Here is a 57403-nt window from a genome sequence, read left to right on the forward strand (position 1 = left end):
CAAGATCGATCCGGCGGGCAATTTCCGAACTCAAACGGCGGTTGACGCGGATAACCGCTGCCAGCACGAGGGTCAGCAGCAGTAGCCCGGGCAGGCCATACACCAACAAGTCATTCCAGAACGTTCGATGATCGAGGACGTTGCCGACCCAATGTTCCTGAATGGCGCTGATTTCGGCGGGGCTCATGTCCGCCAGGACTTTGTCGAGAATTCCAACGAGCATTTTGTTGTTGCGAGGTACCGCCATGGCCAATTGATAGCGATAGGGGGTTTCACCGCTGACATACAACCCATCGAGCTTGAGCTGGCGCAGGGTCCAGACGCTGGAAGCCAGATCGCCCACTACTGCGTCCACTTCGTCGGTGGCCAGTGCCTGCAATGCCGAGCTGACGTTGGGCGTCGCCACCAGGTTCAGGTCGGGATGGTGGGTGCGCAGCAGTTCGTGGGGAGCGTAGTTTTCCACCACGGCGATTTTCAGGCCGTACAGGTCTTCCAGTTTGTGTGGTTGAGGCCCCCCGACGTGGGCCAGGATGACAATCGGAAAGTCCAGGTAGGGGCGGGTGAACGCCAGATAGTTCTGGCGTTCCGGGGTCGACATGATGCCAGGAAGCAGGTCGATTTTGCCCTTTTTGGCTTGATCCAGGACGACGGTCCAGCTCACCGGCTCGATGGGCGTGAGCCTGGTCGCCAGCCTTTTGCGGATAACCTCGATGTAGTCCGCGGCAAGGCCTTGGTAGCGGCCCTCATCGTCGCGAAATTCGAAAGGCGGCCACGACGCATCGACCCCCAGGCGCAAGTTGGGGTGGGCAGCCAGCCAGCTACGTTCATCGTCTGTGAGAGTCAGCGCGCCAGCCGTTGCAGTCCAGGTCATCAGCGACAGCAAAAAAAGCACGGTCGGCAGTCTGGGCATAACGGTCTCGTTATGGCTCGGGGGAATGCTTCGAGTGTAGACGGGCTACGGGGCGGAGGAGGAGTTGCAGAGCTTTTAATCTGCCATAAAACAAAACCCCCGGCCTGGGCCGGGGGTTCTGGTATCACTCGTCGAGGAAAGAGCGCAGATGCTCGCTTCTCGTCGGGTGGCGCAGCTTGCGCAGCGCCTTGGCTTCGATCTGACGAATCCGCTCACGGGTCACGTCGAACTGCTTGCCAACCTCCTCGAGGGTGTGGTCGGTATTCATGTCGATACCGAAGCGCATGCGCAGTACCTTGGCTTCACGTGCCGTGAGACCGGACAGCACTTCGCGAGTCGCTTCTTTCAGGCTCTCGACGGTTGCAACATCGATTGGCGACTGCATGGTCGAGTCTTCGATGAAGTCACCCAGATGAGAGTCTTCGTCATCACCGATCGGGGTTTCCATGGAGATCGGCTCTTTCGCGATCTTCAATACCTTGCGGATCTTGTCCTCAGGCATTTCCATGCGTTCGCCCAGCTCTTCCGGGGTCGGTTCGCGACCCATTTCCTGCAGCATCTGCCGGGAAATGCGGTTGAGCTTGTTGATCGTCTCGATCATGTGCACCGGAATACGAATGGTGCGAGCCTGGTCGGCGATCGAGCGAGTGATCGCCTGACGGATCCACCAGGTGGCATAAGTCGAGAATTTGTAGCCGCGACGGTATTCGAACTTGTCTACCGCTTTCATCAGGCCAATGTTGCCTTCCTGGATCAGATCGAGGAATTGCAGGCCACGGTTGGTGTACTTCTTGGCGATCGAGATCACCAGACGCAAGTTGGCTTCAACCATCTCTTTCTTCGCGCGGCGGGCCTTGGCCTCACCGATCGACATGCGACGGTTGATTTCCTTGATCTCGACGATGGTCAAACCGGTTTCGGTTTCCAGCGCGGTCAGCTTCTGCTGGCAACGGATGATGTCCGGCTGCAGGCGACCAATGGCTTCAGCATACTTGCCTTTGCCTTTGGCCAGCGTATCGCTCCAGCTCTCGTCGACTTCGTTGCCCGGGAACTGGCGCAGGAAGTCTGCACGCGGCATGCGCGCATCACGTACGCAGAGCTGCATGATTGCGCGCTCTTGCTGACGCAGGCGATCCAGGGCGCTGCGCACACGCTCGACCAAGGCTTCGAATTGCTTCGGTACCAGTTTGATCGGCATGAACAGGTCAGCCAGGGCCAGCAATTCGGCAATCGCTGCCTTATTGTGACGACCGTGCTTTTTCAGGGCCTTGTGGGTGATTTCCATCTGATCGGCCACAGCGCCGAAACGCTGCGCGGCGATGATCGGATCCGGACCGCTTTCGGCTTCTTCCTCGTCATCCGAGGCTTCGCCGTCTTCGTCGTCGGAATCGTCATCCGCCTTGACCGCTTTCTCGTCGATCGGCGGCGGCACTTCTGCCGCAGGCGGCGCGATGCCGTCGTCCGGGTCGATATAACCGCTCAGGACGTCGGACAGGCGGCCACCTTCGGTGGTGACGCGGGTGTACTCGGAGAGAATATGATCAACCGTGCCAGGGAAGTGCGCGATTGCGCTCATCACTTCACGGATGCCCTCTTCAATACGCTTGGCGATTTCAATTTCGCCTTCACGAGTGAGGAGCTCGACCGTACCCATTTCGCGCATGTACATGCGCACCGGGTCGGTAGTGCGACCAATGTCGGTCTCGACCGCAGCCAACGCTGCAGCGGCCTCTTCGGCTGCGGCTTCGTCGGTATCGGCGTCGGCCAGCATAAGGGAATCCTTATCTGGCGCAACCTCGAATACGTTGATCCCCATGTCATTGATCATGCGGATGATGTCTTCCACCTGTTCCGGATCTGAAATATCCTCAGGCAGGTGGTCGTTGACCTCCGCGTAAGTCAGGTAGCCCTGCTCACGACCAAGTGTGATCAACTCTTTGATACGAGACTGCTGTTGCGCTTTTCCGGACATAACACCCTATCCACTGAAGGTCTTGGCGGGCAAAAAACAAGCCGAGGATTATACCTGAGCTATGACCTCACGCGCCAGTTGAGGTCGGGTTTGATGCGGAAACATTGCGACTCAAGAGGTCGCGCAGTTGATTTTTCTCTTCGCTGGTCAATTCGCTTTGACGCGCTTTTCTAAGAAGTTGTTCCAGGTTTCGCTCGCGTTGGCGGGCTGACAAGCTAGTAATGGTGTCGAAAAACTGTTGTTCAAGGTTATCTCCATCAATCAGCCATTCCTTTTCCGCCAGGGCCTTGAGCAGGCGACCTTGCTCCGTGCCATGCCAGCGGGCAATCAGCTGAATTGAGTTTAGCTTGGGATTCTTCTGCACGGCTTCGAGCAGCGCCACCAGCAATTGTGTGTTGGTGTGATCCTCGGCGGCGAAGTGCCCGGCATCCTCGACTTTTTCGGCCAGTTGCGGGTGGTGCAGCAGTGTGCGCAAGGCGGCAAGGGTTGGCGGTTCTACGGCGGCGGGCACCCGTGGCGCGCGGGGTTGATCACGATCGCCGCCCCGTTTGCCGTTTTTGTCCCAGGGTTTCTTGTCCCATTTCCTGCCTCCTGCACCGGGTTTCTTCGGCGTCCATTCCTGCTGCGGCACATACATTTCCTGTGCCTGCGGCTGATGATAGTCGCTGTAATCGGGCATTGCGTCGTAATCGATGCCCGGGTCGTAGGCCGGCGGAGCTTCCTGCGGGGCGCTTTGGGCCAGCTGGCTCACCGCTTCGCCGCTCAGGCCGGTGATTTCGCTCAGGCGCTGACGCATCAAGGTGCGCAGGTTGGCGCCCGGGACTTTGTCGATCAGTGGCGCGGCGAGGGTGGCCATGTGGGCCTTGCCCTCGAGCGAGCGCGGATCGGCCTCTTCCGTCAATTGCTGGAAGAAGTAATCGGCCAGTGGCTGCGCATGCTGGTTGATCCGGGCGCGGAAGGCGTCGGTGCCTTCGGAGCGGACCAGGGTGTCCGGGTCTTCGCCCTCGGGCAGGAACAGAAAGCGTGCGCGACGACCGTCCTGCAAGCTTGAAAGTGTCGCCTCCAGTGCCCGCCATGCAGCGTTGCGACCGGCCTGATCGCCGTCGAAGCAGAACAGCACGCTCGGTACGACGCGAAACAGTCGCTTGAGGTGTTCCTCGCTGGTGGCGGTGCCCAGGGTCGCGACAGCATTGCGCAGGCCTTGCTGGGCCAGGGCGATGACGTCCATGTAGCCTTCGACGACGATGATTTCGTCGAGGTTGCGGTTGGTCTTGCGTGCTTCGTACAGGCCGTAGAGTTCCTGGCCTTTATGGAAAACCGGAGTTTCCGGGGAGTTCAGGTACTTGGGTTTGTCGTCGCCCAATACCCGGCCGCCGAATGCGATGACGCGCCCGCGACTGTCGCGGATAGGGAACATCACGCGGTCGCGGAAGCGGTCGTAACGTTTGCCGCTTTCGGCGTTTTCGATCAGTAGGCCGGCATCGATCATGGCCTTTTGTTGCAGGGTATCGCTGCTCAAGTGCTTGAACAGGTTGTCCCAGCCGGGTGGAGCAAAGCCGAGGCCGAAATCCCGGGCGATTTCACCGGTCAACCCGCGACCTTTCAGGTAATCCACGGCGGCCTTGCGTGATGGATGGCTTTTCAGGGCCTGACGATAAAAGTCGGCAGCGGCGCTGAGTAGCGGGTACAGCGGCGAATCGGTCGGTTGTCGCGGTTTGTGCGACCGGCCGCTTTCCTCGCGGGGGACTTCCATGCCGGCGGCTTTGGCCAGTTCTTCGACAGCCTGGACGAAATCCAGGTTGTCGTGGTCCATGATGAAGCCGAGGGCGTTGCCGCCAGCGCCGCAGCCGAAGCAGTAGTAAAACTGCTTGTCGGGGCTGACGCTGAACGACGGAGTCTTTTCTTTATGGAACGGGCAGCAGGCAGTGTGGTTCTTGCCGGCTTTTTTCAGTTGCAGGCGCGAGCTGACCACGTCGACGATGTCGGTGCGGTTCAGAAGGTCGTCAATGAAGCTCTGGGGAATTAGCCCGGCCATGGCGTTCTCGTCATCTGCGCTGAAAGGAGCCCGAAACGTACGGCGACCGAACGCTGTCATTGTTTGAGGCGCGCAAGGTGTGCGGCTCGACCAGTGTCGTCTGCGTAATCGCTGTCGGGAAGTGTATCTGCCGAAAATCCACTGACGTTAATGCCAATCAGTATTCGACTGTTTTGAATGTGTTGCGCTGAATCCGCTGCGGCCAATCATAGGCTTCGGATAGCTCATCATTTGGCGCGCAAGCAGGCGCCTTGGGCTGATCGTCGTGAGAGGAATCAGTGGGTGTGCTCGTCAGTAGCCTTGAAAGGCTCGTCAGAAAAGACGTGCACCGCTGGCAAAGAGCCAGGTCTGACGCGGTAAAGCAGATTTGTCGCGGTCGCGTCTGCGGCGTTGACGGTGAAGCATCAAGCGTTTTACGCAAATGCCATAAGCCCGGCTGAGGGCCGGGCTTGGCAGAAGCTTGCTACGATCGTCTGTGTATTAGTACAGACGAACGGCGCGGCGCTGTTCGCGCTGAACTTTCTTGGCGTGACGCTTAACAGCAGCAGCTGCTTTGCGCTTACGCTCAGAAGTTGGCTTCTCGTAAAATTCGCGGCTACGAACTTCAGCCAGTACACCGGCTTTTTCGCAGGAGCGCTTGAAACGACGCAGAGCTACGTCGAAGGGTTCGTTCTCTTTTACTTTGACGGCTGGCATCCAGAGCTACCTTCATTCATTACCGGGGTCAACATCCTCGCGGCAAAAGAGCACTTGAAGACGTCGGTTTTTAAGGGTTGCGGATGTTAACCCCTCAACGCTCGGAATGCAAAGCCTCTGATCGAAAACCGCTGGTCGGGGCATCACGCGACGACTATTATGCGCGCCTTCGAATTCAGCCTAAACAAGGCGCAAACCCATGCTAGTACTGGGATTAGAAACTTCCTGCGACGAAACCGGCGTCGCATTGTATGACAGTGAGCGCGGTCTGCTGGCCGACGCGCTGTTCAGTCAGATCGACCTGCATCGTGCCTATGGTGGCGTAGTGCCGGAGCTGGCTTCGCGCGATCATGTCAAACGCATGCTGCCCTTGATTCGTCAGGTGTTGGCCGAGGCCGACTGCGTACCGACCGAGATTGATGCAATTGCCTACACCGCGGGTCCTGGCCTGGTCGGTGCCTTGCTGGTGGGGGCTTCCTGTGCGCAGGCGCTGGCCTTTGCCTGGGGTATTCCGGCTCTCGGCGTGCACCACATGGAAGGCCACTTGCTGGCGCCCATGCTGGAGTCGCAACCACCGGAATTCCCGTTCGTCGCTTTGTTGGTGTCCGGCGGCCATACGCAACTGGTTCAGGTCGACGGAATTGGTCAGTACGCGCTCTTGGGCGAGACTCTTGATGACGCCGCCGGCGAAGCTTTCGACAAGACGGCGAAGATGATGGGCCTCAATTATCCGGGCGGACCGGAGATCGCTCGCCTTGCAGAGCGGGGCGTTGCAGGACGTTTCGTCTTCCCGCGTCCGATGTGCGACCGTCCGGGCCTGGATTTCAGCTTCAGCGGCCTGAAGACCTTTGCGTTGAACACCTGGCAACAGTGCGTCAGCGCTGGAGACGACGGCGAGCAAGCCCAATGCGACATCGCGCTGGCGTTCCAGCAGGCCGTGGTGGAGACTTTGACCATCAAGTGCAAGCGTGCCCTGAAGGCCGCCGGCATGAAGCGCCTGGTGATCGCCGGGGGGGTCAGTGCCAACAAGGCGTTGCGCGCTTCCCTGGAAAAAATGCTCGGCGATATGAAGGGCGATGTGTTTTATGCCCGTCCGCAGTTCTGCACCGATAACGGCGCAATGATCGCCTTTGCCGGCTGCCAGCGCCTGCAAGCCGGCCAGCAGGAAAGTCTGGCAATCAGTGTGCAGGCGCGCTGGCCGATGGAGCAGTTGTCGGCGTTGTGATGGGCGGCGCTCATGTCCGGTCGCTAGAAATGCCGTTCGCGCCCGGCGAACAGGTCGCGTAGATTGCCGCGATGACGCCAGACGATCAGCCCGGTGAGCGTGCTCATGGGCAGCAGGGCGGCCGGCTCTTGCCAGGCCAGCAACGGCAGGGTCAGCGGTGTGGCGATGAGAGCGGCCAGGGAGCTGGTACGGGTCAGGTAGAACGTCAGCAGCCAGGCGCAGACTGCCAACAGCGCTGCAGGCGGATACAGGCCCAGCAACATGCCGGCAGCGGTGGCGACACCCTTGCCGCCGCGAAAACGGAAGTACAACGGAAACAGATGGCCGATAACGGCATAGACGCCGATCCAGGCCTGCTCCTGCTGGGAAAGACCCGCAAGACGCGCGATCAGTACCGGCAGCAGGCCTTTGCAAAGGTCGCCGAGCAGGGTCAGGATGGCGAGTTTCTTGCCGGCCAGTCGCAGCATGTTGGTGGCGCCGGCATTGCCAGAGCCACTCATTCGCGGGTCGGGGTTGCCGGTCAGGCGGCTGAGCAAAATGGCAAAGGACAGAGAGCCGAGCAGGTAGGCGAGGATCGCCAGTAACCAAAACATGCTAACTATTCCGGGCGGGGAAGCCCTGATTCTAACGGCGCATTGCGCCCTTGTCGTGTAGCGGAGAGAAGTGCTTGGACAGAGTGTTTATCGAGGGCCTGGAAGTCGACACGGTGATTGGTGCCTACGACTGGGAGCGAGGCATCCGACAGTGCTTGCGTCTTGACCTGAGCTTCGCCTGGGATAATCGCCCGGCCGCAGCCGGTGATGACCTGACCCTGGCGCTCGACTACGCCAGTGTTTCTTCGCGCATCCAGGCATTTGCCGAGCAGGCGCAGTTCCAGTTGGTCGAAACCTTCGCCGAGCGCCTGGTCGAGGTATTGATGAGCGAATTCAAGATCACCTGGATGCGCCTGAAGCTGACCAAGCCTGGCGCTGTCCCGGCTGCCACCGGCGGTGTAGGCGTGGAGATCGAGCGCGGATGTCGCTGACTCAGGTTTATCTCGGGCTCGGTAGCAATATCGAGCGTGAAACCCATTTGCAGGCGGGGCTCGATGCATTGGCGGCGTTTCTTGTCGATATCCGCTGTTCGGCGGTGTTCGAAAGCCAGCCGGTGGGCATCAAGAGCGGGCCGTTCTTCAATTTCGTGGTGTCGGCCTATACGGATCTACCGCTGATCGAGCTTGATCGTCGATTGAAGTTCATCGAGGCGGATAACGGCCGATATGCGCCGGATCGCCGAGGTTTGCCGCTGGACATCGACGTGTTGTTGTTCGGTGATCTGGTGGGCAACTTCGATGGCCTGGTCTTGCCGCGGGCAGAAATCCTGAAAAACGCGTTCGTTCTGTGGCCACTGTCGTTGATAGCGCCTGATCGAGTACACCCGGGCGTAGGCAAGAGTTTTGCGACCTTGTGGGCCGAATCCCGGATTGATCAGGTGTTGGCGCCGGTGAAGTTTGAGTGGCGTGGCGAGCAGCTGACACCTTCAGATTTGTTGTGACCTTACTGGCGTCTTCGCGAGCAGGCTCGCTCCTACAGGGTTAGCGTAAGTCTGTGGGAGCGAGCCTGCTCGCGAAGCTTTTCAGATCGACGCGGTCTCTTTGTAGGCTTTCAAGGTCTTTAGCCGTTCACGCTTGATCGCTTCCCCCAGCTCCGGCCCCTTGAATCCTTTCTCCAGCAATGGCTGAACCGCCACGCTGCGAGCTGCAGTTGCCGCGCCGCGCAAATAATCCGCCTGTGGATAACTTCTTTCCTCAAGCCCTTTGCGCCCCCGCGCATCCATCTCGCATGCTGCGATGAATTCCTCGAACCGCTGTGGTCGGCGGTAAACATCGAAGCTCTGCAGCAACTCCAGCAGCGTCGATGGCTTGAGTTCCAGGGCGCGATGGCCATGGGTGTGATATTCGCCCACCAGCAGCGCCAGTTCCTGGCAGTCCCTCGGCACCTTGAAACGTTCATTGACTGCTTTGATCAGCTTCAGGCCTTTGAACTCGTGGGCAATGTGTCTTGGCCATTCTTCCTCTGGCGTCAGTCCTTTGCCCAGGTCGTGGAGCAGGCAGGCCCAGCGCACTGTCAGTGGCTGGTTGTGTATGGCGGCTTGCTGCAAAACGCTCAAGGTGTGTGCACCCGTGTCGATTTCCGGGTGGTGGGTCGGGGGTTGTGGTATGCCAAACAGTGCATCTACCTCTGGCATCAGCGCCTTGAGGGCGTCGCAGGCGCGCAAAACCTCAATGAATACCTGTGGCTGATCTTCCATGAGGGCCCGGGAAATTTCCTTCCAGCTGCGCTCCGGGGTCAGCGCTTCAAGCTCGCCTGACTCGCTGAGTTGGCGCATCAGTTCCAGGGTTTCCGGGGCGACGGTAAAGCCCAGCGACGCATAACGCGCCGCAAAGCGGGCAACACGCAGGACTCGGAGAGGATCTTCGGCAAATGCCGGGGAAACATGGCGAAGCAGACGCGCTTCGAGATCGCGCTGGCCGTGGTACGGGTCGGTCAGGTTCTGCTGATCGTCTTCGGCCATGGCATTGATGGTCAGGTCGCGACGAATCAAGTCTTCTTCGAGGGTGACCTCAGGGCTGGCGTGAAAAGTGAAGCCGCCGTACCCACGTCCGCTTTTGCGTTCGGTGCGGGCAAGGGCGTATTCCTCGCCGCTCTTCGGATGAAGGAATACCGGGAAATCCGCACCCACCGGGCGGAAGCCCCTGGCGAGCATTTCTTCGGTGGTGGCGCCGACCACGACCCAGTCGATATCGGTAACCGGTTTACCCAGCAGGCGATCGCGAACCGCACCGCCGACTTTATAAATACGCATAAAAAACCTCCGTTAGCTCGACAGGATAACCGTTGCATCGAGCTTTCGGAGGTACAAGCCGGATCAAAGATGGATGACAGCCAGGTCCAGGCGCCCGTATTCACCTTCGCCGTGTTCGCTTCTGGGTGGCACATGGTGGGTTTTCATCACGGTTTCCCCTTGCAGGGTTTCCAGGTGAATGTCGAAACCCCAGAGGCGGTGCAGGTGTTTGAGTACTTCTTCGGTCGAGTCCCCCAGCGGTTTGCGGTCGTGTTGCTGATGGCGCAGGGTCAGGGAGCGGTCACCGCGCCGGTCGATGCTGTAGATCTGCACGTTGGGCTCGCGATTGCCCAGGTTGTACTGCGCCGCGAGGGTTTCACGGATTGTGCGGTAGCCACTTTCGTCATGAATGGCGGGTACCAGCAGGTCGTCCTTCTGGTCGTCATCGAGAATGCTGAACAGCTTCAGGTCACGGATCACCTTGGGCGACAGGTACTGCAGGATGAAGCTCTCATCCTTGAAGCTGCTCATGGCGAACTTGACGGCTGCCAGCCAGTCGGTACCGGCAATGTCAGGGAACCAGCGGCGATCTTCTTCCGTTGGCTCTTCGCACATGCGCCGGATGTCGCGGTACATGGCAAAACCCAGGGCATAGGGGTTGATGCCACTGTAGTAAGGGCTATCGAAACCCGGTTGGAACACCACGCTGGTGTGGGAAGTCAGGAACTCCATCATGAAGCCGTCGGTGACCAGGCCCTCGTCGTACAGGTCGTTCATCAGGGTGTAATGCCAGAACGTGGCCCAGCCCTCGTTCATCACCTGGGTCTGACGTTGTGGATAAAAATACTGGGCGATCTTGCGCACGATGCGCACGATTTCCCGCTGCCATGGCTCCAGCAGCGGCGCATGTTTTTCGATGAAATACAGGATGTTTTCCTGGGGTTCGGCGGGGAAGCGTGCGTTGTCCTTGTCGCTGAACTTGTCCGCGCCCTTGGGTATGGTGCGCCACAGATCGTTGATCTGTTTCTGTAAATGCTCCTCCCGATCCTTTTGCCGACGGCGTTCTTCTTCCGCGGAAATCGGATAAGGGCGTTTGTAGCGGTCGACACCATAGTTCATCAGCGCATGGCAGGAATCGAGCAGGTCCTCAACCGCGTCGATACCGTGTCGTTCTTCGCATTGCATGATGTACTGCTTGGCAAACACCAGGTAATCAATGATCGAGCTGGCGTCGGTCCAGGTGCGGAACAGGTAATTGCCTTTGAAAAAGCTGTTGTGCCCGTAGCAGGCATGGGCCACCACCAGCGCCTGCATGCAGATGGTGTTTTCTTCCATCAGGTAGGCGATGCATGGGTCGGAGTTGATCACTATCTCGTACGCCAGCCCCATCTGGCCGCGGGTGTAGGATTTTTCAGTACTGAGGAAGTGCTTGCCGTAGGACCAGTGGTGATAACCCAGGGGCATACCGACCGAGGCGTAGGCGTCCATCATCTGCTCGGCGGTGATCACTTCGATCTGGTTAGGGTACGTATCGAGGGCATAACCGGCCGCAATACGACTGATTTCGCGGTCGTATGCCTGGATCAGCTCGAACGTCCATTCGGAGCCGGTGGAAATGGGTTGGCGCTTCTGCTCTTTGGCGGTCATGTCACTAACCTGCGCTGGAAGAGTTCACGGAAGACCGGATAGATATCCCCGGCCGAGACCAGTTGTTGCTGGGCAAACGTGTCGGAAAAGGCTTCGGCGATGCGCTCGTATTCGAACCACAGGGCCTGGTGTTCGCGTGGGGTGATCTCAACGTAAGTGTAGTACTGCACGAATGGCATGATCTGGTTGATCAGGATGTCACGGCAGATCGGCGAGTCGTCGTTCCAATTGTCACCGTCGGAGGCCTGGGCGGCGTAGATGTTCCACTCATTGCTCGGATAACGTTCGGCCATGATCTCCTGCATCAGTTTCAAGGCGCTGGAAACGATGGTGCCGCCGGTCTCCCGGGAGTAGAAAAATTCCTCTTCATCCACTTCGCGGGCGCTGGTGTGATGGCGAATGAATACGACATCGATCTTGTCGTAGTTACGCTTGAGAAACAGATACAGCAGGATGAAGAAGCGTTTGGCGATGTCCTTGGTCGCCTGGGTCATCGAGCCGGACACGTCCATCAGGCAGAACATCACGGCCTTGGAGCTGGGATTGGGTTGTTTGATGAGCAGGTTGTACTTGAGGTCGAATGTGTCGAGGAACGGGATGCGATTAATGCGCGCACTGAGTTTTTCGATTTCTTCTTCGATTTTCTGAATATCGCCGAAGTTGTCCGGTTCTTCCTGCTTGAGTCGCAGAAGTTCTTCCTTGGCTTCGCGCAGTTTCGCCCGGCTGCTGCCGGACAGCGCGATGCGCCGGGCGTGGGCTGAACGCAGGGTGCGGATGATGTTGATCCGCGATGGGTTGCCCTCGCTGCTGATCCCGGCACGTACGGTCTTGAAGGTATCGGTGCCGGTCAGGTTGCGCTTGACCAGGTTTGGCAGCTCAAGATCCTCGAACATGAATTCGAGGAATTCTTCCTGGGTGATCTGGAAGACGAATTCGTCCATCCCTTCGCCGGAATTGCCGGCCTTGCCGGGGCCTCGACCGCCACCGCCTCCCGGCGGGCGGGCGATATGTTCGCCGCTGGTGAATTCCTTGTTGCCCGGGTGCACGACCGTCTGCTTGCCCCCGCGGCCATGGTGGAGCACCGGCTCGTCGATGTCGCGGCCGGGAATGCTGATTTGTTCGCCGTGTTCCATATCGGTAATGGAGCGCCGGCTGACCGCCTCTTCGACAGCCTTTTTAATGTGATCACGGTAGCGTCGCAGAAACCGCTGGCGGTTCACCGTGCTCTTGTTCTTGCCATTGAGACGTCGGTCGATCACATAGCTCATGACTGCTCCTTAGAAGCTGTCCTGAAAGGGGCGAGCGGTGATACGGCATCGAACCGAAAGCCGAGGGACATTGAACGCTCCCCCAAGCGCTTTGGATGCTGCCTGAACTCGCTACCGACTTTCGAACACCTTCCAGAGGCCTGTGTAACAGAAAAAGCGCACACAGGTCTCTGGCTGACGACAACCGGTCTGACCGGCAGCGGGTTATTGTGATTTTCTGACCCGCAGGTACCACTCGGACAGCAGTCGTACCTGTTTGTCGGTGTAACCCCGCTCGACCATCCGTGTGACGAAGTCGTTGTGTTTCTGCTGGTCCTCTTTGCTGGCCTTGGCATTGAAGCTGATGACTGGCAGCAGGTCCTCGGTGTTGGAGAACATTTTCTTCTCGATGACCACCCGCAGTTTTTCGTAGCTGAGCCAGGTCGGGTTCTTGCCGTTGTTGTTGGCCCGGGCACGCAGGACGAAGTTGACGATTTCGTTGCGGAAATCCTTCGGATTGCTGATGCCGGCCGGTTTTTCGATTTTCTCCAGTTCTTCGTTCAGGGCTACGCGGTTGAGGATTTCGCCGGTTTCCGGATCGCGGTACTCCTGGTCCTGGATCCAGAAGTCGGCGTACAGCACATAACGATCGAAGATGTTCTGGCCGTACTCGCTATAGGACTCGAGGTAGGCGGTCTGGATCTCCTTGCCGATGAATTCGATGTAGCGCGGTGCCAGGTACTCCTTGAGGTAACGCAGATAGCGTTCGCGGGTCTCGGCCTGGAACTGTTCCTGTTCGATCTGTTGTTCCAGCACGTAGAGCAGATGCACCGGGTTGGCGGCGATTTCGTGCGGGTCGAAGTTGAACACCTTCGACAGGATCTTGAACGCGAAGCGGGTGGAGAGACCGTTCATGCCTTCGTCGACACCGGCGTTGTCGCGGTATTCCTGGATCGACTTGGCTTTTGGATCGGTATCCTTGAGGTTCTCGCCGTCGTACACGCGCATCTTCGAGTAGATGTTGGAGTTTTCCGGCTCCTTGAGGCGCGAGAGCACGGTGAACTGGGCCAGCATCTTCAGGGTGTCCGGCGCGCAATGCGCCTTGGCCAGGGAGCTGTTGAACAGCAGTTTGTCGTAGATCTTGACCTCGTCACTGACCCGCAGGCAGTACGGCACTTTGACGATGTAGATCCGGTCGATGAAGGCTTCGTTGTTCTTGTTGTTGCGGAAGGTATGCCATTCCGATTCGTTTGAGTGCGCCAGCAGGATCCCGGTGAACGGAATCGCGCCCAGACCCTCGGTACTGTTGTAGTTACCTTCCTGGGTAGCGGTCAGCAGTGGGTGCAGCACCTTGATCGGTGCCTTGAACATCTCCACGAACTCCATCAGACCCTGGTTGGCCCGGCACAGGGCGCCCGAGTAGCTGTAGGCGTCGGCGTCGTTCTGCGGGAATTCCTCCAGTTTGCGGATATCGACCTTGCCCACCAGCGCCGAGATGTCCTGGTTGTTTTCGTCACCGGGTTCGGTCTTGGCCACGGCGATCTGGTTGAGGATCGACGGGTAGAGTTTCACGACGCGGAACTGGCTGATGTCGCCACCGAATTCGGCCAGGCGTTTGGTTGCCCATGGCGACATGATGGTATTGAGGTAGCGCCGTGGAATGCCAAAGTCTTCCTCGAGGATCGCTCCATCTTCAGTGGAGTTGAACAGACCCAGAGGCGACTCGAACACCGGCGAGCCCTTGATGGCATAGAAGGGCACTTTTTCCATCAGTTGTTTCAGCTTCTCGGCCAGGGACGATTTACCGCCACCGACAGGGCCGAGCAGGTAAAGAATCTGTTTCTTTTCTTCCAGGCCTTGAGCGGCGTGGCGGAAGTACGACACGATCTGGTCGATGCATTCTTCCATCCCGTGGAAGTCTTCAAAGGCCGGATAGCGGCGAATGACCTTGTTGGAGAAAATGCGCGACAGTCTCGAGTTGGTCGAGGTGTCGAGCAGTTCCGGTTCACCGATGGCCAGCAGCAGACGCTCGGCGGCGGAAACGTAGGCGCTGCGGTCCTTTTTGCACAGCTCAAGATACTCTTGCAGTGAGAGTTCTTCCTGGCGTGTGGACTCGAAGCGTTGTTGGAAGTGGCTAAAGATACTCATGACGTCACCTCGCTCGATACGTGGAGCCGACGCCGGATCACTCAGTCGATGCTGGCAGCAACCGAACAGGCGATTGCTGTTTACCCCCCAGAACTCTCCCGGAGCTGACTACTCCGAAAGCTACTCCCGATGACCCGTGCGCCGGTGTACCGGCTCTCCCCTGTTTTGGATGGCCTGGGCTTAAGGATAGTTGGGAATTCGGGAGGTAAAGGCGAGATACGTAATTAGTTGTGGCAGACCGTTCGTCTGCCACCGCGCCAGCCCGCGGGAGCCGGGGCCTGCAACGTTACAAAAAAATTATTCGGAGGTGCCTTGCGCCGTTTCTGCAGGAAAGGTCGTACGCCACAACTCGAATCCGCCATCCATGCTGTAGACGTCGGAGAAGCCCTGGCTGATCAGGTAGGCGGCTGCGCTCTGGCTGGAGTTGCCGTGGTAGCAGACCACCACGGTCGGCGCATCGAGGTCGGCGTTGCGAATGAAGTCGGAGACCGAATGGTTGTCCAGGTGTTTGGAGCCGCTGATATGCAGCGCGGCATAAGTGGCCGGATCGCGGATGTCGACCACGACTGCGCCCTGTTCGCGCAGGGCCTGGGCCTGTTCCGGGGGGATACGTTTGAATTCGCTCATGGCGGGCTCCTGTGGCTCGGCTGAATGGGCAGTCTAGCGCGGAGCGCTGGCTGGCGATGTTTGGGAAATGGATGAGGCGACTGGCGGCACGGCATGGCCGTGTTCATCGCATTTGCAGGACAGGCGCTCAAAGCTGTCGACGTTCATCAGGGTCAGGGCGCCGCCCCAGACGCAGCCGCTGTCGAGGGCCGAGATGCCCGGCTCATGGACGTTGCCTTCCAGCGCCGCCCAGTGACCGAAGATGATTTTCACATCCCTGGTCTTGCGTTCCTTGTGCTGGAACCAGGGCTTGTAGCCCGGTGGTGCGGTATCGAGGCCTTCCTTGCTCTTGAGGTCGAGTTTGCCTTCGGCGGTGCAAAAGCGCATGCGTGTGAAATAGTTGGTGATCACCCGCAGGCGCGTCACGCCTTTGAGGTCGCTGTCCCATTTCGCCGGGTCGTTGCCATACATGCCGTCGAGGTAAGGCGGCAACAGGTTGTCGTCACGCAAGGCGGTCTCGACTTCGGCGGCACATTTCAAGGCTTTGCGCAGCGACCACTGCGGCGGGATGCCGGCATGGACCAGTGCAACGTTGCGCTGTTCGTCGTAGTGCAGGAGCTTTTGCTGGCGCAGCCATTCGAGCAGTTCGGCGCTATCGGGCGCTTCAATGATCTCGCGCAGGGTGTCGGCCTTCTTCAGGCGTTCGATGTTGCGTCCGGCCGCCAGCAGGTGCAGGTCGTGGTTGCCGAGCACGCACACCAGCGATTCGCGGATGCTATAGAGGAAGCGCAGGGTTTCCAGCGACTGCGGGCCGCGGTTGACCAGGTCGCCCACCAGCCACAGGCGATCCCGTTGAGGGTCGAACGCCACTTGTTTGAGCAGGCATTGCAAGGCCTGAAGACAGCCTTGCAGGTCGCCGACAGCGTACGTTGCCATCAGTGCAGCGCTCCGGGCACCGCCAGGCGGAAGGGTGCAATGATGGCATCGAAATGTTTGCCGTCATCGGAAAGCATCTGATAAGTGCCTTGCATGGTGCCGACCTTGGTGGTCATGACCGTGCCGCTGCTGTAGGTATGGCTCTTGCCGGGGTCGATCAATGGTTGCTGGCCGACTACGCCTGCGCCGCGCACTTCTTCGACATGTCCGTCGCCATCGGTGATGATCCAGTGCCGTGAAAGCAGTTTGGCGGGCATTTCGCCATTATTTTGCACGGTGATGGTGTAGGCGAAGGCAAAGCGATCGAGTTCGGGTTGCGATTGTTCTGCCAGATAGCGGGTGACGACGCTGACGTCGACCTGATAGCGAGGATCGGACATGCAAGGGGCCTTAAAAACGAAGCGGGACGCGGGGCGTAGCTGATGGCGTTCAGTCTAGGCCAAGTATCGGGTAGTAGGCCAGAGTGGCTTCCTACCCGATAGCGCTCATCGCCTGTCAGTCTGCGGCAGGCTTTTGTGGCGCTTGTTCGCTGAGCTTGTCGGCCAGGCGCACGAAGGCGGCCAGGTCGAGTTGCTCTGGACGCAGGCCACCATCGACGCCGGCGGCTTCGATTTCGGCATTGCTCAGCAGCAGTTTGAGGGTGTTGCGCAGGGTTTTTCGGCGCTGGTTGAACGCTTCGCGCACGATCCGCTCCAGCAAGCGGTGATCCTTGGCCGGATGCGGCAGTACCGCGTGGGGCACCAGGCGCACGATGGCCGAGTCGACTTTCGGTGGCGGATTGAACGCACCCGGGCCAACGTTGAACAGGTGCTCGACCCGGCAGTGGTACTGAACCATGATCGACAGGCGGCCCCAGTCACCACCACCGGGGCCCGCAGCCAGGCGCTCGACCACTTCCTTTTGCAGCATGAAGTGCATGTCGCGAATCAGGTGCGAGTTGTGCAGGAGGTGAAAAATCAGCGGCGTGGAGATGTTGTACGGCAGGTTGCCGACCACCCGCAGGCTGCCTGGCGCGGCATTCAGGCTGTTGAAGTCGAACTTCAGTGCATCGCCCTGATGCAGGTTGAAGTTGCTCCTGCCGGCAAACTGCTGGTTGAGGATCGGGATCAGGTCCTTGTCCAGTTCCACCACGTCGAGTTGCGCGCCACTGCTGAGCAGGCCTTGGGTCAGTGCGCCCTGGCCCGGTCCGATTTCCAGCAGGCGGTCTTCTGCCTTGGCATGGATGGAACGCAGGATGCGGTCGATAACGCCGGCATCGTGCAGGAAGTTCTGGCCAAAGCGTTTGCGCGCCTTGTGTTGGTATTGCTCGGTCATAAACGGGTCTCGGCCATCTGGTAGGCGGTTTCCAGGGCGACTTGCAGGCTGCCGGTGTCGATCTTGCCGCTGCCGGCCAGGTCCAGGGCGGTGCCGTGGTCGACCGAGGTGCGGATGATGGGCAAGCCGAGGGTCACGTTGACTGCCGCGCCGAAGCCTTTGTACTTCAGCACCGGCAGGCCCTGGTCGTGGTACATCGCCAGCACTGCATCGCAGTGCTCCAGATATTTGGGGGTAAACAGAGTGTCGGCGGGCAGGGGACCACGCAGGTCCATGCCCTCGCCGCGCAAGCGCTCTAATGTGGGTTCGATGATATCGATTTCTTCATGGCCCAGGTGTCCGCCTTCACCGGCATGCGGGTTGAGTCCGCAGACCAGGATGCGTGGCTGGGCGATGCCGAATTTGTTTTGCAGGTCGGCGTGCAGGATTCGCGTGACGCGCTCCAGGCGCTCTGGCGTGATTGCATCGGCAATCTCGCGAAGGGGCAGGTGAGTGGTCACCAGGGCCACGCGCAAGCCGCGCGTGGCCAGCATCATCACCACTTGCGCGGTATGGGTCAGGTCTGCGAGGAATTCGGTGTGCCCGGAAAAGGCAATGCCCGATTCGTTGATTACGCCTTTGTGCACCGGCGCGGTGATCATGCCGGCAAAATCCCCGTTCAGGCAGCCCTGGCCGGCGCGGGTCAGGGTTTCCAGAACGAAGGCAGCGTTGGCCTTGTCCAGTTGCCCGGCAACGACCTTGGCGCTGAGCGGTGTATCCCAGACGTACAGGCTGTTGGCGGGCGCGGGTGCATCCGGCCAGTTGCCCGGCGTGACCGGCAGCAAGTCGACAGCCACGCCCAGTTGCGCGGCCCGCTCGATGAGCAGGTCGCGGCTGGTGATGGCAATCAGTGGGTGGGGCTGGGCTTGCGAGGCGAGCAGCAGGCACAGGTCGGGACCTATGCCGGCCGGTTCACCGGGTGTCAGCGCGAAACGTTGAGGCTTCACTGCGCTGCCTGGTCGGCGCCAGGGAGTTTGATTTCCACGTACGCTTCGTCACGGATCTGACGCAGCCAGGTTTGCAGCTCTTCGTCGTATTTGCGGTTACGCAAGACGGTCATTGCCTGCTGCTCGCGAGCCTGGGAGGTGCTGTCGGTGGCGCGACGGCCAAGGACTTCCAGGACGTGCCAGCCGTATTGGGTCTGGAACGGCTTGGACAGTTGACCTTGCGGGGTCTTGGCCATCACTTCGCGGAACTCGGGCACCAGCACGTTCGGGTCGATCCAGTTCAGGTCGCCGCCGTTGAGGGCGGAACCCGGGTCTTCCGAATAGCTTTTCGCCAGCTCGCCGAAGTCTTCACCGGCCTGGATACGGCTGTAGAGCGATTCGGCCAGGGCCTTGGTTTTCGCTTCGTCGCGGATCGGGCTCGGTTTGACCAGGATGTGACGCACATGCACTTCATCGCGCATCTGGGTTTCGCCGCCACGCTTGTCGAGGACCTTCAGGATGATGAAGCCGCCCGGGGTACGCATTGGCTGGGTGACATCACCCACCGGCAAGGTGCTCAGCAGGCGATCGAATGGTGGGGGCAGTTGAGCGGCTTTACGCCAGCCCATGTCGCCACCTTCCAGTGCGGTTTCGCTGGCGGACTTGGCGATCGCCAACTGACCGAAGTCAGCGCCTTGCTTGAGTTGCTGGTAAATCGCATCGGCCTGTTTGGCGGCACTCTGAATTGCGTCGGCGTTGGCGCTTTCCGGCGTAGGAATCAGGATGTTGGCCAGGTGGAACTCTTCGGACAGCTGCATTTTGCCCAGGTCCGACGCCAGGAAGTTTTTCACTTCCTGCTCGGAGACCTGAATGCGTTCGGCGACCCGGCGCTGGCGCACACGGCTGATGACCATTTCGCGGCGAATCTGCTCACGCGCGTCGTCGTAGGACAGACCGTCGCGAGTCAGGGCGGCGCGGAACTGCTCGACCGACATGTTGTTGCGCTGGGCAATGGTGCCCACGGCCTGGTTCAACTCTTCATCGGTAATGCGGATGCCGGAGCGATCGCCGATCTGCAATTGCAGGTTTTCGACGATCAGGCGTTCCAGTACCTGCTGCTCCAGCACGCTGGACGGCGGCACGGCAGAACCACGCTTGCGAATGGTTTGCTGGACTTCACGAACACGTTGGTCCAACTGGCTCTGCATGACCACGTCGTTGTCGACGATGGCCACCACTTTATCGATGGACTGTACGGCGGCACTGGCCGCCGTAGTCAGGAACAGCGCGCCCAGCATCAGCGGGCGCAGACAATCAGAAAGCTTGGTCTTCACGTTCACGATAACCTTGAATGCCTTTGTCGAGGAAGCTCTCTGCCTTGGCGCCGGTGAGGCCGCCGAGTCCCTTCAGAACAATTTGGAGGAAGACGCCATGGTCGCCTTTTTCGTTTTCCGGTGCCTGCTGGCTGAACTCGTCGTAATCAACGAAGTAGCGGTTGATCAGACGCAGTTTCCAGCAGCAGCTGTCGTACTCGAAACCACCGAAGGCTTCCAGGGTACGGTTGCGGTTGTAGTCATACTGCCAGCGGCTGATGGCGCTCCATTGCGGCACGATCGGCCAGATGACCGAGAAGTCATGCTGTTTGATCTTGTAGTAATCCTTCACGTAGCCAGGTTGGCCCGGGGTGCCGTAGTCGCCACCGCCCACACTCCATTTACCGGTGTTCTGGTCATAACGGATCTGGTCATTGCGATAGCGATAGCCGAGGTTGACCACCTTGTTCGGGTTGTCTTCAGGCTGGTAGTGGAACATCGCGCTGCCCGAGCGAGGGCTGCGGCTGTCCGGGTCCCAGTTGTAATCGGCCGTGGTACGCCAGTCGCGGTTCCAGCGATACTCGTATTCCAGGGCGTAAGGCGAAACGCTGGCTTGCGTATCCTGGCGGGTCTTTGGATCGATACCTGGCAACTGGACTTCGCGGTCCTTGAAGTACAAGGCCTGACCGACACTGATGCGTTGACGCTCGAAACCGTTGTCTTCGATCCAGCGGCTGGTTACGCCCAGGGACAGTTTGTTCTCGTCACCGACACGGTCGGAGCCGGAGAAGCGGTTGTCACGGAACAGCGATGCATAGCTGAAGGTGTACTCACTGGTGTCGAATACCGGGATGTCTTCCTGGTCGACCTCAGGCACGTACAGGTAGAACAGGCGCGGCTCGAGGGTCTGGCGGTAGTTCTTGCCGAAATACTGGGTATTGCGATCGAAGTACAGGCCGCTGTCGATACTGGCGATCGGTACGCCGCGGTTCTGGTTGCTGTCGAACTGACCATTGAAGTTTTTGGTTCCGGCTGCAGCTGCGGCTTGATTCTGAGCCGCGATCTGACTTTTGCCGAGACCGTCCAGGTCCAGTTGGTACTGGGTGTACTGGTATTTGAGCTTCGGTGTCAGGAACCCGTACGTCGTGTTCATCGGCAGGCTCATGGCTGGCGCGAGATTCAGACGGTCGCCGTTGGCGCGAGCCAGACCTTGAACGTTGTTATCGAGACGAGGACTGCCGACGCCGTCTTCGTCAAAGTATGTCCCGCTCTGCAGATCGCGATCAAACCGAACAAGTTCGGTGCTGTAGGTGAAATCCAGGCCTTCCGGATGGTAAGGCAGAATACCGTCGAGGGTGAGCTGCGGCAGGCGGTCGTACGGCGTAATGTTCGACACGCTCGCCAGTTCGTACGCCTGGGCGTTTGCACGAGCGGTATAGCCCTCGCCGCGATAGGTCACGGAACCTTGCTGGTTCACGTAGTCGTTGCTTTTCACGCCAATCTGGTCGGTCTGCAGATCCTGGAAGTAATACGGATCGCTGATCTTGGTGTAGTCCACTTGCGTAAGCACGCGTGAGTCGAGACCACCCTTGTGTTGCCAGTTGTACATGTAGCGGGTTTTTTCGGCGTCGGACTGCTTGTCGCGCTCGTCGCTTTCGTCGTTCAGGTACGCCGCACCGAACTGGCCTTCGCTGGACTTGGTCAGGTAGCGGAATTCGCCTTCCATCAGCAAGCCGTGCTTTTCCATGTAGCGCGGGTACAACGTGGCATCGTAGTTCGGCGCCAGGTTGAAGTAGTACGGGGTAACCAGCATGAAGCCGGTATCGCTGCCGGTGCCGATGGTCGGCGGCAGGAAGCCGGACTGGCGACGGTCATCGATCGGGAAATAGATGTACGGCGTGTACAGGACCGGGATGTCCTTGACCCGCAGCGTCACGTTGGTTGCCGTACCGAAACCGGTGGCCGGGTTCAGGGTGATGTTGTTGCCCTTGAGCTGCCAGGCGTTGCTGTTCGGTTCGCACGTGGTGTACGTACCATCCTTGAGGCGGATGATCGCGTTCTCGGCACGCTTGGCGTACAGCGCATTACCGCGGATGCGCGATTTGTGCATCACGTATTCGGCGTTGTCGACCTTGGCTTCACCGGTGTCGAGCTGCACGTCGGCGTGGTCGCCCACGATCAGGGCGCCGTTGTCGCGAATGCGTACGTTGCCGTTCAGGTCGCCACGGCTTTCGGCCTGGTACAGGTTGGCTTCATCGGCTTCGACCTGCATGCTGCCCTGGCGCATGACAACGTCACCGGCCAGGGTTGCGACCTGTTCATCCTGCTTATAGCGGGAGGCTTTTGCGCCGATAAAGGTAGGCGCGTCACTTTTATTCGTCTTGTCATTCATGCCAGGACGAATCGGTTCGATATAGGAACCAGAGCAATAAGGACCGGTTTCGGCCAATTGTGCGGCGGTGAGCTGTTCGCGGGGAACCCAGTCGAGGTGACTGTAGTCTTCGCTACGCGACTTCAGGCCACGGCCTTTGGATTCGGTGACCAGCACTGGCTTGGCGCCAGTGTCTTCACTGGAGCCGTTTTCGGCCGGCGCTTCGCCGGTGGCGGAAACTGCGCTGCCTTCATGGAGGGGACGCGGTGGCAATGCAGACGCCGGCGTCTTTGGCGCGCAGTCCCAGGAACCCGAAGCAGAGACTGAGCAGTCAAACTGTTCCGCGGCGACCACGTAGGAAGTGGCGAGGGGTTGCAGCGCCAGCAAACTGCCGGTAACCAACAACGGAAATTTTTTACGAAACGCGGGGGATTTCAATGCCATCTTATTAGTCCGGGCTTCCTGCGTGCCATCTGCCCGCGGTATGGGCCGCACGCCTCTCGATGGTCTGAAAAAGATGCTGGATAATAAAGCATGACCCGCTTGACGGCTAGCGCCGTCGGAGACCCTTGCAATGCCTGATCAAGATGTACGCTTGCAACACCTGAACGTTTGGCTCGATGAACAATTGGCGAACCTTTTTGCCGAGCAGGGCTGGGGCGCCGTCCCCCCGGCCACATTGACGGCGGCCAGCAGCGACGCGAGTTTTCGGCGTTATTTCCGTTGGGAAGGCGCTGGCAAAAGTTTCATCGTGATGGACGCGCCGCCGCCCCAGGAAAACTGTAAACCCTTCGTGGATATCGCTTTTTTGCTGGCGAAATCCGGAATAAATGTGCCGAAAATTTATGCCGAAGACCTGGAACGCGGTTTTCTTTTGCTCAATGACCTGGGCAACAAGACCTATCTGGACGTCATCGATAGCGAAAACGCCGACGATTTGTTCAAGGATGCCCTGCAGGCGTTGCTGGCTTTCCAGCAGTTGCCGATGGTTGCGCCGCTGCCGAGTTATGACGTGGCGTTGCTGCGTCGCGAACTGGAACTGTTCCCCGAGTGGTACGTGAAGCGCGAATTGGGCATCGAATTCGACGCGGCGCAGCAAGTGCTCTGGCAGCAAGTCAGCGATCTGTTGATCGACAGTGCCCTGGCACAGCCAAAAGTCCTGGTGCATCGCGACTACATGCCGCGCAACCTGATGCTCAGCGAGCCCAATCCCGGTGTGCTGGATTTCCAGGATGCGGTGTATGGCCCGGTGACCTACGACGTGACCTGCCTGTTCAAGGACGCCTTCCTCAGCTGGCCCGAGGAACGCGTGCACGGCTGGCTCGAAAGCTACTGGCAACAAGCGGGCGCACTCGGAATCCCGGTTCAGGCGGAGTTCGAGGAGTTCCTGCGTGCCAGCGACTTGATGGGGGTGCAACGTCACTTGAAAGTCATCGGTATTTTCGCGCGCATCTGCCATCGTGATGGCAAACCGCGTTATCTGGGCGATGTGCCGCGTTTCTTCGCTTATATAGAGGCGGTAATCGCTCGCCGCCCTGAACTGGCCGAACTGGACGTGCTGCTGGCCAGTCTGCGTGCCGGGGTGAAAGCATGAAGGCAATGATTCTGGCCGCGGGCAAAGGCGAGCGCATGCGCCCGCTGACCCTGACCACGCCAAAACCGCTGGTTCGCGCTGGCGGCGTGCCGCTGATCGAGTATCACCTGCGGGCATTGGCCGCCGCAGGATTCACCGAGATCGTGATCAATCACGCCTGGCTGGGCCAACAGATCGAAGACTATCTGGGCGATGGATCGCGCTATGGCGTGAGCATCCGGTACTCGGCGGAAGGTGAGCCCCTGGAAACCGGCGGCGGGATTTTCCGCGCGTTGCCGTTGCTGGGGGATGAAGCGTTTGTGGTGGTCAATGGCGACATCTGGACCGATTATGACTTCAGCGTGCTGCACCAGCCCATCAACGGCCTGGCGCACCTGGTGCTGGCCGGCAACCCTCCCCACCATCCGGCCGGAGATTTCTGCCTGGTCGGAAACCAGGTTCGCGACGGTCAGCCGCAGGCCCCCACTCTGACCTATAGCGGTATTGCCGTGTTGCATCCGCAGCTGTTCGACGGTTGCCGCGCGGGGGCCTTCAAGCTCGCGCCGCTGTTGCGCAAGGCCATGGCTGACGGTCAAGTGACCGGCGAGCAATTGAGGGGGCACTGGGTGGATGTCGGCACTCACGAGCGTCTGGCCGAAGTTGAAACATTGATAGAAGCGAGCCGCTGACATGCTGTGGCCAGGGACTCTGATCGGAGCCGGAGCGGGTTTTGCCATAGCCAGCATTCCGGGGGCCATACTCGGCGCGTTGTTGGGGCAGGCGCTGGACCGGCGCTTGCACCTGCAGAGCTGGGGGCATTTGCGGGAAAAGCTGGGCGGTCGCCCGGTGCTGCGTAACGATGAATTGCTGTTTGTCTTGTTGGGGCGCCTGGCCAAGTGCGACGGTCAGGTGATGGCCGGGCACATCGATCAGGCCCGGGCGGAAATGCGCGCGCTGGACATGTCCGGGCCGGCCCAGCGTCGGGCGATTGCCGCGTTCAATCGCGGCAAGTCCGGCCGCGACCGGCTACGCGGCTACCTGCGTCGCCTGAGTGCCCAGCCCCATGCGGCAGAAGGCGTGTTGCGCGCCTGCTGGCGGATGGTGTGGGCCGATGGTCGTGCCGGTAACAGCGAGCGTGAGCTGATCAGCCAATGGGGGCTGTGGCTGGGCTGGACGCCTCGTCAGGTGCAGGCACTGGCCCACGACTATGAGCCGCAGAAACGGCCGGCGGGCAACAGTGCGCCCAGTTATCAGGACGCCCTGAAGCTACTGGGGGTATCGGCCACCACTGAACCGGCGCAGATCAAGCGTGCTTACCGGCGCCTGCTCAGTCGCCATCATCCGGACAAGATTGCCGGCAGCGGGGCGACGGCTTCGCAGGTTCGTGAGGCGACAGAGCGAACGCGTGAACTGCATAGCGCCTATACGCTGATTCGGGAGCGGCGGGACTTTCGCTAGTCAGGAAGGTTTGCGTTGTTTGTGGTGGCCTCATCGCGAGCAGGCTCGCTCCCACATCAATTCTCCTGCGTTAGGAGATCCCTGTGGGAGCGAGCCTGCTCGCGAAGAGGGCGACGCGATCTGTCAGTCCACCACATTCTGCGGATTCAACCAGCCCCGCACCCGGCGGAACAGTTGCTCCTGTTCGGCCTTGGCATCCGGCAACGCCTTGAGCGCAACCTGACTGAATGCCGACGATTTCAAGCGTTTGCTGGCCTGCAGGCGTTCCAGTGCGGCGTTGCGGTCCGGCGCCTTGTCCTTGTAGAAAATATCCGCGGTCGGCAGTTTCAAGGTGGGTGTCAGCTCCGCCAGCCCGGGCTCCGCTACCACCGGTGTCCGAGCGGCGACCATCACCAGCTTTTCGACTTGCGACGGCTGTTTCTCGCTCAGGTAGCGCGCGGCCCAATACGCCCCGGTACCATGCCCCAGTACCACAATGCTGCGGGCACTTTGCTGTTCGGCGAACGCGATCGCGGTGTCGATCCGGGCAAAAATGCGCTCGGCATCTGCCTTGGACTGTTCTTCTGTGGTTTCGGCGATGACCTTGTCGCCCACATCCGCCTCGCCACCGGCCACCTGTTCGATGGGGGCAGCGGTGGTCGAGTCTTTGCTAGTCGTCTCGGGGGGCTTGGGTGGCGGCGCTGCTTCAACGATTCGTGGCGCAATGGCATCGCTTTGCAGGTCCGGCAAGGTGATACTCAGGCTGCTCCATTCGGCCTCCGGTAATTTGCGCCGCAAAGGACCGACCGCTTGCGGCCAGTCAACGGTTTCGCCAGCGCCTGGGATGATAATCACCGCGCCTTTGGGCTCGGCGGTATTGGCCGGTTTCCACAAGGCCAGAAACGTGTCGGTACCCGCTTGCAGTTGTTGCTGTTCCTGAGCCGGAATTTTTCGCTCAAGTGCAGTCGCTTCTTCCTGACTACGCTCAGGCAGCGGCTGGCGTTCGAGTGGTTTTTCTTCGGTGGTTTTTTCCGCGTCGGCAGGCGCCGGGTTGGCCGCCTCAACGGAAAAAGCGCAAGGCAGGATCAACGACAGGCACAATGCTGGCAGTGCCAGGCGATAGACAGGGAGCATCGGATATTCCAGGCCAGAAGTGGTTCCGGCAGCCTAATGGGTTGGTCAGTATTTGTCAGGGTGTGAGAGTTCAATGAAGCGTTTTCGCTGCCTGTGGGTTATCGGCTGTTTGTGGTTTCCCTTGATGGGTTGGGCGGCGGCCGTGCCCCCGGCGCACGTTGCCCAGTTGACCCCGAATCAACAGCACTGGCTGGCGCAGCAAGGCGAGTTGCGCGTCGGCCTGGTGTTGCAGGCACCGTTCGCGCAATACGATCGCCGCTTGCAGCGCCTGTCCGGAGTGAATGTCGACTTGATGAAGTGGCTGGCAAAGACCCTCAACGTCGAACTGAGCTGGCGCAACTTTCCCGACCTCGAACAATTGGAAGCCGCAGCCCGCACAGGCGAAATCGATATTGCCCCGGGGCTGACCCAAACCCCTGGCGGTTTGCGCCTCTGGCAATTTACCGACCCCTACATGCGAGTACCGCAACTGGTCGTCAGCGACCAGAAAAGTGCCGGGGCTGTCGAGCTGGAAAAGCTCGACAGCCAGACCCGCGTCGCGGTGCGCATGCCCAGTGCCATTGCCGATTACCTGCACAGCAACTATCCGCACTTGAATCTGCAAGGCGTCCCGATGGAGCGTCAGGCATTGCAATTATTGACTGGCCAGCAGGCGGCCTATGCGGTGATCGATGAGGCGCAATTGGGGCGTCTGTCCGTCGAGCCGGAGTTTGCCGAACTGGTGGTGGTGGGGGATGTCGGCTTGCCGCAGCTGTTGCGGGTGGCCACGCGACGCGACAAGCCGGAACTGGCGGGCATCGTCGAAAGTGCTTTGCGGGCGATCCCGGCCAAGGATCTGGAGCAACTGCACAATCAATGGCTGCAACCCAAATATCCGCGGCTCACCGAGTCCCCGGGATTCTGGCAAAACCTCTGTCTGTTGCTGGCCGTGCTGGCGTTGAGCTGCATGGCTATTGTGTTTTGGCAACGTCGCCAGCAGCACAGCCTGGAACATCGCTTGATGGCTGCGCAGGAAGACATTGCCTTGCGTGTTGCCAGCGAAGAGGCGCTGCGGCTCACCCAGTTTTCCATCGATCAAAGCACCGTCGGCATCCTCTGGGTCAACTGGGACAGCCACGTGCGCTATGCCAACCGTGCGGCGGAAGGCATGCTCGGTTACCCGTCCGGCGGGATCATCGACCGGCCCTTGATCGATTTCGAACCCGGTCTGCACATGGACCGCTGGCTCAATCTGTGGAAGCGCGCCCGGGCCAGCGAGGATGGCCCGCAAAGCTTCGAAACCAACTGTGTGCGTGCCGATGGCAGCATTCTGCCGGCCGATGTTTCGTTGAGTTTTCTGCGTTTTCGCGACGGCGAGTACCTGGTGGTTTATCTCAATGACGTCACCGAGCGCCGCCGTGCCCTGGCAGCCTTGCAGGAAAGCGAAGCGCGGCTGCAAGGCATCGCCGCCAACGTTCCGGGGCTGGTGTTCCGGTTGGAGCGAGCACCGGTCACCGGCCAGATCGACTTTGCCTACATCAGCGAAGGCAGCGAAAGCCTGGTGGGTTATTCGCCGGCCACGCTGGCGCATCGCGATAAAGGCCTGCGCAGCCTGGTGCATCCGGATGACAAGGCCAGCTATCACCAGACCCAGGATCATGCGCTGGACACCGACAGCGACTGGTCGTGGCAAGGGCGAATCCTCACGCGCCAGGGCGAGCAGCGCTGGGCGGAAATCAAAGCCATCACCCGTCGGCTGGAAGACGGCGCCTATGTCTGGGACGGCATCGTCTGGGACATCAGCGAGAGCAAGCGCATCGAACTTGAGCTGGCCAGCTCCCGGGAACAACTGCGTGAGTTGTCCGCGCACCTGGAAAGCGTGCGTGAAGAAGAAAAAGCGCGCATCGCACGGGAGGTTCACGATGAACTGGGCCAGATGCTGACCGTGCTCAAGCTGGAAACCTCCATGTGTGAACTGGCTTACGCACAACTTGATCCCGGTCTTGATGAGCGCCTGGGCAGCATGAAGCGCCTGATCGCTCAACTGTTCCAGTTGGTTCGCGACGTGGCGACCGCATTGCGCCCGCCGATTCTCGATGCCGGTATTGCCTCGGCCATCGAATGGCAGGCCCGACGTTTCGAGGCGCGTACGCAGATCCCGTGTCTGGTGCAGGTGCCGGACCATCTGCCGGTGCTCAGCGACGCCAAGGCCGTCGGCCTGTTCCGGATCCTTCAGGAAGCGCTGACCAATGTCATGCGCCATGCCCAGGCGCATACTGTCGAACTGACACTGGCGTTGGAAGGCGACGAGTTGTGTCTGACTGTCGCCGACGATGGCGTAGGATTTGTCGCCGCACCTGGCGGACCGACGTCCTTTGGGATTGTTGGAATGCGTGAGCGGGTGTTGATCATGGGGGGTGAGTTATCCCTTGAGAGTGAGTCGGGTGAGGGCACGACATTGAACGTGCGAGTGCCGCTGGATGTTGCCTGAAGGTTTTGTAGTGTTTTTGGCAAGTCCACAGAGAAAGTGAGCAACCTGTAGGAGCGAGCAGGCTCGCGATAGATTTTGAATCTGGAGAAGAACGTGATCCGTGTACTGGTAGCCGAAGACCACACCATCGTCCGTGAAGGCATCAAGCAACTGATTGGCCTGGCCAAGGACTTGCAGGTGGTGGGGGAGGCGAGCAATGGCGAGCAGTTGCTCGACACCTTGCGTCATGTGCCCTGCGAAGTGGTGTTGCTGGACATCTCCATGCCGGGTGTCAATGGCCTGGAAGCCATTCCGCGGATTCGCGCCCTGAACAATCCGCCGGCGATCCTGGTGTTGTCGATGCACGACGAAGCGCAGATGGCTGCCCGGGCGCTCAAGGTCGGGGCGGCAGGTTATGCGACCAAGGACAGCGACCCGGCGCTGTTGCTGACGGCCATTCGCAAAGTGGCGTCAGGCGGGCGATACATCGATCCTGAGCTGGCCGACCGCATGGTTTTCGAGGTCGGCCTGACTGACTCGCGCCCATTGCACTCGTTGCTCTCCGAGCGCGAATTTTCCGTGTTCGAACGTCTGGCCCAAGGCGCCAACGTCAACGATATCGCCCAGCAACTGGCCCTGAGCAGCAAGACCATCAGCACCCACAAAGCGCGGCTGATGCAAAAGCTCAACATCACCTCGCTGGCGGAACTGGTGAAGTACGCGATGGAACACAAGCTCCTCTAGCAACTCCTACAGTGATCTCCACCAGTCATTGAATCGTGCGCATATCCAATAACGACGTGCCTGATGAGCCACTTTTGCCTTTGCTTATGGCTTGTAGCTGGCCTCTCGCCACTGCATTTGCCAAAACGCGCCATCCTTGTAGGGCAATCCCTACCCCCAGCCTTCCATCCGGCTGAGGCGAATCTCTCTTGCGCCCCGATTTGCGCGGTCCCCAGCGTCCACTAGGCTTAATCCCACAGCAGTCATCAATAACAAAGGTGTGGGTATGAGCCAGGTCGATTCAAGCGCAGGGGCCAATGATGTTCTGGTCAGCTTTCGTGGAGTGCAGAAGAGCTACGACGGCGAGAACCTGATCGTCAAAGACCTCAACCTGGACATTCGCAAAGGCGAATTCCTCACGTTGCTCGGGCCGTCCGGCTCCGGCAAGACCACCAGCCTGATGATGCTCGCCGGCTTTGAAACGCCGACCGCGGGCGAAATCCTGTTGGCCGGGCGCGCCATCAACAACGTGCCGCCGCACAAGCGCGACATCGGCATGGTGTTCCAGAACTACGCATTGTTCCCGCACATGACGGTGTCCGAGAACCTGGCGTTCCCGCTGACCGTGCGCGGCATGAACAAGAGCGACGTCAGTGCACGGGTCAAGCGCGTGCTGAGCATGGTCCAGCTCGATACCTTCGCCCAGCGTTACCCGGCGCAGCTTTCAGGTGGTCAGCAGCAGCGTGTGGCATTGGCCCGGGCGCTGGTGTTCGAACCGCAACTGGTGCTGATGGACGAACCCCTTGGCGCACTCGACAAACAACTGCGTGAACACATGCAGATGGAGATCAAGCACCTGCACCAGCGCCTGGGCGTGACGGTGGTCTATGTGACCCACGATCAGGGCGAAGCCTTGACCATGTCCGACCGTGTGGCGGTGTTCCATCAGGGCGAAATCCAGCAGATCGCACCACCGCGCACTCTCTACGAAGAACCGAAAAACACCTTCGTCGCCAACTTCATCGGCGAGAACAACCGCCTCAACGGCCGCCTGGTCAGCCAGAGCGGCGAACGCTGCGTGGTCGAGTTGGGTCGCGGGGAAAAAGTCGAAGCGCTGGCGGTCAACATCGGCCAGGCCGGCGAGCCGGTGACCCTGTCCATTCGTCCGGAGCGAGTGAGCCTCAATGGCTCCAGCGACCAATGCGTCAACCGCTTCTCCGGGCGGGTCGAGGAATTCATCTATCTGGGCGACCACGTCCGGGTTCGCATGGAAGTCTGCGGCAAGACCGACTTCTTCGTGAAACAGCCGATTGCCGAGCTTGATCCCTCGCTCGCCGTCGGCGACGTGGTACCGCTTGGCTGGCAGGTCGAGCACGTTCGCGCTCTCGACCCGATTCTAGAGGCGAACTGATCGCCCCGGCTTCAACAACACCAACCCTGCACGTGGAGAGAATAATAAATGTTGAAATCCCTGAAATTCACCGCCCTGGCGCTGGGCATTATGGGGGCTGCGAGTGCAATGGCCGCTGGCCCGGACCTGACCGTGGTGTCCTTTGGCGGGGCGAACAAGGCGGCTCAGGTCAAAGCCTTCTACGCACCGTGGGAAGCGGCAGGCAACGGCAAGATCGTGGCTGGTGAGTACAACGGCGAAATGGCCAAGGTCAAGGCCATGGTCGATACCAAGAGCGTGTCCTGGGATCTGGTAGAGGTTGAGTCGCCAGAACTGTCCCGCGGTTGCGACGAAGACATGTTCGAGCAGTTGGACCCTGCGTTGTTCGGCAAGACCGAAGACTACGTCAAGGGCGCCATCCAGCCTTGCGGCGTGGGCTTCTTCGTGTGGTCGACCGTGCTGGCCTACAACGCCGACAAGCTGAAAACCGCACCGACCAGCTGGGCGGATTTCTGGGATACCAAGCAGTTCCCGGGCAAGCGTGGCCTGCGCAAAGGCGCCAAGTACACCCTGGAATTCGCACTGATGGCCGACGGCGTTGCGCCGAAGGACGTCTACAAAGTGCTGGCCGGCAAAGACGGTCAGGACCGCGCCTTCAAGAAGCTCGATGAGCTCAAGCCGAACATCCAGTGGTGGGAAGCTGGCGCACAACCGCCGCAATACCTCGCCTCCGGTGACGTGGTCATGAGTTCGGCCTACAACGGTCGTATCGCCGCCGTACAAAAAGAAAGCAACCTGAAAGTCGTGTGGAACGGTGGCATCTACGACTTCGACGCATGGGCCATTCCAAAAGGTCTGGATGCCAAGCGTGCTGAAGCGGCGAAGAAATTCATCGCCTACTCGGTACAGCCGCAGCAGCAGAAAACCTACTCGGAAAACATCGCCTACGGCCCGGCCAACACCCAGGCCGTACCGCTGCTGGCCAAGGATATCCTGAAGGACATGCCGACCACCCCGGAAAACATCGCCAACCAGGTGCAGATCGATGTCAGCTTCTGGGCTGACAACGGCGAGCAACTGGAGCAGCGCTTCAACGCCTGGGCTGCCAAATAAGCAAGACCCTTGTTAGGGGTTGAACACTGCAATCCCTGTAGGAGCGAGCATGCTCGCGATAGCGACCGGTCAGCCAACATTGATGTTGAGTCAAATGCCGCCATCGCGAGCAAGCTCGCTCCCACAGGTTGTGTGTACGCCTCTGTAACGATCAAAGATTTGCGGAGTACGTCATGGCTATCGCCGTTCCCCTGAACGAGGGCACCAGCCCCACCTTGAAGCAGCGGCTCAAGCACGCCGAGCGGGTCAACCGCTGGAAGGCTCAGGCGTTGATCGCGCCGCTGGTGCTGTTTCTGTTGCTGGTGTTCCTGGTGCCGATCGTGGCGCTGCTCTATAAAAGCGTTGGCAACCCGGAAGTGGTCGGCGGCATGCCGCGCACCGTGACGGCCATCGCCAGTTGGGATGGCCGCGGCCTGCCCGCTGAACCGGTTTACAAAGCGGCGGCCGAAGATCTCGCCGACGCTCGCAAGAATCAGACCCTGGGCGATTTGTCCAAACGCCTGAACATGGAACTGGCCGGCTACCGCAGCCTGCTGACCAAAACCGCCCGCGCCTTGCCGCTGGCCACCGAGCCGACCTCTTATAAAGAAGCGCTGGAAGGCCTCGATGAGCGCTGGGGCGACCCGGCCTACTGGCAAGCGGTGCGCCGCAACACCAGCAGCATCACCCCGTATTACCTGCTGGCGGCCGTCGATCACCGCATCGACGACCTCGGTGAAATCGCCCCGGCTACCCCGGACCAGGCGATCTACCTCGACATCTTCGCCCGCACCTTCTGGATGGGCCTGATCATCACCGTGATCTGCCTGGTGCTGGCGTATCCCCTGGCTTACCTGTTGGCCAACCTGCCATCGCGGCAGAGCAACCTGCTGATGATTCTGGTGTTGTTGCCGTTCTGGACCTCGATCCTGGTACGCGTCGCGGCGTGGATCGTGTTGCTGCAATCGGGTGGCCTGATCAACAGCGGCCTGATGGCCATGGGTATCATCGATAAGCCGATCGAACTGGTGTTCAACCGCATCGGTGTCTACATCTCCATGGTGCACATCCTGCTGCCGTTCATGATCCTGCCAATCTACAGCGTGATGAAAGGCATCTCGCCAACCTACATGCGCGCCGCGATTTCCCTCGGCTGCCACCCGTTCGCCAGCTTCTGGCGGGTGTACTTCCCGCAGACCTATGCCGGTGTCGGTGCCGGCTGCCTGTTGGTGTTCATCCTCGCCATCGGCTACTACATCACCCCGGCGTTGCTGGGCAGCCCGAACGATCAGATGGTCAGCTACTTCGTCGCCTTCTACACCAACACCAGCATCAACTGGGGCATGGCGACCGCACTTGGTGGACTGCTGTTGCTCGCGACGGTCGTGCTTTATCTGATTTACAGCTGGCTGGTGGGCGCGAGCCGCCTGCGCCTGAGCTAAGGGGAGAACGAAATGCTGAGTCCTTACATGTCGCCCATCGAACGGGTGTGGTTCTACAGCTTGCGGATTCTCTGCGGCTTGATTCTGTTGTTCCTGATCCTGCCGGTATTGGTGATCATCCCGCTGTCGTTCAACTCCGGCAGCTTCCTGGTGTACCCGCTGCAGGGCTTCTCGCTGCAGTGGTATCACGATTTCTTCGCTTCGGCGGAATGGATGCGTGCACTGAAGAACAGCATCATCGTCGCCCCTGCGGCCACGGTGCTGGCGATGGTCTTCGGTACGTTGGCGGCCATTGGCCTGACTCGCGGCGACTTTCCCGGCAAGTCGCTGGTGATGGCGCTGGTGATTTCGCCGATGGTAGTGCCAGTGGTGATCATCGGTGTGGCCAGTTACCTGACCTTCGCACCACTGGGGTTCGGCAACAGCTATACCTCGCTCATCGTCGTGCACGCCGTGCTGGGTGTGCCGTTCGTGATCATCACGGTGTCGGCGACCTTGCAGGGGTTCAACCACAATCTGGTGCGGGCCGCTGCGAGCCTGGGCGCTTCGCCGCTGACCACGTTCCGCCGGGTGACCTTGCCACTGATCGCCCCGGGCGTGATCTCGGGGGCATTGTTTGCCTTCGCGACCTCGTTCGATGAGGTGGTGGTGACGCTGTTCCTCGCAGGTCCCGAACAAGCAACCCTGCCACGGCAGATGTTCAGCGGCATCCGTGAAAACCTCAGCCCGACCATCGCCGCCGCCGCGACGCTGCTGATTGCCTTCTCGGTGATCCTGCTGCTGACCCTGGAATGGCTGCGTGGGCGTAGCGAGAAACTGCGTACTGCGCAGGTTTAACGGCAAACAACATTCCCTGTAGGAGCGGGTGCCCGCTTGCGGCCTGCTCGCGATGGACTTGAAAACGACGCTGGGTATCAGGCTTCCAGCGTTATCGTTAACGACCATCGCGAGCAGGCTCGCTCCTACAGGGTTTTTTGGCGTTATCGAGGTGCTCGGTCATTCATGGCCTGAATAGAAGCCAACTCGAAATCCCCAGCTACTCTTGTGCCCAGCTCCCCGAACTATAAGAGGCTGCGCACATGAGTCTTTCCTCTTTCAAAATCGCTCACAAACTGATCACCGGCGCAGGTGCCATCGAGCAACTGTCTACTGAACTGACGCGTCTGGACATCGATAACCCACTGATCGTCACCGACGCCGCCCTGGTCAGGTCCGGCACGGTAGAACTGGCACTGGCGCAGTTGGGGGATCGGACCTGGGAGGTCTTCGATCGGGTACTGCCCGATCCGGAAATTGCCATCGTCGAAGACTGCATGCGGGTCTACCGAGAGGGCGGACACGATGGCTTGATCGGTCTGGGTGGCGGCAGTGCCATCGACATCGCCAAAAGCGTGGCGGCCTACGCCGGCTACCACGGCGCGCTGGAGGATTTGTTCGGTATCGATCAGGTCCCGCGCAAAGGCCCGCCGCTGATTGCCATTCCGACCACGGCCGGCACCGGTTCGGAGGTGACCAACGTCGCCATCCTTTCCGACAAGGTCGCGCAACTGAAGAAAGGCATCGTCAGCGATTACCTGTTGCCGGACGTGGCGCTGGTCAGTCCGCAAATGACCCTGACCTGTCCGCGCAGCGTCACGGCGGCCAGCGGCATCGATGCACTGGTGCATGCCATCGAGTCCTATCTGTCGGTCAACGCTTCGCCTATTACCGATGCCCTGGCCATCGGCGCCATCAAACTGATCGCCAAGGCACTGCCCAAGGCCTACGCCAACCCGTCTAACCTGCAAGCCCGGGAAGACATGGCTACCGCCAGCCTGATGGCCGGCATGGCGTTCGGCAATGCCGGGGTCGGCGCAGTGCATGCGCTGGCGTATCCGCTGGGCGGGCGTTTCAACATTGCCCACGGTGTCGGCAATGCCCTGCTACTGCCCCATGTCATGATCTGGAACAAGATGGCCTGCATCGAGCGCATGCAGGATATTGCCGAAGCCATGGGGGTCAAGACCGCTCAGCTGAGTGCCAATGAGGCGGCCGACAAGGCGGTGCTGGCCATGACCGAGTTGTGTGCGGCCGTGGAAATCCCTCAGGGTTTGCGCAGTTTCGGGGTTCCCGAAGACGCCATCCCCACAATGGCTGTGGAAGCCGCGGGGATTGAGCGCTTGATGCGCAACAATCCACGCAAATTGAGCGCGATCGATATCGAGAAGATCTACCGCGCTGCCTACTGATCATCGCGCTCACGGTGCGCGCGTCAAAGCATGAGGTATACAATGCGCGCCATCGTGATTCCGCTCAAAAAAGGTGCGTCATGCAGCCCTTCGTAATTGCTCCGTCGATTCTTTCCGCCGACTTCGCCCGCCTGGGTGAAGAAGTGGACAACGTCCTGGCCGCCGGCGCCGACTTCGTGCACTTCGATGTCATGGACAACCATTACGTACCGAACCTGACCATCGGCCCGATGGTCTGCGCGGCACTGCGCAAGTACGGCGTGACCGCGCCGATCGACGCGCACCTGATGGTCAGCCCGGTGGACCGCATCGTCGGTGACTTCATCGAAGCCGGCGCGACCTACATCACCTTCCACCCGGAAGCTACGCAGCATATCGATCGCTCCCTGCAACTGATCCGCGAGGGCGGCTGCAAGTCGGGCCTGGTGTTCAACCCGGCGACCCCGCTGGACGTGCTCAAGTACGTGATGGACAAGGTCGACATGATCCTGTTGATGAGCGTCAACCCGGGCTTCGGCGGACAGAAGTTCATCCCCGGCACCCTCGACAAACTGCGTGAGGCGCGGGCGCTGATCGATGCTTCGGGCCGCGACATTCGTCTGGAAATCGACGGCGGCGTGAACGTGAACAACATTCGCGAAATCGCTGCGGCCGGCGCTGACACCTTCGTCGCGGGCTCGGCCATCTTCAATGCGCCGAACTATCAGGAAGTCATCGACAGGATGCGCTCCGAACTGGCGCTGGCTCGCCCATGAGTGGCTTTGAGCAGCTCTTCGCGGGGCAACTGCCGCGGCTGGTGATGTTCGATCTGGACGGCACATTGATCGATTCGGTCCCGGACCTGGCAGTGGCTGTGGACAAGATGCTGCTCAAACTCGGTCGCCAACCCGCCGGTCTGGAAGCCGTGCGCGAATGGGTCGGCAATGGCGCGCCGGTGTTGGTGCGCCGCGCTCTGGCCGGCGCTATCGATCATTCGGCGGTCGATGACGCGGAGGCCGAGCGGGCGTTGGAGTATTTCATGCAGGCTTATGGCGAAAGCCATGAGTTGACCGTGGTTTACCCCGGCGTGCGCGACACCCTCAGATGGTTGAAGAAGCAGGGCGTCGAGATGGCACTGATCACCAACAAGCCGGAGCGGTTCGTTGCACCGCTGCTGGATCAGATGAAGATCGGCCGCTATTTCCGCTGGATTATCGGCGGCGACACCCTGCCACAGAAAAAACCCGATCCGGCGGCACTGTTTTTCGTGATGAAGATGGCCAACATTCCGGCTTCGCAGTCGTTGTTCGTTGGCGATTCGCGCAGCGATGTGCTGGCGGCGAAAGCGGCGGGGGTCAAGTGCGTGGCCCTGAGCTACGGCTATAACCACGGTCGGCCGATTGCCGAGGAGACGCCGGCGCTGGTGATCGACGACTTGCGCAAACTAATTCCCGGTTGCCTGGATCCGGCCGCTGAGATAACGTTGGCCGACGCTGTCAAACCCCCTTCTGGAAACGCCATTGTGGTGGTCACTCGCAAACTCTGGATGAAAGTCATCAAGGCCCTGGCCCGCTGGCGTTGGCGCGCCTGACTTGATCCTGGCCGGTTATCCGGCGCGTTTGCATACCTGACTGTTCGACCCTCAAGCCACGAGGCACCTCATGATCCGCGAAGAATTCCTGCGTTTGGCCGCTGCCGGCTACAACCGCATTCCACTTGCCTGTGAAACCCTGGCTGACTTCGACACACCGTTGTCGATCTACCTGAAGCTGGCCGATGAGCCCAATTCCTACTTGCTGGAGTCCGTACAGGGCGGCGAGAAGTGGGGCCGTTACTCGATCATCGGCTTGCCGTGCCGTACCGTACTGCGAGTTCACGACCACCACGTCAGCGTGACCGTCGATGGTGTCGAGACCGAAAGCCACGACGTGGAAGATCCGCTGGCCTTTGTCGAAGCCTTCAAGGCTCGCTACAACGTACCGACCATTGCCGGCCTGCCGCGTTTCAACGGTGGCCTGGTGGGTTATTTCGGTTATGACTGCGTGCGTTATGTGGAAAAGCGTCTGGGCAAATGCCCGAACCCTGATCCGCTGGGCGTGCCGGACATTTTGCTGATGGTCTCCGACGCCGTCGTGGTGTTCGACAACCTTGCCGGCAAGATGCACGCCATCGTACTGGCCGACCCGGCTCAAGAAGATGCTTTCGAGCAAGGTCGTGCCCGCCTGGAGGAACTGCTGGAAAAACTGCGCCAGCCGATCACCCCGCGTCGTGGCCTGGACTTCAGCAAGCAACAAGCGGCTGACCCGGTGTTTCGCTCCAGCTTCACCCAGGACGATTACGAAAAAGCCGTCGACACCATCAAGGAATACATCCTGGCCGGTGACTGCATGCAGGTCGTGCCGTCCCAGCGCATGTCGATCGATTTCAAGGCTGCGCCAATCGATCTGTACCGGGCGCTGCGCTGTTTCAACCCGACGCCTTACATGTACTTCTTCAACTTCGGTGATTTCCATGTCGTCGGCAGCTCGCCGGAAGTGCTGGTGCGGGTCGAAGACAACCTGATCACCGTGCGCCCGATTGCGGGTACCCGTCCTCGGGGCGCAAACGAAGAGGCTGATCTGGCGCTGGAAAAGGACCTGCTGTCGGACGACAAGGAAATCGCCGAGCACTTGATGCTGATCGATCTCGGGCGCAACGACACCGGGCGGGTATCGGAAGTCGGTTCGGTGAAGCTCACCGAGAAAATGGTGATCGAGCGTTACTCCAACGTGATGCACATCGTGTCCAACGTCACCGGGCAACTGAAAGCCGGACTGACGGCAATGGATGCACTGCGAGCGATTCTGCCGGCGGGCACCTTGTCCGGCGCACCGAAGATTCGCGCGATGGAAATCATCGACGAACTGGAGCCGGTCAAGCGTGGCGTCTACGGCGGTGCGGTCGGTTACTTCGCCTGGAACGGCAACATGGACACCGCTATCGCAATCCGCACGGCGGTGATCAAGAACGGTGAGCTGCACGTGCAGGCCGGTGGCGGCATTGTCGCCGACTCGGTACCGGCACTGGAGTGGGAAGAAACCCTGAACAAGCGCCGTGCGATGTTCCGTGCCGTTGCCCTGGCCGAACAGACCCCGCAGAGCTGATTACAAATCCTGTAGGAGCGAGCAAGCTCGCGATGAGGGCTTGCTCGCTCCCACAATGACCTCTTCAGCATAAAAAACGCGGCGCCTGTGAGGGCGCCGCGTTTTTTGTTACTTGCTCATCAGAAGTCCAGCGCAACACCTACGTTGACGCCCTGCTGGGTAAAGTCGTCGTCCCTGCGGATGTTGTAGCTGGCGCGCAATGCCAGGTCGCGGGTGAGGTTGTGGCTAACGCCCAGGTTAACCCGTTGCAGGTGGCTTTGCGGGGTATAGCCTTCCAGCGTGAACTGGTTGTTCGGCAAGCTGTTGAGGTTGATGCCCACATCCTGGGTATCGTCGTTGTACTCACGCTCGATTGCCGCTTCGCCGAATACCTGGGTTTGCGGGGTGATCTGGTATTTGCCCTGCAGGCCAGCCCCCAGGCGCCGGGAAATGACCTCCTGATCGGCAAAGGTCAGCGCCGTGGAATCGTTGCCTTGCTCCGAGTAGCCATCGACTTTCGCCTTGGAGAAATCAGCGCTGATAAACGGCGACACGTGCCAGGGGCTGCTGGCTTGTTGCGCAATGTCGTAACCCAGGCGAGCGCTGAAGGCTTCGACATAGCCACTGGTATCGCCTTTTTCGCTGCGTTCGTTGGCGCCCAACTGGAACTTGCGCTTGAGGCTGTCGTAGTCCAGATGCCCCGCTGTCAAAGCCATGTCAGCCCAGACACGGTTTTGTTGGTATTGGGCGAATGCCGTGCCCAGGTAAGTGTTGAGCTTGTAGTCGGAGTCGTTGCTGCCAGCTTCGAGCTTCTGGTTATAGAAACCGGCCGCCAGGCCAACGCGCCAGGCATCATCGATACGGTAGCTGCCACCGATGTTCAGGTTGGCGCCGTTGCCGTCGGCACTGACCGCGCTGTCCTGACTGTCAAAGTCCTGATGCTGTCCGCCGCCGGAAACGATGGCTCGCCATTGACCAACGCCTTGCCAGTTTTCCCAATCGGCCAGCCACTGATTGCGCAATTCATCCTGATGCGCACGCACGGTTCCCTGGGCCATTTCCGGCAGCAAGGTAAGCTCCCACGGCGCCGCCAGCAGGGAATACGCGTAATCGGCAATCAGGCGCTGCCCTGTTTCGGTGGGGTGCACCGAGTCGTTGAAGATCAACTTGGTCGGGTCCGGCGTGGCGCTGTTGATGCCGTAGCGGGCATTCTCAGTACAACCGTTGCCGCTGAAGCAGGTAGTGATGAGGTTCTGGTCGGTGGCCAAGCCAAACTGTGCCGGGTTGGCAAACGTCTCTTTGAGCAATACCGGAATGTTGAGCGGGATGACTTCGGCATTGATGTTCTGCAATCGGCTCACCAGTTCCGTGTTGAACTGGGCGCTGAGCTGGGACGTGAACGCCTGCAGTGGGGTGCCGTTGAACGCCGGGGTAAAGCCGATATCGGGCAGCAGCCAGACCATGACGTATTTGGCGCCGGCGGTTTGCAGGGCCTGCACGCTGTCGGCCAGTCGATCGGCGGCGGCGCTGGCCTGGGGCAGGCTGGTGACGCGACCTTGCAGGAAGTCGTTACCGCCCCCCGACAGGTAATACAGAGCGTTCGGGTCGGCGCGGAAGTTATTGGACGGAAGATAGCCGGCCCGGGTGCGTTCGCCGGTGGCGGAGGTGCTGGTGATCGAATCCAGAATCTGATCGGTGCGGTAACCGCCGACGGCCCAGTTGTTGCCATCGGGCTGACCGTTGTTGGCGCGCACCGCCGAAGCGGACGACGCGGTCTGGTCCGCCGAGAACCCCAGTTTTCCACCCAGTATCTGCGTGGAGTTGAGCGATCGGACTTCGCCGCTGCCATCCAGGTATACCGGCCCCGTCCGGTTGGTAAAGCGCTGCGTCGACCCGGCAGGCCCGCCGGTGTCGGCAAAGGTCCCGGCGTCGTTGAGGCTGTCCCCGAAGACCACGAAGTTTGTATAAGGATTTGGCGCGGCGTTCGCCTGGGCGCATGCCATCGCGAGCAAGCAACCTACGAGCGGTACAAACAACGACTGTTTGATCATGAGCAAGTCCGTTTATTTATTGTTGTAGTGAACGAAACGACAGTACCAAAAACTTTCGGCCTTTTGCCATCTGTCGCGAAGCCTTCAAGAGTTTCTCGGGCTGCACCCCCGGCGATATTGCACGCTCTGCCCAGCTAAGTTACTGTGCCCGGACGTACGAACGAGACCTTCCCCGTGTTGATCATCAGTAAACTCCTGGATCAAGTCATCAAGGCACACGCCCGCTGGCGTTGGCGCGCCTGAATTCTTTTGCCGGCCTCGCCGGACCTGTACCGCTTCGCCTTCTTTACCTGTTTGAAATGCCGCTTTGCTGGCGCTGGTCCGGCACCTGACAAAGCGCAGCGCTCTGCGGGTCAATCATTCGAAGGCCATCTTTAAAGTCAGTGAATTCAAGAGGCTCCAAACGCTATGTTGCTGATGATCGATAACTACGACTCCTTTACCTACAACGTTGTGCAGTACCTGGGCGAGCTCGGCTCCGAGGTCAAAGTCGTGCGCAACGATGAATTGACCATCGCTGAAATCGAAGCCCTCAACCCTGAGCGCATCGTTGTGTCCCCCGGTCCTTGCACTCCGACCGAAGCCGGCATCTCGATCGAAGCGATCAAGCATTTCGCCGGCAAACTGCCGATTCTTGGCGTCTGCCTCGGCCACCAGTCAATCGGCCAGGCTTTTGGCGGTGATGTGGTGCGCGCCCGCCAAGTGATGCACGGTAAGACTAGCCCGGTATTTCATGAGGACAAGGGTGTCTTCGCAGGCCTGAATCGTCCGCTGACGGTGACCCGCTATCATTCATTGATCGTCAAGCGCGAAACCCTGCCCGACTGCCTGGAGCTGACGGCCTGGACCCAGCTCGAAGACGGTTCGGTCGACGAGATCATGGGCCTGCGTCACAAGACCCTTAACATCGAAGGCGTGCAGTTCCACCCTGAATCGATCCTCACCGAGCAGGGCCACGAACTGTTCGCCAACTTCCTCAAACAAACCGGCGGCACGCGCTAAGGACTAATCATGAACATCAAGACAGCCCTGAGCCGTATCGTCGATCACCTCGACCTCAGCACCGATGAAATGCGCGATGTGATGCGCGAAATCATGACCGGGCAATGCACGGATGCGCAGATTGGCGCGTTCATGATGGCCATGCGCATGAAGAGCGAAAGCATCGACGAGATCGTCGGCGCGGTGTCGGTGATGCGCGAACTGGCGGACAAGGTCGAACTCAAGACCCTCGACGGTGTGGTCGATGTGGTGGGTACCGGCGGCGACGGTGCGAATATCTTCAACGTGTCCACCGCTTCCGCTTTCGTGGTTTCGGCGGCCGGTTGTACGGTAGCCAAACATGGCAACCGTGCGGTGTCGGGCAAGAGCGGCAGCGCCGACCTGCTGGAGGCGGCCGGTATCTACCTGAACCTGACGCCGGTGCAAGTGGCGCGCTGCATTGACAACGTTGGTATTGGTTTCATGTTTGCCCAGACTCATCACTCTGCGATGAAATACGCCGCCAGCCCGCGTCGTGATCTGGGCTTGCGGACCTTGTTCAACATGCTTGGCCCGCTTACGAATCCGGCCGGTGTGAAGCATCAGGTCGTTGGCGTATTCACCCAGGCCTTGTGCCGGCCGCTGGCGGAAGTCTTGCAGCGACTGGGCAGCAAGCATGTGTTGGTGGTGCACTCGAAGGATGGCCTGGACGAATTCAGCCTGGCCGCGCCGACTTTTGTCGCTGAGCTGAAAGACGGTCAGGTCACCGAGTATTGGGTCGAGCCAGAAGACCTGGGCATGAAGAGCCAGAGCCTGCATGGCCTGGCGGTGGAAAGCCCGGCGGCGTCCCTGGAGTTGATTCGCGATGCCCTGGGCAAGCGCAAGACGGAGAACGGTCAGAAAGCGGCCGAAATGATCATGCTCAATGCCGGTGCCGCACTGTACGCCGCCGACCATGCCAGCAGTTTGAAGGAGGGCGTTGCCCTTGCGCACGATGCGCTGCACACCGGTCTCGCTCGGGAGAAGCTTGAGGAACTGGGTGCGTTTACCGCGGTATTCAAAGTGGAGAATGAGGGATGAGTGTACCGACGGTTCTGGAAAAGATTCTGGCGCGCAAAGTCGAAGAAGTGGCCGAGCGCAGTGCTCGCGTCAGCCTCGCCGAGCTGGAAAGTCTGGCCAAGGCGGCCGATGCACCCCGTGGTTTTGCCAAGGCATTGCTGGCTCAGGCCAAGCTGAAGCAGCCGGCTGTCATTGCCGAAATCAAGAAAGCCTCGCCGAGCAAGGGAGTGATCCGTGAGAACTTCGTTCCCGCCGACATCGCCAAAAGCTACGAGAAGGGCGGTGCGACCTGCCTGTCGGTGCTCACCGACATCGATTACTTCCAGGGTGCCGACGCCTACCTGCAGCAGGCCCGCGCGGCGTGCAAGCTGCCGGTGATCCGCAAGGATTTCATGATCGATCCGTACCAGATTGTCGAAGCCCGAGCCCTGGGAGCCGACTGCGTGCTGTTGATCGTTTCCGCCCTGGATGACGTGAAAATGGCTGAACTCGCAGCGGTTGCCAAAAGCGTCAACCTCGATGTGCTGGTGGAAGTCCACGACGGCGCTGAGCTGGAGCGGGCCTTGAAAACCCTCGATACCCCGCTGGTCGGCATCAACAACCGCAACCTGCACACCTTTGACGTCAGCCTCGAAACCACCCTCGACCTGTTGCCGCGTATTCCCCGCGATCGTCTGGTCATCACCGAAAGCGGCATCCTCAACCGTGCCGATGTCGAATTGATGGAAATCAGCGAAGTCTATGCATTCCTGGTCGGTGAGGCGTTCATGCGTGCCGAAAACCCGGGTACCGAGTTGCAGCGCCTGTTCTTCCCGGAGCGTGGCGTGCCGGTCAGTGGTTCAACCCTCGACTAACCCCCGCCATTGCAGGCAACCCGACTCCCTGCGGGAGCGGGCTTGCCCGCGATGAGGCCCTCCATTCCCTGAAGACCTCATGTCTGCCGGAGTCGTCCATGTCGCTGCCAATCCCCATGACCATCGAAGCTGGCCTGCAAGCCGAACAGGATTTGCTGGCGTCGGTCTGTGCTGGTAATGGGGAGTCCGGTCTGCTGTTCTGGCAACCGAGTGATCAGGCATTGGTGATGCCGCGTCGCTTGAATCGATTGCCCGGCTTCGAAGCGGCATGTGAGGTCTCGGCGGCAGCGGGCTGGCCCGTATTGTTGCGCGATACCGGCGGTGAACCGGTACCGCAATCGGCCACCACGATCAACATCGCGCTGGTTTATGCGCCGCCGCGCACCGAGGGTGATCTGAATCGCATCGAATCTGGTTACCGTCGTCTGTGCGATCCGATTTGCCAGTTGCTGGATGAGCTGGGCGGTACTTCGTCACTGGGTGAAATCGAAGGTGCTTTCTGTGACGGTCGCTTCAACGTCAATCTCGATGGACGCAAGATGGTCGGTACCGCCCAGCGCTGGCGTCAGAGTCAGGGTGGGCAGCGTCCGGTGGGGCTGGTACATGGGGCGATGCTGGTGGATAACGAGCGAGAGTCGATGGTCGCTGCGGTCAATCGTTTCAACGAGGCCTGCGGACTGGAGCAGCGGGTACGCGCCGAAAGCCACATTGCGCTGCACGAGAAGTTCGCTGCGCCCGAAGCGCTGGCGCGTCTCGACGAACTCTACCGGTTGATGCTTGCACAAATGTTCAGTGGCTAGGTTTTCGAGCTTATCGCGTACCGAAGACCACCATGGTCTTGCCTTTGACGTCCACCAGATTGCGTTCTTCCAGATCCTTGAGCACGCGACCGACCATCTCCCGGGAACAACCGACTATCCGCCCGATTTCCTGGCGGGTTACCTTGATTTGCATGCCGTCGGGGTGAGTCATGGCGTCCGGCTGTTTGCACAGCTCCAACAGGCAGCGGGCGACTCGGCCGGTCACGTCAAAGAATGCAAGGTCACCGACCTTGCGCGTGGTATTACGCAGGCGTTGTGCGATTTGTCCGCCGAGGACGTAAAGAATGTCCGGATCAAGCTGGGATAACTCGCGGAATTTTGCGTAGCTGATTTCCGCGACTTCGCACTCAACCTTGGCCCGCACCCAGGCACTTCGCTCCTGCTCCAGGCCGGCTTGTTCAAACAGGCCCAACTCACCGAAAAAGTCCCCGGCGTTCAGGTAGGAAATGATCATTTCCCGGCCATCGTCATCTTCGATCAGGATGGTGACTGAGCCTTTGATGATGAAGAACAGCGTTTCCGAGCGGTCGCCGGCACAAATGATGTTGCTCTTGGCCTGATAGCGGCGACGCTGACAATGCATCAACAGCTTGTCGAGGCTCTTGATCTTGGGGGTGGGGGCAATAGCAACCATGGTTGTATCCCGAAAAGACTGCACGGTATGTTTGGTTTTTATAAATAGCGAACGCTGGAGTGAAGCTGGCCATGCGCCATTGAATTGGCGTCAGCTTACCAGACACTTCCTGAAATATTCGAGCATTTACCTACAACGTGGTGGGATGTGTCCTAGGACACCGGGCACTGCCAATCACGGGGCCTGTGCTAAGCTGGCGACCCTTTTTTAGACAGTGGAGTCTTGGCGATGAAGGCACGCATCCAATGGGCTGGCGAAGCCATGTTCCTCGGCGAATCCGGTAGCGGTCATGTCGTGGTCATGGACGGCCCGCCCGATGCCGGTGGACGCAACCTGGGTGTCCGACCGATGGAAATGTTGCTGCTGGGTGTTGGTGGTTGCAGCAATTTCGATGTAGTCAGCATCCTCAAGAAGTCCCGCCAGGCGGTCGAGAGCTGCGAGGCTTTCCTTGAAGCCGAGCGTGCAACCGAAGATCCAAAGGTTTTCACCAGGATCCACATGCACTTCGTCGTCAAGGGGCGCGGGCTGAAAGAGGCCCAGGTCAAGCGCGCCATCGAACTGTCTGCCGAGAAATACTGCTCGGCCTCGATCATGCTCGGCGCGGCAGGCGTGGCAATTACCCACGACTACGAGATCATCGAACTCGGTTGAATCGACATTCAACTATCATAAAAGCAGTGCAGACTCTGGCGAACCCAAGCTGACGTCTGCATAATGCGCCACTTTTTTCAGGGTAGTGGCCCGTCAGCCGACAGGCCTCGCACCCGAACAGACAACCAAAATCGCCATCGCGAAGAGGTGTTAACCGTCCTACGCAGGTGCGTTGTTCGCATCTGACGGGCATGCTTGATCACGCGGCCGGGCCGCAAACACATAGAGAGTTTTCAACGGTGAAAAGCAAACTCAAGCTCCACGGGTTCAATAACCTGACAAAGACCTTGAGCTTCAACATCTATGACATCTGCTACGCGGAAACCCCGCAAGACCAGCAGGCTTACGTCGAGTACATCAATAAAGAGTACAACGCGAAGCGCCTGACGCAGATCCTCACGGAAGTTGTCGATATCATTGGTGCCAATATCCTGAACATCGCCAGTCAGGACTATGAGCCGCAGGGCGCCAGCGTCACGATCCTGATCTCGGAAGAGCCGGTCACCCCGACCGACAGTCAGATCGAAGAGTCCCCGGGACCGCTGCCCGAAATCATTCTGGCCCACCTCGACAAGAGCCACATTACGGTGCACACCTATCCGGAAATCCATCCGGTCAGCGGTATTGCAACGTTCCGTGTGGATATCGACGTGTCGACTTGTGGGGTCATTTCACCGCTTAAAGCGCTCAACTTCCTGATTCACCAGTTCGATTCGGACATCGTGACCGTGGATTACCGTGTGCGCGGCTTCACCCGTGACGTTGAAGGCAAAAAGCACTTCATCGATCACGAGATCAATTCGATCCAGAATTACCTCTCCGATGATACTTACGACGCGTACCAGATGACCGACGTGAACGTGTATCAGGAAAACCTGTTCCACACCAAAATGCTGCTGAAGAACTTCGAACTGGATAACTACCTGTTCGGCGACGCCACCAGCAACCTGTCCTCTGAGCAGCGTGCCCAGGTGACCGAGCGGGTGAAACACGAAATGCTCGAAATTTTCTACGCACGCAACATGGCGTAAGGTTTTCGAACATAAAAAAGGCGACTACCTCACGGCAGTCGCCTTTTTTGTTCTGGGGTCCGCTCCTGCAACAAGCGGAGTCAGATCCGATAAGTACTCTTGGTCATCACCTTGGCCATCAGGCTCATCCCGAACTTCACCGGTGCCGGAAAGCGGAATCCGCCAGCGTCCAGCGCACTTTCGGCATGCTGTTCTTCATCAATGCGCATCTGCTCGAGAATCGCCCGGGATTTCTCGTCCTCGGCCGGCAATTGTTCCAGGTGTTCGTTCAGGTGTTTGCACACCTGGTCTTCTGTTGCCGCAACGAATCCCAGGCTGACTTTGTCGCTGATCAGGCCGGCCACTGCGCCAATCCCGAACGACATGCCATAAAACAGTGGGTTGAGAATGCTGGTGTGGCTGCCCAACTGACGGATGCGTTGTTCGCACCAGACCAGGTGGTCGATTTCTTCTTCGGCGGCATGTTCCATCGCGGCACGTACCTGCGGCAGCTTGGCGGTCAGCGCCTGCCCCTGGTACAGCGCCTGGGCGCAGACTTCGCCGGTGTGGTTGATGCGCATCAGGCCGGCAACGTGGCGCGTGTCTTCGTCGCTCATTTTCGCATCCGGCTGCACGATGGCGGGCGAAGGACGGTACGGCTGGCCACTGAAGGGCAGCAGGGTGCGCATCGCGGCATCGGCTTGCAGCAGAAGGCGGTCAATTGGCGAGTAGTGACGTTGGGTAGTCATGCTGACCTCCGGGGAATTTCGGTGGCCAGTTTAACCCAATCGGCCAGGGAAGGTGTGCGCTGGGTCATTGTGATGCAGAGGTTGTGACAGCGTTGTGATGCCCCTGTGGGAGTGGGCAAGCCCGCTTCCACAGGGGGCGGCAGCAATCAGCCCGGCGGCCAGTGCATCTGGCGCTGACCCAGTACGTGCATATGAATGTGGTAGACGGTTTGCCCGCCTTCTTCATTGCAGTTCATGACGACACGGAAGCCTTTTTCGCAGCCCAGCTCCAGGGCCAGGCGCTGGGCGGTGAACAGTATGTGCCCGGCCAATGCCTTGTCGTCTTCGGTCAGGTCGTTCAAGGTGCGAACCGGCTTCTTCGGGATCACCAGAAAATGCACCGGTGCCTGTGGGGCAATGTCGTGGAAGGCCAGTACCTGGTCGTCCTCGTAAATGATCTTCGCCGGGATTTCCCGGTTGATGATCTTGGTGAACAGAGTATCCACAGCTTTTTTCTCCGTTGTTTGGGCAGGGCTGAGTGTACTCATGGCGTATGTCAGCGCCCAGCCTTTTACCTTGTGTTGGATCAGCGCGGGCAGTAGGCCTTGTTGATCATGCCGGCGATGGTGCGTGTCAGCCAGCGCGAGCCGAGCCTTGGCAGGAAGGCGAGCCAGCGGTTGCGCCGTCCGGGAATAATGATCGCTTTATTCTTTTCCAGTGCGCGCACGGTGTAGAGCGCCACTTCCTCGGGGCTCATCAGCAGTTTGCTGTTGGTCAGCTTTTCGCTGTTGAGTTGAGCGGTGCGGAAAAACGCCGTGCGGGTCGGCCCGGGGCAGAGCACGGAAACCTTGACCGCGCACTTCTTCAACTCGACGCGCAATCCTTCGGAAAAGTGCAGCACGTAGGCTTTGCTGGCGTAATAGGTGCTCATCCACGGGCCCGGTTGAAACGCCGCCACCGAGGCCACATTCAGAATCTGCCCGCCGCCTTGCAGGGCCATGCTGTTGCCGATGGCGTGGCACAGTCGGGTGAGGGCGAGGATGTTCACTTCGATCAGGTCTTGCTCGGTCATCCAGTCCTGGGCCAGAAACGGGCCACATGTGCCAATACCGGCGCAGTTGACCAGCAGATCGATCTGCCGGTCGCCTTCTTCCAGTTCCAGCAGGAATCCGGACAGGCGCAGCGGCTCGCCCAGGTCGCAGGCGCGGAACAACACTTCCACGCCGAACCTTTGGGTCAGTTCAATCGCAATACTTTCCAGCTGATCACGCTGTCGGGCCACCAGAATCAGGCTGCGGCCGCGCCGGGCCAGCGCTTCGGCCATTGCCAGGCCGATGCCGCTGGAGGCACCAGTGATCAGAGCGTAACGGGTCATGCAGTTCTCCATCGCAACAGCTCCGCGCCGCGACGCAGGTGTCACGGGCCGGGAGCGCTGTTCATTCTTTCGCAGAGTCTACAGGGGGCTGGGCCTCTTCGGCTGCATCGCCGGCGGAATTTGGCGTCGGCTCGACCTCGACATCGATTTCATCGGTGATGACCGAACTGCTTTCGTAGCTGCTCTGCGCGGCGCTTTCGTATTCTTGCTGTATCGCCGAGAGGCCACCGGCCAGCGCACCGACCAGGATCAGGGCGATAACGACCAGCCAGAGCGAGGACAATACTTTGACCGCGGTACTGTTCGGCGGAGGCGGCGGGCCGTAGCGATTGGCCAGTTCGTTGCCCGGCACGACCATGATCACAAACGGAAAGAAACTGCCAACAAACGGTACCAGGTTCAACAGCCACAGCCAGCCGGACCAGCCGATATCGTGCAATCGCTGAACGGTGATCTGGATGCTGACAAAGGCAAACCCGACAAACAGCGTCAATGCCAGCAAGCCACCCAATATCAGCCCGGCGGTAGAATCCGCGCCGATTAGGGCCAGGACGACCAAGGCAAACACTCCGCAAACAGCCATGAGCACAAGTGTCAGCACCAATGTCCAGGCGAGATAACGCAAGCGGCCGATACGGCCATCGAAACTGAATGGCTTGAGCGTGGCAAATTCCGCCACGGCTTCGCCGACGGGGGCACGAGGCGGGGCGTAAGGGGACTGCGGATCCCCCAGCGGCGCCTGGCCGCTGGCCGGAGTGTGGTCATGCACATCGGCGAGGTTAAGCTCGATCGGCGTTTCGGCTTCGATGCGGGCATCGATACCGGTCTTGCTCAACGCATGGAGGTAGGTCTGGGCATCGGCTTGCGACAGGTTGCGTTTGAGCGCTACCGGACGCCCGGTGAACAAGCGCTCGATGGCCGAGACATCACTTTTGAACAGCTCGGCGAGATTGAGTTTTGCCGTGGTGATGTCGACGCCTGGCAGCAAGGCGCCTTCGAATACGATCTTGAAATGATTTTCGCCCATGTGCGAAGCATCCTTGTCGCGAGAGGTTGAAAGAAGAATGTTGTGACCGGGCGAGTGTAAGGCCAGCCTGGCAAGACTGGCCAAGGTTCGCTGTCAGCGCGGCCAGCGTTTGGCCAACAGAACAGACTGTTCCAGGGCCTGGCGGTACTCAGCGTCGAGACGGGCAATCAACTGCTCGACACTCGGCAAGTCCTCGATTTCACCCACGCCCTGACCTGCAGACCAAACGGTTTTCCAGGCTTTGGCCTCATCGCTCACAGGTTTGAGCCTGGAGCCGAAGTCGATCTCGCCCTTGCCTTGCAAGGCGGCCATATCGAAACCGGCGGCCTCCAGGCTCTGGCGCATGAAGCTCGCGGGGACGCCTGACACAACTGGAGTATGGATGATGTCTGCCGCTTTGGAAGTGAGCAGCATTTCTTTATAAGCGTCGGGCGCGTGACTTTCGGTTGTACCGATAAATCGAGTGCCAAAGTAGGCCAGGTCTGCGCCGAGCAATTGAGCCGCCAGAATTTCGTGGCCATGGTTCAGGCAGCCCGCCAGCAACAAGGTCTTGTCGAAGAACTGGCGAATTTCGGCAATCAGCGAAAACGGGCTCCAGGTCCCGGCGTGTCCTCCGGCCCCGGCAGCCACGGCAATCAAACCATCGACGCCGGCTTCGGCCGCTTTCTCGGCATGACGACGAGTTGTCACATCATGGAACACCAGGCCGCCGTAGCTGTGCACTGCGTCGACCAGTTCTTTCACCGCGCCAAGGCTGGTGATCACGATCGGCACTTTGTGTTCGACGCAGATATCCAGATCCGCCTGCAACCGTGGATTGCTGTTGTGCACGATCAGATTCACGGCATGAGGCGCGGGGTTTTCCATTGTCGCCAGCCCGGCTTCGATTTCTTCCAGCCAGGCCTTGAAACCGCTACTTTCGCGCTGATTCAGTGCCGGAAAGCTGCCAACCACGCCCTGACGACAACAGGCGAGTACCAATTGCGGATTGGAAATCAGGAACATCGGTGCTGCCACTACGGGCAGACGCAAACGTTGTTCGAGCAGAGCGGGCAGCGACATTGGAAGTACCCCGGTGAGTTGTGCCTGTTGGATTCAGAACGGCCGAACGACGACCAGAATTACGATTGCCAGCAATATCAGAACCGGCACTTCATTGAACCAGCGAAAAAAGACATGGCTGCGGGTGTTTTCGCCACGGGCAAAACGTTTTACCTGTGCGCCGCACATATGGTGGTAGCCGATCAGAATCGCCACCAGTGTCAGCTTGGCGTGCATCCAGCCACCCTGAGTGAAATACGCACTCGGGTTGAGGCTGATCAACCAGCCGCCAAAGATCAGCGTGGCGATCATCGCCGGCCCCATGATGCCCCGATACAGCTTGCGCTCCATGACGCTGAAGCGTTCCTTGCTGATGGTGTCTTCACTTTGTGCGTGATAAACGAACAGTCGTGGCAGGTAGAACAGGCCGGCAAACCAGCACACGACGCTGACGATATGGAGCGCTTTGAGCCACAGATAGAGCATTTTCAGTTATTCCCCAATTCACGGTAGCCGGAATAGTAGAGGCTTGACGCTCCGCACGTCACCTTGCCGGTTGTCGCAGGGGCGCGCGGGCCCTATTATCGACGGCTTTCCAGTGGGTTCGTTGAGGGCAGGTTTATGGTCAAGGTCGGTATCGTCGGCGGCACGGGTTACACCGGTGTCGAACTGCTGCGTCTGTTGGCGCAGCATCCGCAAGCTGAAGTGGTAGTCATCACTTCCCGATCCGAGGCCGGCCTGGCCGTGGCCGACATGTATCCGAACCTGCGAGGCCATTACGACGGCCTGGCATTCAGTGTTCCGGACATCAAGACGCTGGGCGCTTGCGATGTGGTGTTCTTCGCCACGCCGCACGGCGTTGCCCATGCGTTGGCGGGCGAATTGCTGGCGGCCGGGACCAAGGTTATCGATCTGTCGGCCGATTTCCGTCTGCAAGACGCGAATGAGTGGGCCAAGTGGTACGGCCAGCCGCACGGCGCGCCGGAACTGCTGGACGAGGCGGTCTACGGCTTGCCGGAAGTCAATCGCGAGCAGATCAGGAAAGCGCGCCTGATTGCCGTGCCGGGCTGCTACCCGACTGCGACGCAATTGGGCTTCCTGCCATTGCTCGAAGCTGGCCTGGCCGATGCTGCGCATCTGATCGCTGACTGCAAATCCGGTGTCAGCGGTGCCGGTCGTGGTGCTTCCGTAGGTTCGCTGTACTCCGAGACGTCGGAAAGCATGAAGGCCTATGCGGTCAAAGGGCATCGTCATTTACCGGAAATCCGCCAGGGTCTGCGTCGTGCAGCGGGCAAGGACGTCGGCCTGACCTTCGTTCCGCACCTGACGCCGATGATTCGCGGCATTCACTCCACGCTCTACGCAACCGTCGTTGATCGCTCGGTGGATCTGCAGGCGCTGTTTGAAAAGCGTTATGCCAACGAACCGTTCGTTGACGTCATGCCAGCCGGCAGCCATCCGGAGACGCGTAGCGTACGTGGTGCCAACGTCTGCCGTATTGCCGTGCACCGTCCTCAGGATGGTGATCTGGTGGTGGTGCTGTCGGTGATCGACAACCTGGTCAAGGGGGCGTCGGGTCAGGCTGTGCAGAACATGAATATCCTGTTCGGGCTGGATGAGCGTCTGGGTCTGTCTCACGCGGGCATGTTGCCTTGAGAGCAGCTACAAGCTTCAAGTTGTAAGCGGCAAGCTTGAAGCTCACAGCTTGAAGCTCACAGCTTGAAGCTTGCCGCTGCTCCTAGAATAGTTGACCGCTTTTCTAGGAGAAGCGGATAATGCGCGTCATCACGCAATATGACGGCGTAACGCCGGGAGATAGTCAGCATGAGCGTCGAATCCTTCACCCCCACGGCTTTGCAATTCACCCACGGTGCCGCGCACAAGGTGAAGAGCCTGGTCGATGAAGAGGGGAATGATCGCTTGAAGCTGCGCGTATTCGTTACGGGCGGCGGTTGTTCAGGTTTTCAGTACGGCTTCACCTTCGATGAAGAAGTGGCCGATGATGACACCATCGTCGAACGCGAAGGTGTGAGTCTGGTGGTCGACCCGATGAGCTTCCAGTACCTGGCCGGTGCCGAGGTGGATTACCAGGAAGGTCTGGAAGGTTCGCGTTTCGTCATCAAGAACCCGAATGCGACCACCACCTGTGGTTGCGGTTCTTCGTTCTCGATCTGATCGGCGCGCCAGTTTCACAAAACGCCGCATGGCCTCAGGGTCTTGCGGCGTTTTGCTGTCTGCGGGGTTTATGCGGGGTAAATGGCGCCGAGTACGCGCAGGCCACGGGCACCGGTAACGCTGGGGCGGTTGGCTGCGATGCCTTCGAGGCAGCAATGAGCCAGCCACGCGAATGCCATGGCTTCGACCCAGTCGGGGTCTACACCGTACGTGGCGGTGCTGCTGACACTTGCGTTTGGCAACAGGCTGGCCAGGCGACTCATCAATGCGCTGTTGTGGGCGCCGCCGCCGCAGACCAGTAGTTCCTGTGTGTCTGTCTGGGCGCTTTGCAATGATTCGATGATGGTCAGCGCGGTCAGCTCAAGCAGCGTCGCCTGAACATCTTCGGCGGCGAAGGCTGGCAGATGTGCCAGGTGCTGTGTCAGCCATGGCAGGTTGAACACTTCCCGTCCGGTACTCTTCGGGCCTTTGGTTACAAAGAAAGGGTCGTTGAGCAGTTCATTCAATAGCGCCGGTTGAACCTTGCCGCTGGCAGCCCATTGGCCGTCGCGGTCATAGTTGTCGCCACGCTGCTGATGAATCCAGGCGTCGAGCAGGACATTACCGGGGCCGCTGTCAAAGCCGGCGACAGGCTTGCCGGGCTCGATCAGGCTGAGGTTGCTAAAGCCGCCAACGTTCAGCACTGCGCGATTTCCGGCCCGTTCTTCAAACAAGGCTTCGTGAAAGGCCGGAACCAGCGGTGCACCTTGTCCGCCGGCAGCCACGTCGCGGCTGCGGAAGTCGCTGACCACGGTGATGCCGGTCAGCTCTGTCAGCAAGGCCGGATTGCCGATCTGCACGGTAAAGCCGCGTGCCGGTTCGTGGCGGATGGTCTGGCCATGGCTGCCAATCGCACGAATATCGTCAGGCTTCAGTTGCTGTTGAACGAGAAGGGTGCGGATTCCTTGGGCTGCCAGTTTCACCCAGTTCTGTTGGGCGATGGCGGAGCGGGCGATCTCGTCCGGGCCGCTGGCGCACAAGCTGAGCAGCTCTGCGCGCAGGGAGTCGGGCATGGGGATGTAGTGGGAGGCGATCAGCCTGATCGCCTTGGCTTGCTCGATCAGCGCGATGTCCAGGCCATCAAGGCTGGTTCCGGACATCACACCTATATAGAGCGCCATGCTTAACGTTTGCTCGAAGCCAGCAGAGTGGCTTTTTCCTGTTCCATGCGCGCCATCAGTGGCTGGCTTTGGGCGAGGAAGCGTGCACGTTCGGACTTGGCAATCGGATCGGCCATTGGCAGTTTCTGGCCCAGTGGGTCGACGTGTACGCCATTGACCTGGAACTCATAGTGCAGGTGCGGGCCAGTGGAGAGGCCGGTGGTGCCGATGTAGCCGATAACCTGGCCCTGTTTCACCGTGCCACCAGTCTTCACGCCTTTGGCGAAGCCTTGCATGTGGCCGTAGAGCGTAGTGTAGGTATTGCCGTGCTGGAGGACCACAGTGTTGCCATAGCCGCCACGGCGGCCGGCCAGCAACACCTTGCCATCACCGGCCGCCTTGATCGGCGTACCGCGTGGCGCAGCGTAGTCGACGCCTTTGTGGGCGCGGATCTTGTTCAGGATCGGGTGTTTGCGGCCCATGGAGAATTTCGAGCTGATGCGGGCGAAGTCCACCGGTGTGCGGATGAACGCCTTGCGCATGCTGTTGCCATCAGCGGTGTAGTAGCTGCTGTTGCCTTGTTTGTTGGTGTAGCGAACGGCGGTGTAGGTCTTGCCGCGGTTGGTGAAGCGCGCCGACAGGATCGGGCCGTTGCCGACGGCCTTGCCGTTGACCACCTTTTGCTCGTAGATCACGTCGAACTCGTCACCCTGACGAATATCCTGGGCGAAGTCGACGTCGTAGCCAAACACGCTGGCCATGTCCATGGTCAGGCTGTGAGACAGGCCTGCCCGGGCCGCGGACTGCGACAGCGAGCTGTTGATCACTCCGTGAACGTAAGCGGAGCGCACGGTCGGTTTCGCAGTAATGCGATTGAATGTGTAGCCCTTGTCGTTCTTGCTCAGGCTGATGCTTTCGAGGTCATTGAGCTTGCTGTGCAAGTTGGTCAGCTGACCGTCCGGGCTCAGTTCGAATTCGAGTTTTTGCCCATGTTTGAGCTGGCTGAACTGCTTGGCCTGCTTGTCGCTGGCCAGTATTTCATGCACTGAGGTGGCAGGGAGGCCGACCTTCTCGAACAGCGTAGAGAGGGTGTCGCCTTTGCCAACGATCACTTCCCTGTGGCTTGCCGACTTCTTTTCTTCGACGACCGGCGCCGGTTCGGCTTGAACGGTTTGCTGAGTATCCTCGGCGCTGTTGTCGATCTGTGCGAAGGGAGATGTTGCGGGTTCATTTGTGGCTTGAACGACGTCAGCAGCGTCTTGATCTTGTGTCAGTTGTTCAGCAGGACTTTCCAGTTCAAGGCTAAGAGTCGTCTTTTTGGCTTCGACATCGCTGGAAGGGAATACCAGGAGCGCCAGGCTGAGTAGGGCGGCGATGCCACTTGCGGCAAGCAGGTGGGTTTTCGGGTAAAGCGGCGGCGCTTTAGACGATTCTGTGGTCATAAGTGGCTTTGACTTTGAAAATGATGAATTGGAAAAGATGAATGACATGATGAAGATGAAATAACTGTATAAAATATAACCAAATCATCTCTGAAGCAAGTCCGTAGGTGCTCTGTCTGCGGATTGGCGTCCGTGCGCCGGGCAAGCCTTGTATTTGACGTGCGATCTTGTATGGTTGGGTCCCTTTGAATCTGAGCCTTGCAGGTTGGTTATGAAGTCGGTTGAAGAGCAGCTAGCGCTGATCAAACGTGGTGCGGAAGAACTGTTGGTCGAGTCCGAGCTGATTGAAAAGCTCAAGCGTGGCCAGCCGCTACGTATTAAGGCTGGCTTCGATCCAACGGCTCCGGATCTGCACTTGGGGCATACCGTGCTTATTAATAAGCTGCGCCAGTTCCAGGAGCTGGGGCATCAGGTGATCTTCCTGATTGGTGACTTCACCGGGATGATCGGTGACCCGAGTGGCAAGAGCGCCACGCGTCCACCGCTCACTCGCGAGCAAGTTCTCGAGAACGCCGAGACCTACAAGGCTCAGGTCTTCAAGATTCTGGATCCGGCAAAGACCGAAGTGGCCTTCAACTCCACCTGGATGGATCAGATGGGGCCCGCCGACTTTATTCGCCTGACTTCGCAGTACACCGTGGCTCGCATGCTCGAGCGCGATGACTTCGACAAGCGTTACACGACCAATCAGCCAATCGCCATTCATGAGTTCCTGTATCCGCTGGTTCAGGGGTACGACTCTGTAGCCCTGCGCGCAGATGTCGAACTGGGCGGCACCGATCAGAAGTTCAACTTGTTGATGGGGCGTGAGTTGCAGCGTGGTTATGGTCAGGAGGCTCAGTGCATTTTGACCATGCCGCTGCTTGAAGGTCTGGATGGCGTCAAGAAGATGTCCAAGTCCTTGGGTAACTACGTTGGTATCCAGGAGGCACCAGGTGTGATGTACAGCAAGCTGGTGTCTATTCCGGATGTGTTGATGTGGCGTTACTTCGAGTTGCTCAGCTTCCGCTCCATGGATGAGATCAATGCGTTCCGCGCTGATGTCGAGGTGGGTGCCAATCCGCGTGATATCAAGATCAAGCTGGCTGAGGAGATCGTTGCGCGCTTTCATGGTGAGGAGGCTGCTGCCAATGCTCACCGTGCTGCCGGTAACCGTATGAAGGATGGCGAACTGCCAGATGATCTGCCGGAAATCGAATTGACTGCTGCCGAAGATATGCCGATCGCTGCTGTCCTTAATAAGGCTGGGTTGGTCAAGAACTCGGCGGTGGCTCGTGATCTCCTTGGTTCTGGTGGTGTGCGCATAGATGGCGAGGTTGTCGATCGCACCTTTATATATGCGCTGGGCGCGACCCATGTTTGCCAGGCGGGGAAGAAGGCGTTTGCGCGTATTACGCTCAAATCCGAGTAAAGCTGAAATAAGGGGTTGACGGCGAATTTCAGATGTCTATAATTCGCCCCACTTCCGGCGCAGTCGAAACGGAAAACTCCTTGATAAACAACGAGTTACGCAGTTTTGACAGCAGGTTGCTTCAGTTCATCGAAGCCGCCAGGGAGTTGAAAAAGAGGTGTTGACAGCAGCGAGTAACGCTGTAGAATTCGCCTCCCGCTGACGAGAGATCTGAAGCGCAAGTGGTT

The 57403-nt window shown here is 59.5% G+C and carries 52 protein-coding genes (1 of these 52 running past the window's edge); 25 read left to right on the forward strand and 27 right to left on the reverse strand.

Going from position 1 to position 57403, the window contains the following annotated elements; all coding sequences use genetic code 11:
* The 4 genes from CAG47_RS23175 to rpsU form a co-directional block, all read right to left on the reverse strand.
* Window positions 1–910: the start of a bifunctional diguanylate cyclase/phosphodiesterase gene (locus tag CAG47_RS23175; protein ID WP_085727792.1), read on the reverse strand. 2837 nt of this gene lie to the left of the window's left edge; only the first 910 of its 3747 coding nucleotides appear in the window; it begins with the start codon at window positions 908–910; its stop codon lies beyond the left edge, outside the window.
* Window positions 911–1034: 124 nt separating this feature from the next.
* On the reverse strand, window positions 1035–2882 hold the full coding sequence (rpoD, locus tag CAG47_RS23180; RefSeq protein ID WP_085727794.1) for an RNA polymerase sigma factor RpoD: 1848 nt from the start codon (window positions 2880–2882) through the stop codon (window positions 1035–1037).
* A 67-nt stretch (window positions 2883–2949) separates the two neighbouring features.
* The gene (gene dnaG, locus CAG47_RS23190; RefSeq protein WP_085727796.1) at window positions 2950–4917 is read right to left on the reverse strand and encodes a DNA primase; all 1968 of its coding nucleotides are present in this window, start codon (window positions 4915–4917) and stop codon (window positions 2950–2952) included.
* Window positions 4918–5397: 480 nt separating this feature from the next.
* Window positions 5398–5613, reverse strand: coding sequence for a 30S ribosomal protein S21 (gene rpsU, locus CAG47_RS23195; protein ID WP_002551877.1), 216 nt, complete (start codon window positions 5611–5613; stop codon window positions 5398–5400).
* 199 nt (window positions 5614–5812) lie between these two features.
* On the opposite strand from rpsU, the gene tsaD reads away from it, so the two are divergent.
* Entirely contained in the window at window positions 5813–6838 is a 1026-nt protein-coding gene (gene tsaD / locus CAG47_RS23200) for a tRNA (adenosine(37)-N6)-threonylcarbamoyltransferase complex transferase subunit TsaD (protein WP_085727798.1), read from the forward strand.
* Between the two features lie 23 nt (window positions 6839–6861).
* Here tsaD and plsY read toward each other — a convergent pair whose 3' ends face one another.
* Window positions 6862–7431 (reverse strand): glycerol-3-phosphate 1-O-acyltransferase PlsY, encoded by a 570-nt coding sequence (plsY, locus tag CAG47_RS23205; protein ID WP_007993197.1) that lies wholly within the window; start codon window positions 7429–7431, stop codon window positions 6862–6864.
* Between the two features lie 74 nt (window positions 7432–7505).
* On the opposite strand from plsY, the gene folB reads away from it, so the two are divergent.
* A complete protein-coding gene (gene folB, locus CAG47_RS23210; RefSeq protein ID WP_008051601.1) occupies window positions 7506–7862 on the forward strand; it encodes a dihydroneopterin aldolase in 357 nt (118 codons plus the stop codon).
* Entirely contained in the window at window positions 7853–8371 is a 519-nt protein-coding gene (gene folK, locus CAG47_RS23215) for a 2-amino-4-hydroxy-6-hydroxymethyldihydropteridine diphosphokinase (protein ID WP_085727800.1), read from the forward strand. The genes folB and folK overlap by 10 nt, the downstream gene beginning before the upstream one ends.
* An 81-nt stretch (window positions 8372–8452) precedes the next feature.
* Here folK and CAG47_RS23220 read toward each other — a convergent pair whose 3' ends face one another.
* The 11 genes from CAG47_RS23220 to CAG47_RS23270 form a co-directional block, all read right to left on the reverse strand.
* Complete coding sequence (locus tag CAG47_RS23220) at window positions 8453–9682, reverse strand: multifunctional CCA addition/repair protein (RefSeq protein ID WP_085727802.1); 1230 nt, start codon at window positions 9680–9682, stop codon at window positions 8453–8455.
* 63 nt (window positions 9683–9745) lie between these two features.
* Complete coding sequence (locus tag CAG47_RS23225) at window positions 9746–11308, reverse strand: SpoVR family protein (RefSeq protein WP_085727804.1); 1563 nt, start codon at window positions 11306–11308, stop codon at window positions 9746–9748.
* Window positions 11305–12576: a YeaH/YhbH family protein gene (locus tag CAG47_RS23230; protein WP_085727806.1), complete on the reverse strand. Its 1272-nt coding sequence runs from the start codon at window positions 12574–12576 to the stop codon at window positions 11305–11307. The genes CAG47_RS23225 and CAG47_RS23230 overlap by 4 nt, the downstream gene beginning before the upstream one ends.
* Window positions 12577–12780: 204 nt before the next feature.
* Window positions 12781–14703, reverse strand: a complete 1923-nt coding sequence (locus CAG47_RS23235) for a PrkA family serine protein kinase (protein WP_085727808.1) — start codon at window positions 14701–14703, stop codon at window positions 12781–12783.
* Window positions 14704–15000: 297 nt separating this feature from the next.
* Window positions 15001–15330 carry a thiosulfate sulfurtransferase GlpE gene (gene glpE / locus CAG47_RS23240; RefSeq protein ID WP_085727810.1) on the reverse strand — a complete coding sequence of 110 codons (330 nt, stop codon included), beginning with the start codon at window positions 15328–15330 and terminating at the stop codon, window positions 15001–15003.
* A 33-nt stretch (window positions 15331–15363) separates the two neighbouring features.
* The gene (locus CAG47_RS23245) at window positions 15364–16245 is read right to left on the reverse strand and encodes a symmetrical bis(5'-nucleosyl)-tetraphosphatase (RefSeq protein WP_085727812.1); all 882 of its coding nucleotides are present in this window, start codon (window positions 16243–16245) and stop codon (window positions 15364–15366) included.
* Entirely contained in the window at window positions 16245–16625 is a 381-nt protein-coding gene (apaG, locus tag CAG47_RS23250; RefSeq protein WP_085727814.1) for a Co2+/Mg2+ efflux protein ApaG, read from the reverse strand. Before apaG ends, CAG47_RS23245 begins: the two co-directional genes overlap by 1 nt.
* 115 nt (window positions 16626–16740) lie before the next feature.
* The gene (gene rsmA, locus CAG47_RS23255; RefSeq protein ID WP_085727816.1) at window positions 16741–17559 is read right to left on the reverse strand and encodes a 16S rRNA (adenine(1518)-N(6)/adenine(1519)-N(6))-dimethyltransferase RsmA; all 819 of its coding nucleotides are present in this window, start codon (window positions 17557–17559) and stop codon (window positions 16741–16743) included.
* Window positions 17556–18545, reverse strand: coding sequence for a 4-hydroxythreonine-4-phosphate dehydrogenase PdxA (pdxA, locus tag CAG47_RS23260; RefSeq protein WP_085727818.1), 990 nt, complete (start codon window positions 18543–18545; stop codon window positions 17556–17558). The genes rsmA and pdxA overlap by 4 nt, the downstream gene beginning before the upstream one ends.
* Entirely contained in the window at window positions 18542–19858 is a 1317-nt protein-coding gene (gene surA, locus CAG47_RS23265) for a peptidylprolyl isomerase SurA (RefSeq protein WP_143515913.1), read from the reverse strand. Before surA ends, pdxA begins: the two co-directional genes overlap by 4 nt.
* Window positions 19839–22652, reverse strand: coding sequence for an LPS-assembly protein LptD (locus CAG47_RS23270; protein WP_085727822.1), 2814 nt, complete (start codon window positions 22650–22652; stop codon window positions 19839–19841). Before CAG47_RS23270 ends, surA begins: the two co-directional genes overlap by 20 nt.
* 130 nt (window positions 22653–22782) lie before the next feature.
* On the opposite strand from CAG47_RS23270, the gene CAG47_RS23275 reads away from it, so the two are divergent.
* Genes CAG47_RS23275 through CAG47_RS23285 form a run of 3 tightly spaced genes read left to right on the forward strand, consistent with a single transcriptional unit; the run spans window position 22783 to window position 25239 of the window.
* A complete protein-coding gene (locus CAG47_RS23275) occupies window positions 22783–23802 on the forward strand; it encodes an aminoglycoside phosphotransferase family protein (RefSeq protein WP_085727824.1) in 1020 nt (339 codons plus the stop codon).
* Entirely contained in the window at window positions 23799–24470 is a 672-nt protein-coding gene (gene murU / locus CAG47_RS23280; protein WP_085727826.1) for an N-acetylmuramate alpha-1-phosphate uridylyltransferase MurU, read from the forward strand. The genes CAG47_RS23275 and murU overlap by 4 nt, the downstream gene beginning before the upstream one ends.
* Before the next feature lies 1 nt (window position 24471).
* Complete coding sequence (locus CAG47_RS23285; protein WP_085727828.1) at window positions 24472–25239, forward strand: TerB family tellurite resistance protein; 768 nt, start codon at window positions 24472–24474, stop codon at window positions 25237–25239.
* Between the two features lie 123 nt (window positions 25240–25362).
* On the opposite strand, the gene CAG47_RS23290 is transcribed toward CAG47_RS23285, so the two are convergent.
* A complete protein-coding gene (locus tag CAG47_RS23290) occupies window positions 25363–26352 on the reverse strand; it encodes an alpha/beta hydrolase family protein (protein ID WP_085727830.1) in 990 nt (329 codons plus the stop codon).
* A gap of 73 nt (window positions 26353–26425) precedes the next feature.
* On the opposite strand from CAG47_RS23290, the gene CAG47_RS23295 reads away from it, so the two are divergent.
* The 10 genes from CAG47_RS23295 (at window position 26426) to trpE (ending at window position 38798) form a co-directional block, all read left to right on the forward strand.
* On the forward strand, window positions 26426–28822 hold the full coding sequence (locus tag CAG47_RS23295; RefSeq protein WP_085727833.1) for a PAS domain S-box protein: 2397 nt from the start codon (window positions 26426–26428) through the stop codon (window positions 28820–28822).
* Window positions 28823–28915: 93 nt separating this feature from the next.
* Entirely contained in the window at window positions 28916–29545 is a 630-nt protein-coding gene (locus CAG47_RS23300; protein ID WP_085727835.1) for a response regulator transcription factor, read from the forward strand.
* 265 nt (window positions 29546–29810) lie between these two features.
* Window positions 29811–30935: an ABC transporter ATP-binding protein gene (locus CAG47_RS23305; protein WP_085727837.1), complete on the forward strand. Its 1125-nt coding sequence runs from the start codon at window positions 29811–29813 to the stop codon at window positions 30933–30935.
* 48 nt (window positions 30936–30983) lie between these two features.
* On the forward strand, window positions 30984–32027 hold the full coding sequence (locus tag CAG47_RS23310; protein ID WP_085727839.1) for an ABC transporter substrate-binding protein: 1044 nt from the start codon (window positions 30984–30986) through the stop codon (window positions 32025–32027).
* Between the two features lie 173 nt (window positions 32028–32200).
* Window positions 32201–33448 carry an ABC transporter permease gene (locus CAG47_RS23315; protein WP_085727841.1) on the forward strand — a complete coding sequence of 416 codons (1248 nt, stop codon included), beginning with the start codon at window positions 32201–32203 and terminating at the stop codon, window positions 33446–33448.
* A gap of 12 nt (window positions 33449–33460) precedes the next feature.
* Window positions 33461–34285, forward strand: coding sequence for an ABC transporter permease (locus tag CAG47_RS23320; protein WP_085727843.1), 825 nt, complete (start codon window positions 33461–33463; stop codon window positions 34283–34285).
* A gap of 242 nt (window positions 34286–34527) precedes the next feature.
* Window positions 34528–35676: an iron-containing alcohol dehydrogenase gene (locus CAG47_RS23325; protein ID WP_085727845.1), complete on the forward strand. Its 1149-nt coding sequence runs from the start codon at window positions 34528–34530 to the stop codon at window positions 35674–35676.
* A gap of 80 nt (window positions 35677–35756) precedes the next feature.
* Window positions 35757–36431 (forward strand): ribulose-phosphate 3-epimerase, encoded by a 675-nt coding sequence (gene rpe / locus CAG47_RS23330; protein WP_085727847.1) that lies wholly within the window; start codon window positions 35757–35759, stop codon window positions 36429–36431.
* Window positions 36428–37246 carry a phosphoglycolate phosphatase gene (locus CAG47_RS23335; RefSeq protein ID WP_085727849.1) on the forward strand — a complete coding sequence of 273 codons (819 nt, stop codon included), beginning with the start codon at window positions 36428–36430 and terminating at the stop codon, window positions 37244–37246. Before rpe ends, CAG47_RS23335 begins: the two co-directional genes overlap by 4 nt.
* Window positions 37247–37316: 70 nt before the next feature.
* Window positions 37317–38798, forward strand: coding sequence for an anthranilate synthase component I (gene trpE, locus CAG47_RS23340; RefSeq protein WP_085727851.1), 1482 nt, complete (start codon window positions 37317–37319; stop codon window positions 38796–38798).
* Window positions 38799–38917: 119 nt separating this feature from the next.
* Here trpE and estP read toward each other — a convergent pair whose 3' ends face one another.
* Window positions 38918–40828, reverse strand: coding sequence for an esterase EstP (gene estP / locus CAG47_RS23345; protein ID WP_085727853.1), 1911 nt, complete (start codon window positions 40826–40828; stop codon window positions 38918–38920).
* Window positions 40829–41236: 408 nt separating this feature from the next.
* On the opposite strand from estP, the gene CAG47_RS23350 reads away from it, so the two are divergent.
* From CAG47_RS23350 to CAG47_RS23365, 4 genes are all read left to right on the forward strand, one after another.
* Window positions 41237–41830: an aminodeoxychorismate/anthranilate synthase component II gene (locus CAG47_RS23350; protein ID WP_085727855.1), complete on the forward strand. Its 594-nt coding sequence runs from the start codon at window positions 41237–41239 to the stop codon at window positions 41828–41830.
* A 9-nt stretch (window positions 41831–41839) separates the two neighbouring features.
* A complete protein-coding gene (trpD, locus tag CAG47_RS23355) occupies window positions 41840–42889 on the forward strand; it encodes an anthranilate phosphoribosyltransferase (protein WP_085727857.1) in 1050 nt (349 codons plus the stop codon).
* A complete protein-coding gene (trpC, locus tag CAG47_RS23360) occupies window positions 42886–43722 on the forward strand; it encodes an indole-3-glycerol phosphate synthase TrpC (RefSeq protein ID WP_085727859.1) in 837 nt (278 codons plus the stop codon). The genes trpD and trpC overlap by 4 nt, the downstream gene beginning before the upstream one ends.
* A 98-nt stretch (window positions 43723–43820) precedes the next feature.
* Window positions 43821–44522: a lipoate--protein ligase family protein gene (locus CAG47_RS23365; RefSeq protein WP_085727861.1), complete on the forward strand. Its 702-nt coding sequence runs from the start codon at window positions 43821–43823 to the stop codon at window positions 44520–44522.
* Between the two features lie 10 nt (window positions 44523–44532).
* On the opposite strand, the gene crp is transcribed toward CAG47_RS23365, so the two are convergent.
* Window positions 44533–45177, reverse strand: coding sequence for a cAMP-activated global transcriptional regulator CRP (gene crp, locus CAG47_RS23370; protein ID WP_085727863.1), 645 nt, complete (start codon window positions 45175–45177; stop codon window positions 44533–44535).
* Window positions 45178–45405: 228 nt separating this feature from the next.
* Here crp and CAG47_RS23375 point away from each other — a divergent pair, with 228 nt between their 5' ends.
* Both CAG47_RS23375 and speD read left to right on the forward strand, forming a co-directional pair.
* Window positions 45406–45828, forward strand: a complete 423-nt coding sequence (locus CAG47_RS23375) for an OsmC family protein (protein WP_007994936.1) — start codon at window positions 45406–45408, stop codon at window positions 45826–45828.
* A gap of 239 nt (window positions 45829–46067) precedes the next feature.
* On the forward strand, window positions 46068–46859 hold the full coding sequence (gene speD / locus CAG47_RS23380) for an adenosylmethionine decarboxylase (RefSeq protein ID WP_007986012.1): 792 nt from the start codon (window positions 46068–46070) through the stop codon (window positions 46857–46859).
* An 80-nt stretch (window positions 46860–46939) separates the two neighbouring features.
* On the opposite strand, the gene coq7 is transcribed toward speD, so the two are convergent.
* From coq7 to hemJ, 6 genes are all read right to left on the reverse strand, one after another.
* Window positions 46940–47587, reverse strand: a complete 648-nt coding sequence (coq7, locus tag CAG47_RS23385; protein ID WP_085727865.1) for a 2-polyprenyl-3-methyl-6-methoxy-1,4-benzoquinone monooxygenase — start codon at window positions 47585–47587, stop codon at window positions 46940–46942.
* Between the two features lie 146 nt (window positions 47588–47733).
* On the reverse strand, window positions 47734–48072 hold the full coding sequence (locus tag CAG47_RS23390; RefSeq protein ID WP_008027110.1) for a histidine triad nucleotide-binding protein: 339 nt from the start codon (window positions 48070–48072) through the stop codon (window positions 47734–47736).
* Between the two features lie 80 nt (window positions 48073–48152).
* Entirely contained in the window at window positions 48153–48941 is a 789-nt protein-coding gene (locus tag CAG47_RS23395; protein WP_085727867.1) for an SDR family oxidoreductase, read from the reverse strand.
* 61 nt (window positions 48942–49002) lie between these two features.
* The gene (locus CAG47_RS23400) at window positions 49003–49968 is read right to left on the reverse strand and encodes a DUF805 domain-containing protein (protein WP_085727869.1); all 966 of its coding nucleotides are present in this window, start codon (window positions 49966–49968) and stop codon (window positions 49003–49005) included.
* Between the two features lie 93 nt (window positions 49969–50061).
* Window positions 50062–51030 (reverse strand): nitronate monooxygenase family protein, encoded by a 969-nt coding sequence (locus CAG47_RS23405; RefSeq protein WP_085727871.1) that lies wholly within the window; start codon window positions 51028–51030, stop codon window positions 50062–50064.
* A gap of 33 nt (window positions 51031–51063) precedes the next feature.
* Window positions 51064–51495: a protoporphyrinogen oxidase HemJ gene (gene hemJ, locus CAG47_RS23410; protein WP_085727873.1), complete on the reverse strand. Its 432-nt coding sequence runs from the start codon at window positions 51493–51495 to the stop codon at window positions 51064–51066.
* Between the two features lie 135 nt (window positions 51496–51630).
* Here hemJ and argC point away from each other — a divergent pair, with 135 nt between their 5' ends.
* Together argC and erpA are read left to right on the forward strand one after the other, a co-directional pair.
* A complete protein-coding gene (argC, locus tag CAG47_RS23415) occupies window positions 51631–52665 on the forward strand; it encodes an N-acetyl-gamma-glutamyl-phosphate reductase (RefSeq protein WP_085727875.1) in 1035 nt (344 codons plus the stop codon).
* A gap of 168 nt (window positions 52666–52833) precedes the next feature.
* Complete coding sequence (gene erpA, locus CAG47_RS23420; RefSeq protein WP_007906865.1) at window positions 52834–53184, forward strand: iron-sulfur cluster insertion protein ErpA; 351 nt, start codon at window positions 52834–52836, stop codon at window positions 53182–53184.
* A 68-nt stretch (window positions 53185–53252) separates the two neighbouring features.
* Here the strand turns inward: erpA and CAG47_RS23425 are convergent, their stop codons facing one another.
* Together CAG47_RS23425 and CAG47_RS23430 are read right to left on the reverse strand one after the other, a co-directional pair.
* Window positions 53253–54344, reverse strand: coding sequence for an anhydro-N-acetylmuramic acid kinase (locus CAG47_RS23425; RefSeq protein ID WP_085727877.1), 1092 nt, complete (start codon window positions 54342–54344; stop codon window positions 53253–53255).
* 2 nt (window positions 54345–54346) lie between these two features.
* The gene (locus tag CAG47_RS23430) at window positions 54347–55765 is read right to left on the reverse strand and encodes a peptidoglycan DD-metalloendopeptidase family protein (protein WP_085727879.1); all 1419 of its coding nucleotides are present in this window, start codon (window positions 55763–55765) and stop codon (window positions 54347–54349) included.
* A gap of 211 nt (window positions 55766–55976) precedes the next feature.
* On the opposite strand from CAG47_RS23430, the gene tyrS reads away from it, so the two are divergent.
* On the forward strand, window positions 55977–57176 hold the full coding sequence (gene tyrS, locus CAG47_RS23435; RefSeq protein ID WP_085727881.1) for a tyrosine--tRNA ligase: 1200 nt from the start codon (window positions 55977–55979) through the stop codon (window positions 57174–57176).
* Window positions 57177–57403: the final 227 nt, after the last annotated feature.

This window comes from Pseudomonas sp. R37(2017) (assembly GCF_002113375.1).
Lineage (GTDB): Bacteria > Pseudomonadota > Gammaproteobacteria > Pseudomonadales > Pseudomonadaceae > Aquipseudomonas.

Bases quoted from the DNA above. Each gene is read 5' to 3' on its own strand.
- CAG47_RS23220 (WP_085727802.1), bottom strand. From the start codon at position 9,682: ATGCGTATTTATAAAGTCGGCGGTGCGGTTCGCGATCGCCTGCTGGGT.
- estP (WP_085727853.1), bottom strand. From the start codon at position 40,828: ATGATCAAACAGTCGTTGTTTGTACCGCTCGTAGGTTGCTTGCTCGCG.
- CAG47_RS23375 (WP_007994936.1), top strand. From the start codon at position 45,406: ATGAAGGCACGCATCCAATGGGCTGGCGAAGCCATGTTCCTCGGCGAA.
- CAG47_RS23305 (WP_085727837.1), top strand. From the start codon at position 29,811: ATGAGCCAGGTCGATTCAAGCGCAGGGGCCAATGATGTTCTGGTCAGC.
- trpC (WP_085727859.1), top strand. From the start codon at position 42,886: ATGAGTGTACCGACGGTTCTGGAAAAGATTCTGGCGCGCAAAGTCGAA.
- tyrS (WP_085727881.1), top strand. From the start codon at position 55,977: ATGAAGTCGGTTGAAGAGCAGCTAGCGCTGATCAAACGTGGTGCGGAA.
- crp (WP_085727863.1), bottom strand. From the start codon at position 45,177: ATGGTTGCTATTGCCCCCACCCCCAAGATCAAGAGCCTCGACAAGCTG.
- CAG47_RS23225 (WP_085727804.1), bottom strand. From the start codon at position 11,308: ATGACCGCCAAAGAGCAGAAGCGCCAACCCATTTCCACCGGCTCCGAA.
- trpE (WP_085727851.1), top strand. From the start codon at position 37,317: ATGATCCGCGAAGAATTCCTGCGTTTGGCCGCTGCCGGCTACAACCGC.
- CAG47_RS23400 (WP_085727869.1), bottom strand. From the start codon at position 49,968: ATGGGCGAAAATCATTTCAAGATCGTATTCGAAGGCGCCTTGCTGCCA.
- rpoD (WP_085727794.1), bottom strand. From the start codon at position 2,882: ATGTCCGGAAAAGCGCAACAGCAGTCTCGTATCAAAGAGTTGATCACA.
- CAG47_RS23275 (WP_085727824.1), top strand. From the start codon at position 22,783: ATGCCTGATCAAGATGTACGCTTGCAACACCTGAACGTTTGGCTCGAT.
- CAG47_RS23365 (WP_085727861.1), top strand. From the start codon at position 43,821: ATGTCGCTGCCAATCCCCATGACCATCGAAGCTGGCCTGCAAGCCGAA.
- argC (WP_085727875.1), top strand. From the start codon at position 51,631: ATGGTCAAGGTCGGTATCGTCGGCGGCACGGGTTACACCGGTGTCGAA.
- erpA (WP_007906865.1), top strand. From the start codon at position 52,834: ATGAGCGTCGAATCCTTCACCCCCACGGCTTTGCAATTCACCCACGGT.
- CAG47_RS23325 (WP_085727845.1), top strand. From the start codon at position 34,528: ATGAGTCTTTCCTCTTTCAAAATCGCTCACAAACTGATCACCGGCGCA.
- CAG47_RS23310 (WP_085727839.1), top strand. From the start codon at position 30,984: ATGTTGAAATCCCTGAAATTCACCGCCCTGGCGCTGGGCATTATGGGG.
- dnaG (WP_085727796.1), bottom strand. From the start codon at position 4,917: ATGGCCGGGCTAATTCCCCAGAGCTTCATTGACGACCTTCTGAACCGC.
- CAG47_RS23235 (WP_085727808.1), bottom strand. From the start codon at position 14,703: ATGAGTATCTTTAGCCACTTCCAACAACGCTTCGAGTCCACACGCCAG.
- CAG47_RS23425 (WP_085727877.1), bottom strand. From the start codon at position 54,344: ATGGCGCTCTATATAGGTGTGATGTCCGGAACCAGCCTTGATGGCCTG.
- coq7 (WP_085727865.1), bottom strand. From the start codon at position 47,587: ATGACTACCCAACGTCACTACTCGCCAATTGACCGCCTTCTGCTGCAA.
- apaG (WP_085727814.1), bottom strand. From the start codon at position 16,625: ATGTCCGATCCTCGCTATCAGGTCGACGTCAGCGTCGTCACCCGCTAT.
- glpE (WP_085727810.1), bottom strand. From the start codon at position 15,330: ATGAGCGAATTCAAACGTATCCCCCCGGAACAGGCCCAGGCCCTGCGC.
- CAG47_RS23315 (WP_085727841.1), top strand. From the start codon at position 32,201: ATGGCTATCGCCGTTCCCCTGAACGAGGGCACCAGCCCCACCTTGAAG.
- CAG47_RS23335 (WP_085727849.1), top strand. From the start codon at position 36,428: ATGAGTGGCTTTGAGCAGCTCTTCGCGGGGCAACTGCCGCGGCTGGTG.
- CAG47_RS23285 (WP_085727828.1), top strand. From the start codon at position 24,472: ATGCTGTGGCCAGGGACTCTGATCGGAGCCGGAGCGGGTTTTGCCATA.
- folK (WP_085727800.1), top strand. From the start codon at position 7,853: ATGTCGCTGACTCAGGTTTATCTCGGGCTCGGTAGCAATATCGAGCGT.
- plsY (WP_007993197.1), bottom strand. From the start codon at position 7,431: ATGTTTTGGTTACTGGCGATCCTCGCCTACCTGCTCGGCTCTCTGTCC.
- CAG47_RS23270 (WP_085727822.1), bottom strand. From the start codon at position 22,652: ATGGCATTGAAATCCCCCGCGTTTCGTAAAAAATTTCCGTTGTTGGTT.
- CAG47_RS23395 (WP_085727867.1), bottom strand. From the start codon at position 48,941: ATGACCCGTTACGCTCTGATCACTGGTGCCTCCAGCGGCATCGGCCTG.
- CAG47_RS23290 (WP_085727830.1), bottom strand. From the start codon at position 26,352: ATGCTCCCTGTCTATCGCCTGGCACTGCCAGCATTGTGCCTGTCGTTG.
- rpsU (WP_002551877.1), bottom strand. From the start codon at position 5,613: ATGCCAGCCGTCAAAGTAAAAGAGAACGAACCCTTCGACGTAGCTCTG.
- CAG47_RS23430 (WP_085727879.1), bottom strand. From the start codon at position 55,765: ATGACCACAGAATCGTCTAAAGCGCCGCCGCTTTACCCGAAAACCCAC.
- tsaD (WP_085727798.1), top strand. From the start codon at position 5,813: ATGCTAGTACTGGGATTAGAAACTTCCTGCGACGAAACCGGCGTCGCA.
- CAG47_RS23245 (WP_085727812.1), bottom strand. From the start codon at position 16,245: ATGGCAACGTACGCTGTCGGCGACCTGCAAGGCTGTCTTCAGGCCTTG.
- rpe (WP_085727847.1), top strand. From the start codon at position 35,757: ATGCAGCCCTTCGTAATTGCTCCGTCGATTCTTTCCGCCGACTTCGCC.
- CAG47_RS23295 (WP_085727833.1), top strand. From the start codon at position 26,426: ATGAAGCGTTTTCGCTGCCTGTGGGTTATCGGCTGTTTGTGGTTTCCC.
- rsmA (WP_085727816.1), bottom strand. From the start codon at position 17,559: ATGACCGAGCAATACCAACACAAGGCGCGCAAACGCTTTGGCCAGAAC.
- trpD (WP_085727857.1), top strand. From the start codon at position 41,840: ATGAACATCAAGACAGCCCTGAGCCGTATCGTCGATCACCTCGACCTC.
- CAG47_RS23405 (WP_085727871.1), bottom strand. From the start codon at position 51,030: ATGTCGCTGCCCGCTCTGCTCGAACAACGTTTGCGTCTGCCCGTAGTG.
- murU (WP_085727826.1), top strand. From the start codon at position 23,799: ATGAAGGCAATGATTCTGGCCGCGGGCAAAGGCGAGCGCATGCGCCCG.
- CAG47_RS23230 (WP_085727806.1), bottom strand. From the start codon at position 12,576: ATGAGCTATGTGATCGACCGACGTCTCAATGGCAAGAACAAGAGCACG.
- CAG47_RS23350 (WP_085727855.1), top strand. From the start codon at position 41,237: ATGTTGCTGATGATCGATAACTACGACTCCTTTACCTACAACGTTGTG.
- CAG47_RS23320 (WP_085727843.1), top strand. From the start codon at position 33,461: ATGCTGAGTCCTTACATGTCGCCCATCGAACGGGTGTGGTTCTACAGC.
- hemJ (WP_085727873.1), bottom strand. From the start codon at position 51,495: ATGCTCTATCTGTGGCTCAAAGCGCTCCATATCGTCAGCGTCGTGTGC.